The organism is Streptomyces sp. NBC_00259 (assembly GCF_036181745.1).
GTDB lineage: Bacteria > Actinomycetota > Actinomycetes > Streptomycetales > Streptomycetaceae > Streptomyces > Streptomyces pratisoli.
On sequence record NZ_CP108080.1, the window covers coordinates 3,146,175 to 3,203,845 of the forward strand.

Annotated in this window: 41 protein-coding genes, 1 pseudogene and 1 riboswitch (2 of these 43 cut by a window edge); of the genes and pseudogenes, 15 read left to right on the plus strand and 27 right to left on the minus strand. The window is 69.9% G+C overall.

Annotated elements, in window-relative coordinates:
* From OG766_RS14065 to OG766_RS14075, 3 genes are all read right to left on the minus strand, one after another.
* Positions 1-510, minus strand: partial view of a LysM peptidoglycan-binding domain-containing protein gene (locus tag OG766_RS14065; protein ID WP_266378654.1) — the 5' portion only. It extends 153 nt beyond the left edge of the window; the window shows 510 of its 663 coding nt (coding positions 1-510); it begins with the start codon at positions 508-510; the stop codon falls past the left edge of the window.
* Between the two features lie 3 nt (positions 511-513).
* A riboswitch (cyclic di-AMP (ydaO/yuaA leader) is annotated at positions 514-678 on the minus strand.
* A gap of 256 nt (positions 679-934) precedes the next feature.
* Positions 935-1,879 (minus strand): transglycosylase family protein, encoded by a 945-nt coding sequence (locus tag OG766_RS14070; RefSeq protein WP_266378657.1) that lies wholly within the window; start codon positions 1,877-1,879, stop codon positions 935-937.
* 157 nt (positions 1,880-2,036) lie between these two features.
* Positions 2,037-3,293, minus strand: a complete 1,257-nt coding sequence (locus tag OG766_RS14075; RefSeq protein ID WP_266378660.1) for a cytochrome P450 family protein — start codon at positions 3,291-3,293, stop codon at positions 2,037-2,039.
* Between the two features lie 111 nt (positions 3,294-3,404).
* Between OG766_RS14075 and OG766_RS14080 the strand changes: the two genes are divergently transcribed.
* Positions 3,405-4,034 (plus strand): Uma2 family endonuclease, encoded by a 630-nt coding sequence (locus OG766_RS14080; RefSeq protein WP_266378661.1) that lies wholly within the window; start codon positions 3,405-3,407, stop codon positions 4,032-4,034.
* Between the two features lie 12 nt (positions 4,035-4,046).
* Here OG766_RS14080 and OG766_RS14085 read toward each other — a convergent pair whose 3' ends face one another.
* From OG766_RS14085 to OG766_RS14100, 4 genes are all read right to left on the minus strand, one after another.
* Positions 4,047-5,036, minus strand: coding sequence for a nucleoside triphosphate pyrophosphohydrolase (locus OG766_RS14085; RefSeq protein ID WP_266378664.1), 990 nt, complete (start codon positions 5,034-5,036; stop codon positions 4,047-4,049).
* A 30-nt stretch (positions 5,037-5,066) separates the two neighbouring features.
* The gene (locus tag OG766_RS14090; RefSeq protein WP_266378667.1) at positions 5,067-5,720 is read right to left on the minus strand and encodes a SurA N-terminal domain-containing protein; all 654 of its coding nucleotides are present in this window, start codon (positions 5,718-5,720) and stop codon (positions 5,067-5,069) included.
* 81 nt (positions 5,721-5,801) lie between these two features.
* Entirely contained in the window at positions 5,802-6,212 is a 411-nt protein-coding gene (locus OG766_RS14095; RefSeq protein ID WP_266378671.1) for a GtrA family protein, read from the minus strand.
* Positions 6,209-7,186: a glycosyltransferase family 2 protein gene (locus OG766_RS14100; protein WP_266378674.1), complete on the minus strand. Its 978-nt coding sequence runs from the start codon at positions 7,184-7,186 to the stop codon at positions 6,209-6,211. The genes OG766_RS14095 and OG766_RS14100 overlap by 4 nt, the downstream gene beginning before the upstream one ends.
* 124 nt (positions 7,187-7,310) lie before the next feature.
* Here OG766_RS14100 and OG766_RS14105 point away from each other — a divergent pair, with 124 nt between their 5' ends.
* The gene (locus tag OG766_RS14105) at positions 7,311-9,812 is read left to right on the plus strand and encodes a YfhO family protein (protein ID WP_266378678.1); all 2,502 of its coding nucleotides are present in this window, start codon (positions 7,311-7,313) and stop codon (positions 9,810-9,812) included.
* A 28-nt stretch (positions 9,813-9,840) separates the two neighbouring features.
* Positions 9,841-10,803, plus strand: coding sequence for a class I SAM-dependent methyltransferase (locus OG766_RS14110; protein ID WP_266378681.1), 963 nt, complete (start codon positions 9,841-9,843; stop codon positions 10,801-10,803).
* Positions 10,804-10,908: 105 nt separating this feature from the next.
* Here OG766_RS14110 and OG766_RS14115 read toward each other — a convergent pair whose 3' ends face one another.
* The 3 genes from OG766_RS14115 to OG766_RS14125 all read right to left on the minus strand — a co-directional run bounded on the left by OG766_RS14115 (position 10,909) and on the right by OG766_RS14125 (position 15,194).
* A complete protein-coding gene (locus OG766_RS14115; RefSeq protein WP_323137283.1) occupies positions 10,909-12,444 on the minus strand; it encodes a serine/threonine-protein kinase in 1,536 nt (511 codons plus the stop codon).
* On the minus strand, positions 12,441-13,055 hold the full coding sequence (locus OG766_RS14120; RefSeq protein ID WP_266378684.1) for a hypothetical protein: 615 nt from the start codon (positions 13,053-13,055) through the stop codon (positions 12,441-12,443). Before OG766_RS14120 ends, OG766_RS14115 begins: the two co-directional genes overlap by 4 nt.
* Positions 13,056-13,166: 111 nt before the next feature.
* A complete protein-coding gene (locus tag OG766_RS14125; RefSeq protein ID WP_328725459.1) occupies positions 13,167-15,194 on the minus strand; it encodes an N-6 DNA methylase in 2,028 nt (675 codons plus the stop codon).
* Between the two features lie 212 nt (positions 15,195-15,406).
* Between OG766_RS14125 and OG766_RS14130 the strand changes: the two genes are divergently transcribed.
* The 3 genes from OG766_RS14130 to OG766_RS14140 all read left to right on the plus strand — a co-directional run bounded on the left by OG766_RS14130 (position 15,407) and on the right by OG766_RS14140 (position 17,489).
* Entirely contained in the window at positions 15,407-16,165 is a 759-nt protein-coding gene (locus OG766_RS14130; RefSeq protein WP_328725460.1) for a hypothetical protein, read from the plus strand.
* A 305-nt stretch (positions 16,166-16,470) separates the two neighbouring features.
* Positions 16,471-16,917, plus strand: a complete 447-nt coding sequence (locus tag OG766_RS14135) for a lamin tail domain-containing protein (RefSeq protein ID WP_266378692.1) — start codon at positions 16,471-16,473, stop codon at positions 16,915-16,917.
* A 131-nt stretch (positions 16,918-17,048) separates the two neighbouring features.
* Complete coding sequence (locus OG766_RS14140; protein ID WP_328725462.1) at positions 17,049-17,489, plus strand: hypothetical protein; 441 nt, start codon at positions 17,049-17,051, stop codon at positions 17,487-17,489.
* Between the two features lie 16 nt (positions 17,490-17,505).
* Here OG766_RS14140 and OG766_RS14145 read toward each other — a convergent pair whose 3' ends face one another.
* From OG766_RS14145 to mfd, 13 genes and pseudogenes are all read right to left on the minus strand, one after another.
* Positions 17,506-18,102: a gamma carbonic anhydrase family protein gene (locus OG766_RS14145; RefSeq protein WP_328725463.1), complete on the minus strand. Its 597-nt coding sequence runs from the start codon at positions 18,100-18,102 to the stop codon at positions 17,506-17,508.
* A gap of 258 nt (positions 18,103-18,360) precedes the next feature.
* On the minus strand, positions 18,361-18,957 hold the full coding sequence (locus OG766_RS14150) for a hypothetical protein (RefSeq protein WP_328725464.1): 597 nt from the start codon (positions 18,955-18,957) through the stop codon (positions 18,361-18,363).
* Positions 18,945-19,679 carry a hypothetical protein gene (locus OG766_RS14155; protein WP_266378703.1) on the minus strand — a complete coding sequence of 245 codons (735 nt, stop codon included), beginning with the start codon at positions 19,677-19,679 and terminating at the stop codon, positions 18,945-18,947. The genes OG766_RS14150 and OG766_RS14155 overlap by 13 nt, the downstream gene beginning before the upstream one ends.
* Positions 19,680-19,777: 98 nt before the next feature.
* Positions 19,778-20,776: a hypothetical protein gene (locus OG766_RS14160; protein ID WP_266378705.1), complete on the minus strand. Its 999-nt coding sequence runs from the start codon at positions 20,774-20,776 to the stop codon at positions 19,778-19,780.
* Between the two features lie 83 nt (positions 20,777-20,859).
* The gene (locus OG766_RS14165; RefSeq protein WP_328725465.1) at positions 20,860-31,527 is read right to left on the minus strand and encodes a LamG-like jellyroll fold domain-containing protein; all 10,668 of its coding nucleotides are present in this window, start codon (positions 31,525-31,527) and stop codon (positions 20,860-20,862) included.
* 235 nt (positions 31,528-31,762) lie between these two features.
* On the minus strand, positions 31,763-32,383 hold the full coding sequence (locus OG766_RS14170; protein ID WP_266378711.1) for a BMP family ABC transporter substrate-binding protein: 621 nt from the start codon (positions 32,381-32,383) through the stop codon (positions 31,763-31,765).
* The gene (locus tag OG766_RS14175; RefSeq protein ID WP_266378714.1) at positions 32,380-32,724 is read right to left on the minus strand and encodes a hypothetical protein; all 345 of its coding nucleotides are present in this window, start codon (positions 32,722-32,724) and stop codon (positions 32,380-32,382) included. Before OG766_RS14175 ends, OG766_RS14170 begins: the two co-directional genes overlap by 4 nt.
* Positions 32,725-33,045: 321 nt before the next feature.
* A complete protein-coding gene (locus OG766_RS14180; protein ID WP_328725466.1) occupies positions 33,046-33,615 on the minus strand; it encodes a dihydrofolate reductase family protein in 570 nt (189 codons plus the stop codon).
* A gap of 142 nt (positions 33,616-33,757) precedes the next feature.
* On the minus strand, positions 33,758-34,534 hold the full coding sequence (locus tag OG766_RS14185; protein WP_328725467.1) for an HNH endonuclease family protein: 777 nt from the start codon (positions 34,532-34,534) through the stop codon (positions 33,758-33,760).
* An 82-nt stretch (positions 34,535-34,616) separates the two neighbouring features.
* Positions 34,617-34,973, minus strand: a pseudogene (locus OG766_RS14190) (HNH endonuclease); the annotation flags it as partial.
* A gap of 68 nt (positions 34,974-35,041) precedes the next feature.
* Positions 35,042-35,911, minus strand: coding sequence for an SCO6745 family protein (locus OG766_RS14195; protein WP_266378720.1), 870 nt, complete (start codon positions 35,909-35,911; stop codon positions 35,042-35,044).
* Between the two features lie 105 nt (positions 35,912-36,016).
* The gene (locus tag OG766_RS14200; RefSeq protein ID WP_266378723.1) at positions 36,017-37,354 is read right to left on the minus strand and encodes a hypothetical protein; all 1,338 of its coding nucleotides are present in this window, start codon (positions 37,352-37,354) and stop codon (positions 36,017-36,019) included.
* 695 nt (positions 37,355-38,049) lie between these two features.
* Positions 38,050-41,580 carry a transcription-repair coupling factor gene (mfd, locus tag OG766_RS14205; protein WP_328725469.1) on the minus strand — a complete coding sequence of 1,177 codons (3,531 nt, stop codon included), beginning with the start codon at positions 41,578-41,580 and terminating at the stop codon, positions 38,050-38,052.
* A gap of 194 nt (positions 41,581-41,774) precedes the next feature.
* On the opposite strand from mfd, the gene OG766_RS14210 reads away from it, so the two are divergent.
* The gene (locus OG766_RS14210) at positions 41,775-42,299 is read left to right on the plus strand and encodes a SigE family RNA polymerase sigma factor (protein WP_266378729.1); all 525 of its coding nucleotides are present in this window, start codon (positions 41,775-41,777) and stop codon (positions 42,297-42,299) included.
* Positions 42,292-42,795, plus strand: a complete 504-nt coding sequence (locus tag OG766_RS14215) for a hypothetical protein (RefSeq protein ID WP_266378731.1) — start codon at positions 42,292-42,294, stop codon at positions 42,793-42,795. The genes OG766_RS14210 and OG766_RS14215 overlap by 8 nt, the downstream gene beginning before the upstream one ends.
* A 148-nt stretch (positions 42,796-42,943) precedes the next feature.
* Here OG766_RS14215 and OG766_RS14220 read toward each other — a convergent pair whose 3' ends face one another.
* Positions 42,944-45,517: an ABC transporter permease gene (locus tag OG766_RS14220; RefSeq protein ID WP_266378735.1), complete on the minus strand. Its 2,574-nt coding sequence runs from the start codon at positions 45,515-45,517 to the stop codon at positions 42,944-42,946.
* Positions 45,514-46,302 carry an ABC transporter ATP-binding protein gene (locus OG766_RS14225; RefSeq protein ID WP_266378737.1) on the minus strand — a complete coding sequence of 263 codons (789 nt, stop codon included), beginning with the start codon at positions 46,300-46,302 and terminating at the stop codon, positions 45,514-45,516. Before OG766_RS14225 ends, OG766_RS14220 begins: the two co-directional genes overlap by 4 nt.
* A gap of 354 nt (positions 46,303-46,656) precedes the next feature.
* On the opposite strand from OG766_RS14225, the gene OG766_RS14230 reads away from it, so the two are divergent.
* The 7 genes from OG766_RS14230 to OG766_RS14260 all read left to right on the plus strand — a co-directional run bounded on the left by OG766_RS14230 (position 46,657) and on the right by OG766_RS14260 (position 55,690).
* Complete coding sequence (locus OG766_RS14230) at positions 46,657-48,405, plus strand: MFS transporter (RefSeq protein ID WP_328725471.1); 1,749 nt, start codon at positions 46,657-46,659, stop codon at positions 48,403-48,405.
* Between the two features lie 122 nt (positions 48,406-48,527).
* Positions 48,528-48,995, plus strand: coding sequence for a hypothetical protein (locus OG766_RS14235; RefSeq protein ID WP_266378740.1), 468 nt, complete (start codon positions 48,528-48,530; stop codon positions 48,993-48,995).
* Positions 48,996-49,047: 52 nt separating this feature from the next.
* Entirely contained in the window at positions 49,048-51,348 is a 2,301-nt protein-coding gene (locus OG766_RS14240) for a hypothetical protein (protein WP_328725473.1), read from the plus strand.
* A 2-nt stretch (positions 51,349-51,350) separates the two neighbouring features.
* A complete protein-coding gene (locus tag OG766_RS14245) occupies positions 51,351-52,052 on the plus strand; it encodes a hypothetical protein (RefSeq protein ID WP_266378746.1) in 702 nt (233 codons plus the stop codon).
* A 314-nt stretch (positions 52,053-52,366) separates the two neighbouring features.
* On the plus strand, positions 52,367-53,458 hold the full coding sequence (locus tag OG766_RS14250; RefSeq protein ID WP_328725474.1) for a hypothetical protein: 1,092 nt from the start codon (positions 52,367-52,369) through the stop codon (positions 53,456-53,458).
* 160 nt (positions 53,459-53,618) lie between these two features.
* Positions 53,619-54,083, plus strand: coding sequence for a DUF485 domain-containing protein (locus OG766_RS14255; RefSeq protein ID WP_328725475.1), 465 nt, complete (start codon positions 53,619-53,621; stop codon positions 54,081-54,083).
* Positions 54,080-55,690, plus strand: coding sequence for a sodium/solute symporter (locus OG766_RS14260; RefSeq protein ID WP_266378754.1), 1,611 nt, complete (start codon positions 54,080-54,082; stop codon positions 55,688-55,690). Before OG766_RS14255 ends, OG766_RS14260 begins: the two co-directional genes overlap by 4 nt.
* Before the next feature lie 189 nt (positions 55,691-55,879).
* Here OG766_RS14260 and OG766_RS14265 read toward each other — a convergent pair whose 3' ends face one another.
* Together OG766_RS14265 and OG766_RS14270 are read right to left on the minus strand one after the other, a co-directional pair.
* On the minus strand, positions 55,880-56,767 hold the full coding sequence (locus OG766_RS14265; RefSeq protein WP_328725476.1) for a hypothetical protein: 888 nt from the start codon (positions 56,765-56,767) through the stop codon (positions 55,880-55,882).
* 165 nt (positions 56,768-56,932) lie between these two features.
* Positions 56,933-57,671 carry the 3' end of an SUKH-4 family immunity protein gene (locus OG766_RS14270; protein ID WP_328725477.1) on the minus strand. 2,162 nt of this gene lie beyond the right edge of the window, so the window shows 739 of its 2,901 coding nt (coding positions 2,163-2,901); the start codon falls outside the window, past its right edge; its stop codon occupies positions 56,933-56,935.

Below are 57,671 nucleotides of genomic sequence, written 5' to 3' on the forward strand. Positions count from 1 at the left end.
GTCGCCCTTCTTGACCGGGGCGGCGGGGCGCTCGGAGCGGGTGGTCGGGACCTCGGCGCGCTTCGGGGCGGGGGCCTTGGCCTTGGGCTCGGCCTTCGGGGCGGCCTTGGGGGCAGCCGGGGCGGCACCGTTGTACGCGGCGTCGGACAGGCCCGTGCCGCAGTGCGGCCAGGCACCCTTGCCCTGGCCGTCGAGGACCTTCTCGGCTATCTCGATCTGCTGGGCCTTCGAGGCCTGGGCGGCGGTCTGGGCGTAGGCGGTGCCGCCGTACGCGGCCCAGGTGGAGGCCGAGAACTGCAGGCCGCCGTAGTAGCCGTTGCCGGTGTTGATCGACCAGTTGCCGCCGGACTCGCACTGGGCGACGGCGTCCCACTCGGAGGCGGTGGCGGCGGACGCGGTACCGGAAGCCATCAGCGGGGCGGCGATGGCCGCACCGGTGACACCGGCGAGCGTGGCGATACGAGTGGCCTTGGACGGGCGACGGTGCTTGCCCTTGCCGGAAAGCAGCATGGAACTTCTCCTCACCGACGCCTGCGAGGTGAGCTGTCGGGTTCGGGCCATGTGAGTTGCCCGGCCGCGCGAGGTTCGCGCGGCTCCACCCCAAGCCGGTTCCGCCCCAAAGGGCGGGCCCGGCACTTACCTTGGGTCCCCCGCTCCTGCCTTCGGCGCTTGCGCGACGACTGTTCCCGGCGGCCGCCGGCAGGATTCGGCGTGCGGTCGTCGGGGCCCGCGTTGCGAGCGGTTCAGACCGTAAACGCACTTCTCCCCGATGTTCAAAGTCGAACATCGGGGAGAAACCACACCTATTTGACGCGGAGAGATGTCCGTTTTCGCAGGTGAGAGGCGCGATGACCGGAGTTGACCGACGAGACGCGCCAGTTGACATGAAGAGACTCATGTCTCACTTGCGCAGAACCGGACATAAGCGCCCGAACTACTCCTTCAACTGCCCCTGCCCCAGGCCCAGATCGAGGCTCTGGCCAGGAAGGATGAGATCGGCGTCGGAGCCGACGACCTCCTGGTTCGCCTCATAGAGGGCGGGCCACCCGCCGGGCACCTCGTTCACGTCGGCGATCGACCACAGGTTGTCGCCGGGGCGGACGGTGTACTCATCTCCCGCGGCGACGCCGTCTCGTGCCGATGCGTCATCTCGTGAGGCATGACGACCGGAATTACGGTCATTGCCCGAATTGCCCGCCTCGTCCTCATCGGCGGGGCCACCGCGGTGCTTTCCGGAGCCCGTGTCCGCGGCTGCGTCCTCGCCGCCCGAGGCATCCGCGCCCTTGCCGGAGCCTGCCGGGGCGGAAGGCTCGTCCGAGGTGTCCGCGGGCTTCTCGGCCGTCGGCGAACCGTTCGAGGCACCGGAACCGGACGAGGCTGGGGTGTCGGTGTCCGGCGCGGGCGTCGTGCCCGCCCCGTCGCCGAAGGAGGGGCTCTTCGTGCCACCGTTCTGCGGCGTGGCGGAGGCGTCCCCGCCGGCGGGCTCGGCGCCGCCCCCCAGGAGGCCGGTGACGAGACCGGTGATCTCCCCGCAGCTCGGCCAGGCGGAGTCGCCCTGGGCGGACAGCACCGCCTCGGCCACCGTGATCTGCTGGGCGCGGCTTGCGAGGTCGGCGCGCGGCGCGTAGGCCGTACCGCCGTACGCCTCCCAGGTCTCCTGGGACATCTGCAGGCCGCCGTAGTAACCGTTGCCGAGGTCGGCGCTCCACACACCGCCGCTCTCACAGTCGGCGACGCGGTCCCAGGTGGCGGAGTCCGCGGCGGAGGCGGCGCCTGCGCCGAGCAGCGGGATGGCGATGGCCGATCCGGTCACCCCTGCCGCGACGATGAGAGCGGGGGCCTGACGAGGTCGGCGGTGTCGGCCGTTCCCGGAGCGCATGCGGTGTGCCTTCCATGTGACAACAGAAAACCCACGGGTCCCACGAGTCTGCCGATTCAGCGAGGACCCCGAGTCGGGGTGAACGTAGCCCCACTCGAACGTCAGTCACAAGTCGGTGCAGCGGAGATCACGTGAAAGTCACAGTCCTGACGACTCGTCAGCTCTTGGTGGGGGTGAACTCAACGGGCAGAGTGCGCAATCCACGCATGATGAGCCCCCCGCGCCACCGCAAATCGGAAGGATCCACCGCAAGCCGCAAGTCGGGCAATCTGGTGAGCAGGGTCGCGAGCGCGGTCTGTCCTTCGAGCCGCGCGAGCGGCGCGCCCAGGCAGTAGTGGATGCCGTGCCCGTACCCGAGGTGCTGGTTGTCCCGGCGGGACAGGTCGAGGGTGTCGGGGTCCGGGAAGCGGTCGGGGTCGCGGTCGGCGGCGGCGAGCACGACGAGGACCGGATCGCCGGCGCCGATGTCCTGCCCGCCGAGCGTGAGCGGCTCGGTCGCGAACCGCCACGTGGCGAGCTCCACGGGCCCGTCGTAGCGCAGCAGCTCCTCGACCCCGGTTTCGAGCAGCCCGGTGTCGCCCGCGGCGAGGGACGACTGGAGACGGGCACGCTGCTCCGGATCGCGCAGCAGGGCGTAGGTGCCGTTGCCGATCAGGTTGACGGTGGTCTCGAAGCCGGCGAAGAGGAGGATGAAGGCCATCGCCGCGGCCTCGTTCTCCGTGAGGTGCTCGCCGTGGTCGCTGGCCCGGATGAGCCCGGAGATCAGGTCGTCCCCGGGGTCCTCCCGCTTACGGTGGATCAGCTCGGCGAGATAGCCGCGCATCTTCTTCACCGACCGCGCCACCCCGCCGCGCGGACCGCCCCCGTGACGGATCATCATCCCGGCCCAGTCGCGGAAGTCGTCCTGGTCCTCGGCGGGGACGCCGAGCATGTCGCAGATGGCGTAGATGGGGAGCGGGAACGCGAACTCATGGATGAGGTCCGCGCTGCCCTTCGCGGCGAAGCCGTCGATGAGCCGGTCCGTCAGTTCCTGTACGCGCGGGGCGAACTCGGCCACGCGGCGCGGCGTGAACGCCTTGGAGACGAGCCGGCGCAGCCGGGTGTGGTCGGGCGGATCGATGTTCAGCAGATGCGTCATCAGCTCCGCCTTGCGCTCGCCCGGGATGCCCGTCTTCCCCTTCGCGTGCGCGGGCTCGTCGTGATGCGCGGGATTCTTGCTCAGCCGCTGGTCCGCCAGCGCCTGCCGCGCGTCCGCGTACCGGGTCACCAGCCATGCCTCGACCCCGCTGGGGAGCCGGGTCCTGTGCACGGGCGCGTGCTCGCGGAGCCAGGCGTAGGCGGGGTACGGGTCGGTGGCGAACTCCCAGGTGAAGAGCTCGGGGGCGTCGGGGACGCCGGACGGCTGGTCGTGCATGGGTCGACGGTAGCGCCCGCCGCACCGACTCACTCGTTCGGCGGACGGCTGCGCATTCCCCCTGGGAAGGCCGACCGTACGCGCCAGACTCCGTCGCATGGGAGCGCGCTGATGAGTGCCGCAGCCGAAAACCGGAGGGACGACCAGGACGGCCGGGAGGAGCACTACGTGTTCCCGGTCCCGCCCCCGGGTGGGTGGACGGCGGACGACCTCGAGCGGATCAAGGGTCTCCCGCCGCACACCGAGCTGATCGACGGCGGACTGTTCTTCGCGAGCCCGCAGACGTTCTTCCATATGGCCGCGCTGCGGCTGCTGGAGAACGCGCTGGTGCGACAGGCACCGGACGACCTCTACGTCGTCCGCGAGATGACGGCCAAGCTCGGCGAGCGCGACCGGCCGGAGCCCGATCTCATGGTGGTTCCCTGGAGCGCCCGCACGGGACCGGAGCAGACCTGGTACGCCCCGGCCGACATCCTGCTCGCCGTCAAGATCGTCTCGGACGAATCCGTGCAGCGCGACCGCGAGCTCAAGCCCCGCAAGTACTCGGCGGCCGGCATCCGGCACTTCTGGCGGGTCGAGAAGAACGACGGCCTGCCCGTGGTGTACGTCTACGAACTCGACCCCGCCACGAACAGCTACGCCGTCACCGGCATCCACCACAACCGGCTCAAGGTCGACGTCCCGTACCCGATCGAGATCGACCTCACCGGTGTGGACCGGAGGCGAGGAGCCCGGGACTGACGGGACCGCTCGTCAGGCGCCGTTCGTCGCCGTCTCCGCCGCGCGGATCGCGTCCCGGTAGGCGCGGGCCGCCGCGCGCAGCGCGGTCTCCGGGTCGTGGCCCTCGGCCTCCGCCCGGACGGCCATGGTGAGCAGTTCGTAGCCGATGCCGTGGTCGTCGCCGGCGGACGGCAGCTCCACGTCCAGACCCGCCGTACGGACCCGGCTCGCCAGCTTCGCGGCCAGGGCGAGGCCGGGCTGACCGAGCGGGATGCCGTCGGTCACGGAGTCGCGCTGCTTCTCCACGGCCTTCGTGCGGAGCCAGTGGGCCTTGACGTCCTCGGGGGTCTCGGCGTCGGCGTCACCGAACACGTGCGGATGGCGGTGGATGAGCTTGTCGACGATCGTGCCGGCCACGTCGTCGATCGAGAACGGCTCCTCCGCGTCCTCCTGTGCGATGCGCGCGTGGAAGACGACCTGCAGCAGGACGTCGCCGAGCTCCTCGCGCAGCTCGTCATGGTCGCCGTCCTCGATGGCCTCGACGAGTTCGTACGCCTCCTCGATGCCGTACTTGGCGAGGCCCTTGTGGGTCTGCTGCGAGGACCACGGGCACTCGCGGCGGATCCGGTCCATGACCTGGACGAGGTCGAGGAGCCGGGCGCCGGGCAGATCGTACGAGCCGGGGAGCAGCTCCAGGTCGGGCATCTGCACCCGGCCGGAGCCGGCCATGCGCGCCAGGCCGTCGGTGAGGGCCCGGTCGCCCTCGCCGGTCGCGAGGACCACGACCGTCCGGCCGCCGGCGCAGGCGTCGACGAGCTCCTGGGCGGTGGGCGCGGCGATCTCCACGCCGACACCGGCCTCCCTCAGATACGGCAGCTGGGGATGAGCACCGTCCCCGCACAGCACCCGGTCGGCGGCGTGCAGCGTCTGCCACGCGGGCCAGGACAGCAGCCCGGGTGCGACGCGATGGCTTGCGGTGAGCAGGACGATACGGCCGGGCTCGACGGGCGCTTCAGCATTCACCCCTCGACCTTACGTCGGCCTCGGTATCGCTCAGGCCCCGGCCGGGACGGCCTCCGGCTGCTTGGTGACCTGGGTGATCCACGGGGCCTTGTAGTCCCCGAGCTGGATCTTCGCGTCGTCCCAGGTGCCGTAGCGCGGGTTCACGTCGATGTCGAGCTCCTTCGACGCGGCGGTGAGCGCGTCGTTGACCTTCTGCAGGCCCTGCGGGGTGCTGAGGTCGGCGCCGAGCGCCCGGGCCAGCTCGGTCAGCATGACCTGCTCACGCACGGTCTCGTCGATCTGGTCCGGTGCGACCCCGCGCTGCTGCAGCAGCATCGCGGCGAGCTGCTCCTCCCCGCCGTACTGCTGGGCCGCGGCCGCCCGGGCGTCCTGGACCTCCTTGCGGGAGACGCTGATCCCGGCCTTCTCCGCGGCCTGCTCCAGCACCCGGCCGAAGATCATGCCGTGCAGCTTGGCCCGGCCCAGCTGCCCGGTGTCCTTGATCAGCTGCGCCGACTGGGGCGACGCCTCCTGGGCCGCCCGTACGTCCTCCACGTCGGCCTGGAGCGCGGACACCTCGATCCGGTCCCCGCCGACGACGGCTGCGGCGCCTGGGTGCGCCTCGCTCCCGCAGGCGGCGAGCAGGGGCGCCGCGGCGACGAGCGCGGCGGAGAGGGCGAGCGCGGTGCGACGGCGGCGGTGCAAAGGGGCCTCCCGGCGTGATTGTGCTTCGCTGCACAAAGCCTTGCGATGATCGATGGTAGGCAGTCGACGTGGCGCAGGCCACTACTTCGAAGCGACTGATTCGGTCAACGACGCGGGAGCGGGCTCCGGGCGGAGCATGATCGTGCGGGAGACCACGAAGGTGATCGGGATGGCCGCCGCGGCCGCGATCAGCGGTGCGTACCGGCTGCCGAAGTGGAGCACGTCGACCAGCAGGTACACACCGCTCGTGGTGATCACGAAGTTGGCGGCGTTGGTGAGCGGGAACAGCAGGAACTTGCGCCAGGTCGGCCGGGTCCGGTAGGTGAAGTACGAGTTCAGGAAGAACGAGCCGACCATGCTGAGCAGAAACGCCAGGACGTGCGCCGCGACGTACGGCATCCAGGGCAGGAACAGCAGATAGCAGCCGTAGTACGTCGCGGTGTTCACCACGCCGACCAGGGCGAAACGGATCATCTGCGCCTGGACCGTCATCGGCGTACGAGCTCCCCCTGCTCCCCCTGGGTGCGGTGCTGCTGCCGGGGCGGCGGTCCCGCGTTGGTCGCCGCGACCAGATAGTGCGGGCGGCGCTTCACCTCGTAGTAGATACGGCCCACGTACTCGCCGACGACGCCCAGCATGACCATCTGGACACCGGCGAGTGCGACGACCGTCACCAGAAGTGTGACATAGCCGGGGGTATCCACCCCGTTCACCAGGGCGACGCCGACGATCCACACGGCATACGCCATGGCTACCGAGAGGAGCAGCAGTCCTATGTAGACCGCGGCCCGCAGCGGCTTGTTGTTGAAGGAGAGGAGACCGTCGAGGCCGTAGTTGAGCAGTTTGCCGAAGCTCCATTTGGAGCGGCCCTGCTCACGCACCGCGTTCTCGTACTCGAAGGTCGTCGTACGGAATCCGACCCAGGCGAAGAGGCCCTTGGAGAACCGGTTGTACTCGCTCAGTCCGAGGATGGCGTCGACCGTACGGCGGGACAGCAGCCGGAAGTCGCCGACGCCGTCGACGAGTTCCACGTCGACCAGCCGGTTGATGAGCCAGTAGTAGGCGCGCGCGGTGACCGTGCGCGTGACCCGGTCGCCCTTGCGGGTGCGCCGGGCGATGACCTGGTCGAACCCCTCCTCGTACAGGCGCAGCATGCGGTGCACCAGCTCGGGGGGATGTTGGAGATCGGCATCCATGATGACCACCGCGTCACCGCCGGCGTGCTGGAGTCCGGCCAGCATCGCGGCCTCCTTGCCGAAGTTCCGGCTGAAGGAGACGTACCGGGTGCGGGAGTCGGCCGCCGCGATCGCCTCGAGGAGAGCGAGCGTGCGGTCGTGACTTCCGTCGTCCACATAGACCAGTTCGTATTCCTGGCCGAGCAGAGCGAGTTCCTTGGTCACGTGTTCATGGAAGCGGTCGATGATCTCCTCTTCGTTGAAGCACGGGACAACAATCGAGATCAGCACGGTAGAACCACAACGGATGTGAATGTCGCGTGCGGATTCGACACATGGCGGACAGGCGACCATTGCGTGAACTGGGTCCTTGATCCCTCGAATTCACGATGTGCCCTGGCATATTCGAAGAATCATGTCGACCTTGGACAACACCGCGCGGGTCCGCATATCCGCCTCCCGCGACGGCGGCCGCGGCCGCGCCACCGCACTCGCCGCCCTGCTGACGCTCCTGGCCGTATGCGCCGGTGACGCCGTCGCCCGCAGCTTTCCCTTCGGCCCGAAGACGCGCAGCGTCAACGACCTGGGCAATCAGTTCGTCCCGTTCCATGCCCATCTGTGGGACCTGCTGCACGGCCGTGCGGAGGGCGGGCTGCTGCTCAACTGGCAGTCCGGGTACGGCACGAGCTTCCTGCCCGACCTCGGGACCTATCTGACCAGCCCCTTCTCGGTGCTCGTCGGCCTCTTCCCGCGCGAGGACATCGATCTCGCGGTGTATGTGATCACCGTGCTGAAGATGGCCGCGGCGGCGGCCGCGATGACCTGGCTGCTGCTCACGCTCCACCGCGCGGGCGGCCGCTGGTGGGTGGCGGCGGTGCTCGGCGCCTCGTACGCGCTGTGCGGCTGGTCGGTCGTCGAGGCGTCGTACAACCCGATGTGGCTGGACGGGCTGATCGCCTTCCCGCTGCTGTGCCTGGTCGGCGAATGGGCCCGGACGAGGCGGCGGGCCGCCCTCGGCACGCTGATCGTCGCCGTGGCGTGGGCCGCGAACTTCTACACCGCCTACATGGCCACCCTCGGCGCCGCCCTGGTGCTGGTGCTGCGGCTGATTCTGGACGAGCGGACGGACGACGGGACGGACACGGGAGCAGGCAGAGGCGCAGGCACGGCCGGGCCGACGCCGGTACGGGACCGAGTCCGCGTGCTGCTCCGGGCCGCCGGGACCACCCTGCTCGGCATCGCCCTCGCCACCCCCGTGCTGATCCCGGTCTTCCTCGGCTCGAAGCACGCCTACCCGGGCTGGACACGGGAGTTCGAGCCGGCGGGCTGGGTCGACGTGTTCGCCCGCGCGCTCCCCGCGACGTACAGCTTCTTCACCCCGGCCGTCTTCCTCGGCACCGGAGCGCTGCTGCTCGCCGCCGCCCTCGTCTTCCACCGCGGTGCACCGCGGCGCGAGCGCCGGTGGTGGACCGCGCTGGTGGTGGCCGTCGCGGTGTCGATGCAGTGGGGACCGACCCATCTGGCCTGGCACATCTTCGCCACGCCCAACGGCAGCCCGTACCGGCAGTCGTTCGTCCTCGCCGGTGTGCTCGTGATCGCGGCCTGGGTGTGCGTGGCACGGGAATGGCCGGGACGGCGGGCGCTGCTCGCCGGCACCGGGGTGCTGGCGGTGATCGCGCTCGGCGCGGCGACCAGCGACCTGGTCACCGGCTGGACGTTCCCGCTGTTCGCGCTCGGGCTGGCCGGGGCCCTGGGCGCTCTCGTGCTGGCGAAGCGGCGGAGGTTCGTCGTCGTCGCCGCGCTCCTCCTCGCGGGCGGCCTGGTCGGGCAGGCGGCGGCGACCACCGCCTACGCCGACCGTCAGCGCCTCGGCCGGCTCGACGACTATCCGGCGTGGGGCACCGCCCACAGCGCGCGCGCCGACGCGGTGGCCGGCGCCGACAGCCGGCCCGGCTCCCGCACGGACAGCGGTCGCGAGCACCTCACCGGCAACGATCCGATGCTGCTGGGCGGCGAGAGCGGCGCGTACTACAGCAGCCACACCCCCGCCGTGCTCACCCGCACCATGGCCGCGCTCGGCGCCGGCTGGACCTCGCGGGGCCGCAACGTGCAGAGCCTGGACAACCCCGTCACCGACGCGGTCTTCTCGGTGGGGACGCGGGTGCGCACGGCGCCCGGCGGGCGCCCCGAGGTGACACGGGCCGAGGTGCCGCCGCTGGTGACCGTGCGGCCGAAGGGCCCGGAACCGCGCTACGGCACCTCACCGTTCCGCAACCAGGAACTGCTGCTCGGCGCCCCGGTGTACGGCGACCCCGTCGACGGTGTCTGCCCCGCGGGCACCGACGTCTTCCTGTGGGCGCCCGACTACGCGGGCACGGCACGGCTCGGCGACGGAAAGCCGGTGAAGCTCACCGGTGGACTGCCCAAGCGGCGCGCGCCGATGACCCCGCTCGGCACGTCGCACGGACCCGCCTCCCGGATCGCCTTCGGCAAGCAGGAGCCCCGGGACTGGAGCGCCGGCTGTCTCGACCGCGGCAGACTGGCCGCCGCCGTGGCCCGGCTGAAGACCTCCGGGGCGGTGTCGGTGGAGGTCGGCGACAGCGGCGTACGCGCCGAACTGCCGACCGGCTCCACCGGCACCGCCGTCCTCGCCGCGCCGCGCATCGCCGGCTGGAGCTGCGACGGCAGGCCGGCGGACCGGTACCTCGGGCTGGTCGCCGTGCCGCTCGACGGGAAGCGCACCACGGTCGACTGCTCCTTCCGGCCGCCGGGGCTGCGCGTGGGCGCGGCCGTCGCCGGGGCCGCACTGGTGGTGCTGCTGGGGCGGGTGGCCGTCCCGCTCGTACCGGTCGTACGGGCGCGTCGACGGAAGGACACCAAGACTTCACCCGAACGGCCCCCGTTGGTGGCCTCTTGAGCGGAAATCTCGGCGTAACGTCCCCGCCATGCCTTCCCTCCTGAGCAACCGGCTGGCCCAGCGGGTGCTGCGTCCGGCGTTCACGCTGGTGGAGCAGCGCCTGGAGCGCGCCACCAACGCCCTGCAGGCCGACCTCGACGCCCTGCACCACGAAGTGGCCGACCTGCGGCGCCAGAGCTACGGGCTCGGGCTGCTGCTCGACCACGCCGGGCGGGACGGCCACCGGATGCCCACCGCGACGCAGCTGGACTCTCTCGTCCGCGAAGTGACCACGGTGACCGGGGCATCGGGTGATCACGCCCGCCGGGACCTGACGGTCGCCTACCGCACCGTGGTGGCGCTGGAGGCCCTGGGTGTCGGCCGGCTGGCGGGCTCGACCTCCGACGTGTGCGGCAAGCTGGCGACCGTTCCGCTGCTGGCCCCGCCGAACGAGGACGTGCTGGAGATCGGTACGCAGCACGGGCTGTTCGCGACGGCACTGCTGCGCATGCTGCACCGCGCGGGTGTCGAGCCGCGGCTGACCATCGTCGACCGGCTGGCGGGGGCGGCGGACGGTGCCGGAACGGCGGACGGTGAAGAGGCTGCGGACGGCGCGAAGGTGGCGGTTCCGGTGACGGTGCCGGTGCTCGTGTCCGTGCCCGTGCGTGAGGACGTCGTCCGTGCCAACCTCGCGCTGTGCGGCAGCCGTTCCGGTGCCCAGGCCCGTATCGAGCGGGGCGCCTCGGGTGACCCGGAGGTACGGGCCGCGGTCTCCGACCGCCGCTACGGAGTGATCGTGCTGGCCGGCGACGCGTCGTCCGTGCAGGCGGTCCTGGCCGATCTGGAATGCGCGGAGGAGCTGGCCGCGCAGCGCGCCGTCGTCGTCCTCGACGGCCACGGCGACGACACGCGTCCCGCGGTCGCCGAGGCGCTGGGCAAGCACCTCGCGAACGGCTCCCGGCTGAAGCTCGTGGGTCGGGTCGCGGGCACGGCGTTCCTGCGCGCGGACTGAGTCCTCCCGCCGTTCACCCGCCCCACCCACCGCTCAGCCGCAGGGGTCGCCCGGGCCTGAGGGCCCGGGCGCGGCCAAACCGGGCCCGGTCAGCTCGGGGCGCGGTCACCCCGGGCGGAACTGGCGCTGGCGGGTCAGTGCGCGGCGGAGTTCCGTGGGGAGCGAGTGCCCCGGGCCGTACAGACGCTCGGAGTCGAACAGCAGGTTCTGCAACTGCTGGTGGCCCGCCGTGTGGTCGCCCATCGCCAGCAGCAGATGCCCGATCCGGTGCCGGATGTCGAACGCCCGCGCCGTGTCCACCGCGCCCCCGTGCCGGCCCTCGTAGTACGGCAGCACCGCCCGGTACTCCGTCAGCGCCGCGGCCGTCTCCCCCAGCTGCTCCAGGCACTGCGCCGCGTCGTGGCGGAACTGCAGGGTCTGAGGGTCGCCCGGCCCCGCCTCCGCCGCCCGGTCGTCTGCCAGCCGGCGCAGTTCGGGCAGGGCCCGGCGGTACTGGCCGTCGTCCATGAGCGTCGTCGCGTACTGCTTGCGCAGGATCCTCACGACCGTCGACCGCTCACCGTGCTCGGCCGCGGCGGCCGGAAGGATGCCGCCGAGGATGTCCACGGCCCGGGTGATGCTGCCCTCGCCGAGGAGGCGTTTGACCTCGTCGACGGCGGCGGCGACATCGGGCCGATCGGCGGCCACCGGCACGGCCGACACCCTCGGGTCGGGCGGCGACGGTGCCGCCTCCTGGTCGGGCCAGGGCGCGTGGGGGCGCAGGAACGGACGGGTCGGGTCGAGCGGCCCGGTCGGCGTCCCGCGCCGCGCCGGCAGCAGCGGCGCGAGGGCCGCGTACACCTCCCGCGCGCCGGACGGCCGGTGTTGCGGGTCCTTGGCGAGGAGCCGCAGGACGAGTGCTTCGAGCTGCTCGGGTATCTCGGGCCGCAGCTGTCGCACGGGCAGCGGCGGTTCGTACAGATGGCGGTGGAGCACGCCGAGCGCGGTGGACCCCGCGAACGGCACGGTGCCGCTGAGCAGTTCGTGCAGCAGCACTCCCAATGCGTACAGGTCCGTGTACGGGCCGACGGCGCCGCCCATCGCCTGCTCGGGCGCCATGTAGGCGGGGCTGCCGATCGGGGAGCCGGTGTGGGTGAGGCGGGTGGTGTCGGTGTCGATGACGGACGCCACGCCGAGGTCGAGGACGGTGACCGTGCCGTCGGGCTTCACCATCACGTTCCGCGGTTTGAGGTCACGGTGGACGATCGGTACGGCGTGCACGGCGCCCAGCACCGCGCACAGCTGGGCCGCGACGGACACGGCCCACTCCCAGGGGTACGGGTCGTGCTCCGCGAGGTGGTCGGCGAGGTCCGCGCCCTCGACGTACTGCATGACGAGGTACAGGTCGTCGCCGTCGCTGCCCGCGTCGTGGACGGTGACCAGGCCCGGGTGGGTCACCTGGGCGGTGACCCGGCACTCGCGGACGAAGCGGCGGCGCATCTCGTCGGCGGCCGTGGCGGGCGCCATGTGGTCGGGACGCAGCAGCTTGACGGCGACCCGGCGGTCGAGCCGCTGGTCGTAGCCCGTCCAGACCTGGCCCATGCCGCCCTGGCCGATGATCGTGGACAGTTCGTAGCGTCCGGCGACCATGCGTCCGTTCACCGGCCGCGCTCCCCGTTGTTGTTGTCGTTGTTGTCGTTGCGCAGGTACGCACTGAGCTCGTCGAGCTCGGCACGCACCTGGTCGATGCGGTGCGGGGGATGCACGGGTTGCGGCTGCGGCTGCGGTTGCGCCGGCGGTTGCGGCTGAGTGTGAAGCTGCGGTTGCGAGGGCGGCTGCGGCTGGACCTGAGGTGCCGGCTGGGGCGGGTAGCCGTATCCCGGGACGGGCATGGGCGGCGGACCGTGCGGGGCGGGAGGCGCGGTGAACACCGGTGCCGCGTACCCGCGCTGATGGTGGTGGATGTCGACGATCAGGTAGTACGTGACCACGCCGACCATCTGGAGCAGCAGTCCCGCCATGCCGACGTTCGCTATCCAGTGGTCCGCGAAGCTCTGCTCCAGAGGCACCAGACAGGCGACGTTGAGCACGAGCTGACACCAGAACAGCGCCCAGTCCTGACCTCTGCGCCGCATGATCGCGATGCGCAGCATGGCGATCCAGGCGAGCATCCCCAGGGTCAGGACGATCAGCACACAGATGATCACGCGCACGGTGATCACGCCGGCCGTCGCCGGGCGGCGCGGTGGCGTCATGGGCACGTGAACGTGCATGTGGCGCTCCTGGGAGGTGCGGACCGAAGGAGTTCGAGCGTATACACCGACAAGGACAACCGACTCAGGGTTGTGCACAAAGGGTGTTGCGCAGATCACTCCCGGAATCGATCATTCCGGCAGTACGGTCCCGTCCGCCAGCCCGTCGTACACGCTCTGCGCCAGCTGTCCGCCGAGTCGGATCGCGAGTCGCAGCGCGTCCTCGAACTCCGCCAGGGCGCGGAAGCGTTCGCCGTACCGCCGCTGCTCGGCGAGAGGCAGCCGGGGCAGCTGGATCCGCCGTACGTCGAGCCGGGTGGCGGTGGAGGCGTAACTGCTGGCCTGCCGGTTGTTCGCCGTACCGCGCAGGAAGCCGGCCAGGAACCAGGAGTCGAGCGCCGCCGCGTCGGGTCGCAGCAGCTGGAGGTTGCGGCCGAGCGCGGCGCCCGCGGTGGCGGCGTCGACGACGCGCGCGACCGAACCGCCGCCCAGGACGGGCACGACGACATCACCTTCCTCCGTGAGCACGGGCTCCTCGGCCTGCCCGGCCGGGAGCGTGCCAGAGGGCGCGGCGCCGGTGATCACGTCGTGCTCGGTGAGGACGGGACCGCCGGAGTGCGAGGCCCCGGCCCCGCCGGTACGCAGCACGAGCGCGCCGGCGCGGGAGAGTTCGCCGACGGTGGTGAGCGTGCGGGCGGCGGGCCCCACGGTGGTGACGGGCGCGGGCGCCAGCTCCATGGTGCGGCGCAGCGAACCGTCCAGGCTCTTGCGTACGGCTTCGAGGTCGGCCGCGGACCCGCCCGCGGCGGGCACGGACAGATGGCGGGCGGGGGCCAGGTCGACGTCGTCGTCGAGGAGTTCGATGACGGGCACGGAGCGGCTGACGCCGGACTGCTCGGTCCGGTCCCGCCAGGCGTCGAGCACGGCACTCTGCACGGCCGGCCAGGGCAGCTTGTCGCGGCTGCCGTCCGGCATGAGCGCGGCGGTGTCGACGAACAGCAGCTCGGGGTCCGGCCGCTGGCCCGCCCCTGGCCTGCACAGCACCCACAGGTGCAGCGGAATGCCGTACGGGGGCGCGGCGCCGGCCGGCAGGGCGATCACGGCGCGCAGCGCGCCGCGGCGGAGCAGATCGGCGCGGACACGGCGCCCGGAGCGGCGGGAGGCGACGGCCGGGGGCATCAGCAGGACCGCCGTGCCGCCTTCTCGCAGATGCGCGAGGGCGTGCTGGACCCAGGCCAGCTCGGACTCGGTGCGGGCGGGGAAGCCGTACTCCCAGCGGGGGTCGTAGGCGAGTTCGTCGTGACCCCAGTTGCGCTCGTTGAAGGGCGGGTGGCAGAGCACGACGTCGGCGGTGAGCCCGGGGAAGGCATCCGCACGCAGGGTGTCGGCGGCGGCCGCGCGGATGTCGGCGTCGCCGTGCAGGGCGAGGCGCAGCGCGGTCAGCGAGGCGAGCTCGGGGTCGGCGTCCTGGGCGTGGAGGGCGGCCGGCTGCCGAACGGCACGCAGGAGTCCTCCGGTGCCGGACGCCGGGTCGAGCACCGTCTTGCCGGGGGTGTCCGCGCCGGCGAGTGCCGCCATCAGCTCGGCGGGCCCGGGCGGAGTGAGGGTGTACTGGCGGGGGTTGGCGTCCAGGTGCCGGCCCAGCAGGAACTCGAAGGCCTGGCACGTACCCAGTTCGGCGGCGAGTTCCGCGGCGCCGCGCAGGAGGGGGACGGACGGCGCGAGCTCGGCCGCCGTCGGTGTCGGCACGGCGGCGCGCTGCTCGCCGAAGCGGGCGGTGAGGACGTTGTCCAGGGCGCCGGGGAGCATCGTGAGCAGCCGTTTGTCCGAAGCGGCGGCCAGCTCCAGCCAGGCGGTGGGCCTGTCCCGTACGAGCAGCAGCACGCATCCCGCGTGGACGAGCGCGGTGACGGCCCCGGCGGGATGCGCGGACAGCAACTGCCAGACCCGCTCACGGCGCGGCACTTCGGCGAGCTTGCCCTGGTCGCGCAGCCACTGCTCGACCTCGGCGAGCGCGAACGACGGGCTGGTCTCGGTGCCTCCGACGGGCCTGGGGAAGTCGGCGTGGCGCCGCCGCCAGTTGCTGACGGCGGCGCGGCCCACACCCGCGAGCCGGGCGATCCCCGCGGCGGTGACCTCGGTTGAGTGCTGTTCCGGCACCGGACCGTCTCCCCTCGTGCGCTGTGAAGGCCTCGTGCGCTGTGAAGGCCATGAGCCGTGAAGAACGAGCATACCGAGCCGATCCCGCAGACCCGTTCACAGCGTGAGCGGACTCAAAGTGCGTGAGCGCTGTTGACTCGGTTCACAGCCTCTGTTGTCATTGACGCATCGGTTCACGCAGTCCTCACAGCGCCCCGGAAGGTGCCACAGCCATGTCTCAGCCCATGTACGCCCCGCAGCAGCCGCAGCAGCCCCAGCGCGGCGGCCCCGAGAAGAAGCGCAACTGGTTCGCCCGCCACAAGGTGCTCACCGCTCTCGGCGCGGTCGTCGTGCTCGTCGCGATCGGCTCGGCCGCGGGCGGTGGCGAAGACTCGTCCTCCGGATCCACGGCGGCGGGCTCGTCGAAAGGCGCGGCCCAGGACGCCGCCAAGGGCACGGGCGACTCCAAGCCGAAGGAGGAGACGAAGAAGAAGGCCGCCGCGATCGAGGGGGACGGCGACTTCGAGGTCCCCGCGGACATCAAGCCCGGCCTGTACCGCACCAGCGGCAACGACGGCATGTGCTACTGGGAGCGCGCCAAGGACTCGAAGGGCGAGGTCGACTCGATCCTCGCCAACGACAACGTCAGCGGCACGAGCTACGTGACCCTCAAGCCCTCCGACAAGATCTTCAAGACCACCGGCTGCAAGGACTGGGAAGCCGTGGACGAGAAGGCCAAGGGCAGCCCGAAGTCCGAGATCAAGGGCGACGGCGGCATGTTCAAGGTGGGCGTCGACATCGCCCCCGGCACGTACAAGTCGACGGGCAACACGGACGACATGTGCTACTGGGAGCGCTCGAAGGACGCGGCCCACGGCATCGACTCGATCCTCGCGAACGAGAACGTGAAGGGGACGGCGATCGTGAAGATCGGCGCGAGCGACGGCTACTTCAAGACGACGAACTGCCAGGACTGGAAGAAGACCGGCTGACGCCGCCCACGGCCGCCCGCGGCCTTCCGCGGCCGCCCCACGGACCGCAGCGCGCTGCACTGCTGGCACGACCCCGCCGGCACGGCATCGCAGGAGCGACGCCGACGTCGCGATGCGCCCGAAACTCCCGAATCACCCGGTTCCGGAGGGCCATTCGCACGGATACCGGTCACCAAGTAGACCAAGTTTGAACCTCTTTGCCACTCATCCAGACTTTCACCACACATCCATCACATCCGGATGTACGCTCACCGCACGTTCGGACGCCATCTTCCGGACGCTGCACAACCCATGGGGAGGGTTCCTTGAAGCTCCGTCACGCCGCCTCGGCAACCGCTGTCGCCATCGCCGTCGCCGGTGGTCTGCTGACCGCCACTCCGGCCCAGGCCGCCGGTGGGGTGAGCATCTACCGCGTGTCCTACAACTCGCCGGGCTCCGACACCGGCTCCAACCCCTCGCTGAACGGCGAGTGGGTCCAGCTCTACAACTCCAGCTCGTCCGCGATCTCCATCCAGGGCTGGAAGCTGCGCGACGTCACCGGCTACACGTACACGTTCAGCGGCAAGATCGGCGCGAGGTCCTACATCAAGGTCCACACCGGCAAGGGCTCCAACACGGCCGGGTACCGCTACTGGGGACGCTCCTGGTACGTCTGGAACAACACGGGCGACACGGCGTACCTGCGGAAGTCGACCGGCACGCTCGTCGACTCCTGCAAGTGGGGTTCGACGGGCTCCTCCAAGTACTGCTGAGACCGCGCCACTTCCGCCCGGCACCACTTCCGCCCCGCACCGGGCCGCGCCGCACTCCGGCCGGCCCGGTCCGGGCTCCGGGGCCGGGGCCACCGCGCGGCGGCCACCAGAGGTGATGCCACGATGCGGGGATGGGAAATCTCTACCAGTACTTCCGCGCACCGGACGACGCGACGGCACTGGTCACGTTCGCGCCGGGCCCGGCCGGCATCGGCCTGGAGCCGCTCGACGTGTCCGGGATGGACCCGTATCTGATGCTCGGCGCCGCGGAAGCCCTGCTCGTCGGCCGGCTCTTCGAGGATGTGGCCGCCCAGCCGCGCTTCAACCACCTGCTCAGCGATCCCGACGCTGACAGCACGTGGGTCGTGACACTCACCGACCAACTGCGTGACGCCCTCGCCGAAGCATCGACCGAGCGCCTGGCCGAGGTCGCCGTGATCTGGTCCCGGGCCGAGGAGCTCGACGGATCCGGCGACCCCGATTCCCTGGCCGGCTTCCTGGAACAGCTGGCCCGCATCGCCCGGGAGGCACGGGAGCAGAGGAACGGCCTCTACTGCTGGATGTCACTGTGACCGGCCACCGACAGCCTCAGCCGTCGACGGGCCTGTCGCCCTTGTGCGCTGCGTAGAACTCGGCCTGGCGCGCCATGATCTCCCGCATCGACGTACCGCGCGGGACGCCGTAGACCGTCCCCGGGAAGTCCATCCCGCGCTGCTTCTCCCACAGTTCGTCGTGCCGGTCCGGCGAGAACAGCTCCGCCGGGTCGCCGGCGGCGATCCAGCCGATGGGCACGACGGTTCCCGGCTCCAGCCGCGAATTGACGTGCAGCACGCTGTTGATCCGCAGCTCGGACCCCGCCCCGGCCACGGCTCCCGGGAACATCGCCACCCCCGTCGCCACGAAGACCTCGTCCTCCACCGTCGCCCCGTTGATGTGCGCGTGCGGCCCGATGAGCACGGCGTCCCCCAGCGCCGCCGGATGCTTCGCCCGCCCCCGGACGAGCGCGTTCTCCATCACCACCACATCCGCCCCCGTCCGCACCTCGCCGTCCTCTGCGGTGAGCACGGCGCCGTGCAGGACGCGTGCGCGCTCACCGAGAACGACGGCGCCGCACAGGACGGCGGAGGGGGCGACGTACGCGGACTCGGGGACGACGGGCCGCTTGCCCCGGTGCTCGTACAACATGGCACCCACCTTCGCACCCTCCGACCGCCGGGAGACATCTCCCGGGCCCGGACCGGCGGCTCAATTCCCTCTGGCATGGTTCATGGGTGGCGTATCCCGGGTCCAGGACGAAGACAACGGATGTATGGCTGCTGCCCGAGGACACGATCCTCGTAGGGCGACACATCCGCGAACTGCTGCCCACGTCCGGGTGGCTGCGCAGGGGGGTATCCAGCGGCTGAACCTGATGACCGAACCACCCAACTTCCCGGTGAACCCCTAGAACAAGGTGTCGCCGAGGGCCTCGACCGATTCGTCAACTGCCTCGTCGGGCTGCTTCTCCTCGGACGGAAGAGCGCTGCGCTCACGGCCCGAGCGAATGCTCACACACTCCACATCCACTTCGGGTTCCCCTGGAGCCGTCGTGTACAACTCGACACCGAGCCCCACCATCACGGCGCCGGAGTCGTCCAACGCGACCTCGACTCCCTGTGCACGCAGATCGGAGACAACGTCACCGAATGGGCGGCCGGCCAGGACGACACCGGAGTACGTGACCCCTGCTCTCGCGGTGGCCTCGATGAACTCGAGAGCGTCCGACCGGTCGAAATCAAGAAGCAATCCTGCCTCGAGGTAGTGATCGGTCTCCGGCGCACCAGGCGTTCGGAGAGATGAGCGGCACTCTCCCAGCCGCTCCCTCAGAGCGCTCCTGGACTCCCCGAACCCGACTGAGCCAGCCCACGCCAAGGGACGATTCCAGTCATCCGTCCTCCATCCCCGCCTTGCGACACCGGGCGAGGCCGTCGCCGCCTCGGACAGAGCCATTCCTGGCTCACCCCTCTTGGCGTACTCACAGTTCTCCTCTAGGACGTACATCCCAGCGAAGCCATGATCCAGTCCTCGGACAACGGGGCTTCCTGACGCACCCCGTTCACGACCCAGGAGCCATCCCATTCGACTTTCCAGACCTCCCCATGGAGGTTCTCGAATTCCACGAAACTCCCCGGGGCGCCGTCCAGGAGGTCGAGCTCCCGGAGCAGGACGTCGTGGGTCGTGAACCCTCGGTCCGGACCGATGCTGTCCCCAGCCGTCTTGGTGTTCTCGTACCGCATACGGAGATAGGGGACCGGCGGCCGGGACATGGTCGCCGGGCGCAGCATGTGCCGGAAGCGGTATTCCGCCTCGTCGAGCGTCTCGGTGCCGGAGAACTCGCATCGATAGGCGGGGAACACGGCGGTGACCACGTCGTTCAGGGCCTCGTTCCGCCCGATGTGGTAGCGGTGGACAGCGGGCGGGACGGCGGCCACGGAGTCGAACCCGTAGGACCCGTAGGTGAATCCGGGAAGCACCGTGAACGGCTCTGACTCCCGCCCCTCTCCGATGCGGTGCTCCCGTGAGAACTCGAGCACCGCCCTGACCAGACCCTCGTCGAAGTTGTCGCGGGTGTTCACCTGGTAGGCCCGGCTTCCCTCGGCGTCCACCGCCAGCGAGAAGACGAAGACCGGGATGGGTGACCATCGCCAGGCCTTGGGAAGACCAGGAAACTCATCGACGCCCTGATAGTCCGTCACGGCCCGTGCGATGTCCACCGCTACCATCTGGCTCTCCTATTCCCCTGCCTCTGACCAATTGGGGGCCTTTGTCCGCGCGGGACGCCGTAGGCCTTCCCTGGAAAGCCAGTCACAACGAAGGCTGTTCACTGCACGTTCAAGCGATGCGCGTGCGTGGGGTCGGCGGTACAGATGAAAACATGCAGAACACCGCCCCGCCCGACCGTGACCCTTGTGGGGATGTTGGCACCTGACACGTCCGACGTCGGCACATCCTCCAGAGGAATCCACGAGCGAGTTCCGTTGTCCCACTCCCTACTGTCGACGGAAAGCAGAAGTTCCATTCTCTCCCCGCACTCGCAGGTCATCTCGACCGGCCCGGTGGACGGCCAGCCCGGAAAGCCGCCGACCTTCCACCCAGGAGCAATGGAGAGGTCGGACTGATAAAGGATCGAGTCCTCGTCCTGCTCGTCCTCGTCGCCCTCCCACTCGTAGATACGCTCCTGCAGCTCCTCGGGGAGCACCTCAGGAAACACGTGCTCCACCACCCGTTCGGGGTGCAGGACACAGGGCTCGGCCACGAAAGCGTCACTTCCCACCAGCAACGGCTCGGGCCGGTCGGCGAGTACGTCGGTCACTTCCGACGAGCGGCGCCAGCGCAGGTGCAGAGACAGCTCGTACCCACCGCCGTGCGCATCGAACGGGCACCAGAGGACTTGAAGCAGGTCACAGCCCTCCGGACCTGAGACGAGGCCGGGTACATCCCTACGATGAAGCTGCGCCAGCGGCAACAACGGGACCGGCTCGGTGTCCTTGAGGGAGGGTTCGCTGTGCGCTCCCTCCAGAGACGCCAGCAGTTGTCGTTCCTCTTCGTTCGGACCGGAGGGTGAACGCCGCCAAGCCTCGTCAAGAATCCGTCGGCGCAACCGCACATCGTCCAGCCTCTCGGCCCCCCGCGCGTGCGGCTCCGTACAGACGGGCCACGGTTCATCGGCCGGCCAAAGCAGTGGGCCACCCACCGAGCTCTCGGTCTCCCCTGGAGTCCCGGGGCGGGGATGAAGCCGAGTGGCCGTTCCTCGGTAGGCACTCAGATCCGGGAAGATCGCCTCGATGTCGACGGGCCGGGGCGGGGTCGTGCGCGGCATTTCGCCTCCTTTACATCTCGATCAAAAGACTAACGCCGTCGGCCCCGGCCCCGAAGACGGGGCCGGGGCCGACGGATCACTCATCAGGGAACTGCGGTGCGCACCCCCGAGGCGGGATTATCCACGCTCCCGCTCAGGCTGAATCCCCTATTGCCGACAGCCGAGATGTTCAGTCGGACGGGTATGGGATTCGTTCCATGATACTCAGGTTTCACTGAGTACTGGACGGTTTCTCCGGCATCGACTGCCTTATACACCTTCGACTCGAATTCGGCATACTGCTTCAGATTGCTCGGGTTCTGCGTCAAGGTGACGAGGTTCCACTTCGACAGCCGGCCCTTGCCGGGACCACCGAGTGTTCTCGCGAGGAGATGCCCCCGCGCCTCGTTGAACAGGTCGCCGTTTCCTCGCCAGCCCGGAGTCCAGCGGCTTCCGGCTTCGGTTCCCGTGTCCAGCTTGCTCTTTGTGATCTGCGCATCGATGCCCTGCGGGCGTCCGAGATCGTCCAGACCGTGATAGCGAACACTATTGTCCCCGCTGTACTGGTCCGGAGTCCGCTTGCTCTTGCGGGCGGCGCAGTTGTGGACCAGCAGAGCCGCGTCCCCGGCTTCCACGAAATAGGTGTGGAGGCCATCGACCGTGAGGTCGAACGTGATCTTACTGTCGGAGTACATGCGGGTGTTCACGACCTTGGCGGCAGAGCCGTCCGCGGTCTGGAACTGATCACCCGTCCGGAGGTCCTGAGCCCGCGTCCACGTCTTGTTCGTGGCGTTGTAGATCTGGTGAAGTGCCGTGGTCTCCAGGGCCCTGTGGCCGTCCTTGGTGCCAACGGTCACCCGAACGTAGTCCCGGTCGTGCGTGGTGACATGGACCTTGGTGACCTTGTGGACCTCCTTACCCTTCTTGCCGGGCTCTGCGGTCAGGACATGGTCACCGACCTTGACCTCCGAAATGGGCTTGGCGGAACCGTTGGCCAGGACGACCGGAGTGGCACTGGCGAAGCTGTGGCAACCGGCCTTGCCGGACGCCGCGCCGAAGACACCGCCCATGACCGCGCCGATGGCCGTGGCCTTGGCAGCGCCGCTGACGCTGCAGCCCTCCTCGCTACGCGCACAGTTGGTGCCGTACTCGACGACACCGGTCACCGCACCTTCCGTGGCTCCGTTCGCAGCTCCGGCCGCGCCACCGCGCACGGCGCTGCTGGAGACACCTCTGAGCAGACTCCCCACCGCGGATCCAGCCGCACCACCGGCCGCTCCTCCCAGAAGGCCGGTAACGCCACCGATGGCAGCCGCGCCGAGGAAACCGCCGACCGACTTGGGGCCGTCGCTCATCAGGTAACCCACGCCATTTGCCGCAGCACCTGCCAAAGCCGCGCAACCGAGTGCGCCGGCACCGGCTGTGATGGCTGTGCAGCCGGCGAAGACGGCGATGCCGACGGCGACCGACGCGATGGTCGAGGCGTGTTGCTTGACGAAGTTGGCTGTGGCCTTGGCTGCCTTCTTGACGGCTCTGCCGACCTTCTTGGCAGCCTTCACCACCTTCTTCGCCACGTGTTTGACGGCCTTGGCCACCTTCCGCACGGTCTTCTTGACGTGCTTGACGACCTTGTGGACGTAGCGTTTGACCCGCTTGTAGGTGCGTTTGACGTATCTCTTGACCTTGCGGACGCTGTCCCGCACGTACCGCACGGCCTTGCGGACCGCCCGGTGGGCCTTCCGGACCGCCTTCTTGACCGCCTTCTTGATCTTCTTGGCAGCCTTCCTGACGACCTTGGATACCTTCTTGACGGCCGCCTTGGTCTTCTTCCAGGCCGACTTGACTGCCTTCTTGACCTTCTTCTTGACCTTCTTGATCGCCTTGTCGATGAAGCTCGGCCAGTGACCGGTCGGGTCGGTCGCCGTCATCGGGTTGTCGTCCGCGTACGCGTAACGGTTCGCGGTGACCGATGTGGGCAGCGGGTCGAGACCCACCGTGTCGCGGCTGTTGAACTGGCCGGTCTGTGGCGAATACCAGCGTGCGGCCATGTTGACTTTGGCGGTCTCGGGATCGGTCCAGCCGGACTGGTAGCCCAGATTGCCCAGCATGCCCGTCGTCTCGAGGACCTTGCCGAACGGCGAGTAGGTCGTCGAGCCCGTCAGCGCCTCGGCGCTGTCCGTGAACTGACCGATCACGTCGTCGTGCAGGTCGGTGAGGACCAACGCCGACGACGCGGCCGTCTTCAGGCCGAGCAGCGAACCGTCCGCGTTGCGGCTGTAGGAGGTCACTCCGTCCGACGCCACATCGTTTCCGGCACCGCTGTACTGGAACGAGAAGAGAGCTGAGCCGGTCTCGTCCTTTGCGTTCAGCACGCGATCCAGACCGTCGTACGTGTACGTCCGGTCTCCTTCGCTGATGACACGGTTGAAGGCGTCGGCCTTCACCGAGGTCTGCTTCCCGTCCTCGGACGTCACCGAGCTCATCGTGCCGCGCGCGGTATAGGTGTACGTGCTGGATCCATCCGACGTGAGCCGGTTGCGGGCGTCGTACGTGTACGTGTCGCCCCCGACACGCGTCCGGTTGCCGGACCCGTCGTAGCCGTACTGCTCCGTCGTGGTCCCGTTGCTCCAGGACGACAGACGGTTCGCCCAGTCGTAGGTGTACGTGTTCGCGGCCGCGCCCGCGACACCGGTCGTCGTCTTCGACGTCTCGTTGCCGTTCTCGTCCCATCCGTAGGCGACGGAGGACAGCACCCTGCCGGTGAGCGAGGTCAGCTTGTCGCTGGTGACCCGCTCCAGCGCGTCGTACGAGAACGACCGCTTGGACTTGCCCGAGCCGTAGTCGACCGATGTCACATTGTTGTCGCGGTCGTAGCCGTAGGTCATCGTGGAGCCGGTGGCACCGTCATCGACCGTCTTCAAGCGGCCGGCGCTGTCGTACGCATAGCTCGCCGTGCCGGCGGCGTCGGTCCGCGAGGTCATCCCCCCGTCGCCGTTGTAGGCGAAGGAGGAAGCGCCCGAGGGGCCGAACGTCGACAGCAACAGACCACGGTCGTCGTAGGTGAAGGTGCTCTTCTCGTCGCCCGCACCTGCCACTGCTGTGATCCGGTCGTCGGAGTCGTACTCGTAGATGTGGTCGACCGTGGCGGCCTCCGCACCCGCACCGCTCTGCCGGATCAACCGCCCCTTGACGTCGTACTCCTGGGTAATGACGACGCCACCCGGGGAACGCTGTTCCTTGGGCTGCCCGTTGGCGTCGTACACCGTGGTGAAGGTGCGGTCCGCGGGGTCGGGATGAGCCGGTGTCGACGGCTCCGTCAGCGACTCGGGCAGCCCCCAGGTGTTGTAGGTGGTGATGAACGGATTCCCGCGTCCGTCGGTGAAGCGCGTTCGGTTGCCCGCCGCGTCGTAGCCGAAGGTCGTCGTGATCGACTCAGTCGCCGAGACGGGTTGCACCGCCTTGGTGACGAGTCCCGTGGCATCCGCCGTAAAGCTGGTGGTGTGTCCGCGATAGTCGGTCACCGTCAGCGGGTTGCCCGCACGGTCGTAAGTGGAGCTCATGGTCCGCAGCACCGCGCCGGTCGCGTCCAGATCGCTGGTGGAGACCAGCTGGCCGTAGCCGTCGTAGGTATTCCTGGTGCTGGTGCCGTCCGCATCCGTCGCAGTGAGGAGCTCACCGTCCATTTCGTAGGTGAACCGGCTGATGTTCCCGGCGGAGTCGGTAACCTCCGTGGTCTCGCCGAGGCCGTTGTACTTGTACGACTCCGTGACACCCATCGGGCTCACAGTCCGGGACAGCTCACCGCCCGGAGCGTTGTACTCGTTGGTCGCCGTGAACGCCCGCTGCGTCGGCTGGCGCACGATCTCCGTGCTGGTGACCGGACGTTCGAGGTAGTCCCAGGTGGACTCCTCGCGGGCACCGTTCGGCCGGGTCGCGGACAGCTGGTCGCCGTTCGTGTCGTACGTGTACTTCGTCGTACCGCCCCCCGGCTCGGTGACCGAAGCCAGATCGCCGAGCTGCGTGTACGTGTAGGTGGTGCGGTTGCCCAGCGGGTCGACCTCCGCCGTGACCTGGCCGAGCTTGTTGTACTCGTTCCAGGCTGTCGACCTGAGCGGCGTGGAGGTGCCGGGGGCCGTGTAGTCGGGCAGCGTCGTCGATGACTCTTGGCCCTCGGCGTCGTACGCCGTCACGGTGACGTTGCCGAGGGGGTCGGACGTCTCGGTCACCTCACCGAAGGTGTTGTAGCCCGTCATCGACACGGGGCGGACGGAAACCGGCGCCCCGCCGTTCTGCTCCGCATTGATGGCCGGATCGGTGATCGTGGTCTGCTGAGCGGATTCGTCGTACCCGTAGTCGGTGGCATTGCCGTTCTCATCCGTCACCGACAGCGGCAGACCCCGCTGGTCCAGCTTCCACGTCGTCGTCCGCACCGAACTGCCCGCCGCCGGCAGCGTCCCCCCGTTCACCGCGGACACCTGGGACGCGCTCAGCGCCTCCCCGTAGACCTGCACGTCCGCGATGCCGCCCGGCCAGAAGCCGTCGTACGCGCCCGCGTACTTGACCCGGCCGATCTGCAGCCGGCCGTTGGCCGACCAGACCGACGTACGGTCGTCGGTGCCCTGCAGGGCGCCGTTGACGTACAGCGAGATCTTGCCGGTCGACTGGTCGTAGACGGACGTCAGCTGGGTCCACTGGCCGGTCACCGGGGCAGCGGTGGAGTACACCAGCTGGTCCCCGAGCGCGCCCGAGGCGTCGTCCTTGGTCGGGAAGCGGACGGCCCACTTGTTCGTCGACTGGACGTAGCCCAGGTAGAAGCCCGAGTGGTAGGTGCCGTCCTGGCCGACCGCGGTGTAGTTCGACGCGGTCGAGTTCAGCTTGACCCATGCCGAGACGGTGAAGCTGCCGCTGGTGTCGACCGCGGAGGCTTCCGTCTGGCCGTAGGCGTTGGCCGTCCCGTTGAAGACCGCCGAGCCGCCCTTCTCGGTGGAGCGGGTGACCGCGCTGCCGAGCGTGATCCTGCGGTTGCCGCCGGAGGAGTCGTTGGCCGTCAGGCCGCTGGTCTCGTCGAGCTTCCAGCGCGCCACCGGAGCGGTGGTGCCGTCGTGCACCGTCTGGCCCGTGACGTTGCCGAGGTTGTCGTACGTCGTGTCCGACGTACTGACTTCACCGGTCGCCGGGTCGGTCTCCGTCTCCGAAATGGCGTTGTCGTCCGGGTCGTAGGAGACCTTCGTGGTGCGGTTCACACCGGTCGGGTCCAGCACGGACGACGTGACACGGTCGGACGCGTCCACCGCGAAGGTGCTGGTGGTCTGGCCGTCGTTGGTCACCTGCTTGATCAGGTTCCCGGCCATGTCGTACTCGTTGGACTGCTCGGTGAACTGCTTGCCGTTCGCCGGGTCCTTGCGCACCACGCTCGCCGACAGACCGTCGTCGGTGTACGTGTACGCCGTCACCCAGCCCATCGCGTCGGTGATCGACGCGAGCCGGCCGGCCGGGTCGTACGCCCGGGACTCCTGGACCAGCGTGGTCGGAGCCGACGGATTGTGCGGGTCGCCGGTGTAGTCGAGCAGGTTGGTGGTGAGCGGACGGCCTTCGGCGTCGAAGGTGTAGGTGTTGGCGTTCCCCGCGGGGTCGGTCTCCTTGACCTTGTTGCCGTAGACGTCGTACTCGAACGACGTGGTGTCGCCGCCCGGGTCCGTCCGTGTCGCCACACGGTTGTACGCGTCGTACGTCATCGACGTCACGCGTGAGGCGTCACCGCCGGTGAGGTCGGCGACGGTCTGCGAGGTGACGTTGCCGTCCGCGTCGAAGACCGTGGTCGACTTGGCCCGGTGCACCGCACCCGTCACGCGGTTGGTGACCGCGGGGCTGGTCTCGGTGGCGACCTGGTCGTTCTTGTCGTAGGTGAAGCTGGTGGTCAGCCCGCCGGGCTGGGCGTCCGATATCTCGGTCTCGGTGATCTTCCGGCCGAGTGCGTCGTACGTGTACGTCACCTTGGCGCCGTTGGCGTCGGTGATGTCGGCGAGGTCACCGTTGGCGAAGTAGACGTTCTTCGTCTTCCTGCCGCCCGGTGTGGTCACCGTGTCCACCAGGCCGGCCGGCGCCTTCGCCGTGCCGCCCTCCGCCGCCGGGGTGGCGGTGGTGGTGTACGTGGTCGAGGCCGTGCGGCCACCGGGATGACCGGCCACCGGCGGGGTGGACACCGAGAGGAGGTTGCCGCCCGCGTCGTAGCTGTAGCTGGTCAGATAGGTGTTGTCCGCCGGGCCGGAGGAACGGGCGTCCCGCTCGGTGAGGAGCAGGTCGTTCCGGGGGTCCATCGCGGGGAACGCCGTGGTCGCGTCCGGGTAGTACGTGTAGTACTCCGTGGCGCACTTGCCGGCCGCGGTGTCCTGGCAGTCGGTCTGGGAGACCGTGTTGCCGCGGATGTCGTGACCGGTGGTGCTGCGGTTGCCGTTGGCGTCGGTCACGGTGTGCATGAAGCCCGCCGTGTCGTAGCCGTACGTCGTCCGCTTGCCGTTGGTGTCGATCGCGGCCAGCAGACGGTTGCCCATCTCCGCGTCGTAGACGTACGTCAGCGTCTTGTCGGTCGGGTCGGTGAGCGTGACCGTGCGCACCGGAGCGACACCGGAGGACGCCTTGTACGCCGACCAGTGCTGCTCGACCTCGTCGGCGCTGAGCGGGTCCGAGTACACCGCGACTTCGGCGATGGAGCCGGTGAAGTAGCTGATGTCGCCCGGGGACTGGATCCACGACTTGGCGAAGCCCGCGCCGATGAAGGTGCGGCCGTTCGTCTGGTCCTTCGCCGCGCCGCTGAAGTCGGCCTGCTTCACACCGTCGACGTACAGCGTCTGGGTGCTGCCGGAGGCCGACAGCACGGCGTGGTGCCAGGCGTTGTCGGTGACGGTGCTCTTCGAGCCGAAGTCGGCGCCGCCGGAGCCCGAGACGCTCCACCAGTGTCCGCGCAGCTTGCCGTCGGCGCCCACGTACATGACGGGGTTCCAGCTGCCGCCGACCCCGGCGGGATCGGTGACGGAGCGCTGCTGGTCGGATATGAGGACACCGGGCTTGGTGGTCTTGAACCACAGCTCGACGGCCCGCTCACCCGACTTGTGCCAGGTGGAGAAGGGGACTTCGGCGTAGGACGACGTGCCGTTGAACTGCGCCGCCCGCACGTCGGTCGCCCCGAACGGCCCCTGCACGCCCTGGGTGACGGTGTTGTACGTGCCGAAGCCGGTGTGCAGCTCGTTCGCGGCCTGCGGTGCGCCGAGGGTGTCGTCGAGGCGCCAGTAGCCGGCGGGAGCGGAGCCCATCACGGCGGACCGGTAGACCTGGGAGGAGCCGGTCACGGTGGCGGGGTTGAGCTTCCAGGTGCCGCCGTCGCCGTCCGTGGCCCGGAGAACCAGGTCGTCCGTGGTGCCGTAGACGACGGACGACTGGGTCTTGCCGCCCGGTGTGGTGATCTTGTTGAGCAGTCCGGCGGACCGCTTGGCGGTCTGGTACTGCGCGGTGATCACCGAGGGGTCGAGCGGCTCGGAGTAGATGGCGACCTCGGCCATCTGGCCGGTGTAGTGACCGAGCTTGTCGTTGGCGTTCATGGCGGGCCAGCCGTCGGTGTTCACGCCGGCGCCGAGGGAGATGTAGGGCTGCTCCCAGTCGTTGACGGTGCCGGCGAGGGAGCCCTGCGAGACACCGTCGAGGTACAGGGTCTGGCTGTTGGCCACACCGGTGAGCACCGCGTTGTGCCACTGGCCGTCGGTGACGCTCGCGGACGACGTGATCGTCGTCATGCAGCCCGGCGACATGGCCAGGCAGCCGCGCAGCTTGCCGTCCGTGCCGACGTACACCGCCGGAGTGTTCTTCGTGGTGTTGGCGACCGGGTCGGTGTCGCTCAGCGGCTTGTCGCCGTAGTAGAAGAGGACGCCTCCGGCCGTGGTCGTCTTGAACCACAGCGACACCGTCATGTACGAGGGCGTGGCACCGGGGGCGCTCGGCATCTCGACGTACGAGGTGGTGCCGTTGAAGGTGGCCGTCTTCTGCGTGGAGCCGGCGAGGACGGACGAGCTGCCCAGGGTCACGTTGCGGTACGTGCCGTTGTACCGGCCCTGGTTGGTGTCGACCGTGTCCTTGGCGACCGTGCCGGACGTCTCACCGAGCCGCCAGTACGCGAACGGGTCGGCGTCCAGCACCGTGGTGCGGTAGTGGTTGCCGGTGGCGTACGTGTACGTCGTGCACTTGGTCCAGTCGGCCGGCGGGCACACCTTGGTCAGCTGGTCGCCGGTGTAGGTGTACTGCCAGGTCTGGGCGGTGTTGAAGTCGCCCGGAGTGGACGGGTCGGTGGCGACCGTCGCGACGTGCGCGGGGGTGGCCGTGTTCCAGGCGAGCGTCAGGGACCGCTTGGACGTCTCGTTGGTGATCTTCGTCAGCTGCTCGGAGGCGTTGTAGGTGAACGTCTCCGTCCGGCCGGCGTAGTCCTTGATGGTCGAGATCGCGTACGTGCCGGCCTTCGCGGTCGCCTGCTTGAAGGCGTACTCCGTGAAGTCCTTGTCCGTCAGCGCGTAGCCGCCGCCGGTCACGGCCGCCAGCCGGGCGTAGCGGCCCAGCGGGGGTACGAAGGTGCCGTCGCTGTTGCGGCCGAAGGCGACCTGCTCACCGCCCGGGTAGGTGATCACCACACTGGCGATCGCACCCGCGCCGTCCTTGACCTCGGCCGCCTTCATGTCGAGGACCGTCGACCAGCCGGCGCCGAAGGCGTTGTCGATGCGCGGGTCGAGGCTGTTGTAGGAGCGGTCGATCTCCAGCGAGGGGCCGACCACCTCGACGTCGGCGTCGGTGTCCTCGGTGGTGTAGTTGCCGTCACTGGGGTCGAACTCGTGGCCGTCGGTGTTCTGGGCCAGGCCCGAGGTGACCGGCGGCTGCGGCACGGCGGTGGTGAAGCGGCTGGAGTACGTCACCTCCTCGTAGCCGTCGCTGACGCCCACGTACCAGAGGTAGTTCTTGCTCCACTTGAGCTTGCCCGCGGGGATCTTCCAGTTGCCCTTGGTGATGGCCCCGGAGGTGGCGACGGGTGTGGTGCTCTCGCTGTCCGCGTCGTAGACCTCGTAGGTGTACGTCAGTGACGCCTGGGGCCACTTGTCGGCGTCCTTGGCGTAGACGAGCAGTTCGGGCTGGAGGGTGTTGGCCTGGAAGTTCTCCGGCGGGTACTGGGCGGTGACCTGCGGCTTGGCGTTGGGCGCGTACGTCAGGTCCAGGGACGGACGCCAGCCGGCGGTGGCCGAGTTGTCGGAGTGGAACTTCTTCCAGTGCAGCCCGTCCGCGGTGGACGCGGTGATCGCGAGACCGTGGTTGGCGCCACCGGTGGCGACCTGGGTGAACCAGCTCGTGTTGAGGGTCACCGGCATCTTCACACCGACGTCGGTGCCGCCGTCGCTGTTGGAGCAGGAGGCACCGGGCGCGGGCGTGGCCGAGCCGATGGACGCTCCGTAGGCGGGACCGGGGTAGGCGGTCACTCCGGACGGGGTCCAGGACTGGGTCACGGGGTGGACCGAGAAGTCCTGCGCGGTGCAGGTCGCGGACCAGAGCGCCCAGACGTTGAGGGTGGCCGCGGACACCTTCTGCCCGGCGAGCGTGGTGCCGAGCGAGGGGAACTGCAGGAACGAGTTGGCCTTGTTGGTGCCCGAGTCGTACGAACCGATCTTGATCTGGTTCTCGGTGGAGTGGTCACCCCCGATCGTGTTCTGCGTGTACGTCGAGTTGCTCGCCACGATCGTCGGGTCGACGGTGACCGGGTAGACCCGCTCGGGGGCGTCCAGCCACTCCCGGTCGGCGGTCAGCCGCAGCGCCGGCCCGCCGTCCACGTCGATGAGTTCGTAGTCGACGGCCCGTGACTGCGCGGCGTCGCCGGAGCGCGGGTCGATCCTGGAGTCCTCCATGAAGGCATGGGGGATGGTGGCGGTCACCTTGCCGTCGGCGTCGGTGAACTCCACGTCGCCGTCGGCCGAGACGCGGGGCGTGAGGCCCTTGACGTCGAGCGGGAAGACCCAGGAGTCGGCGGCGTCCTTGCTGTGCAGGACGAGGTTCTCCTTGAGGCCCTCGGCGAGCGGCACGAGCTGTACGTCGGTGCCGGGCAGCACACCGGAGTAGGTCACGGTGCCGTTGGCCGCCACGGTGGGCTCGGCCTTCACGGAGCCGCGCAGCGCGTACGCGAGGCTGCGGCCGTCACCGAAGTCGACGGACGCGAGCTGCTGGTCGGCGGCGTCGGGAGCGAACTCGACGTCGAGCGAGTTGGCCCGCTGCTGGAGCCTGCCGTCCGTGTCCGTGGTCAGGGCGGTGTCGATCGGCTTCCATGTGCCGTCGGCGGCTTTGAAGTTGGTGCGGCCGGAGTGGTGCCGGACGGTCGTGGACCCGTCGGCGTTGACGTAGTAGTCCGACGTGGCCGTGGACTTCCTGGCGTCCCGCTTGCTGGTCCCGGCGTCGAAGCTCTTCGCCGTACCGGGGGCCTTGCCGGTGGTGGCCGTGGTGGTCGGGTCCTCCGCGCGCTTGTACGCGTCGAGTTCACCCTTGCCCTTGCCGGGCTTACGGCCGGAACCGCCGTCGGCGCTGGTGGCCGCGGTGGAGGCGCGGTGGCTCTTGCCCCGCGCGGTGCCGTTCTGCTGGTCGGGCGTGTCGAGCGGGGACGTGTTGGCCCAGTCCCACAGCCCGGGGAGGGACAGTTCGGGCATGCTCAGCGCCGGCAGCGTGGCCCCGGTGGCCGCTGCGGTCTCCGTGGTGAGCATGAAGGAGAAGGAAACGAGGACGGACAGAGCCGTAGCCCTCACTCTGCGTCTGCCGGTGGGACCCGGCGGAAACAGACGAGGGCTACGTACCCAGCGAGCGCGCATGGGCCAGCCTTTACTTACACGAAGCCTACATAATCTTCGCGAGACTGCCCGAGCTCCGCACATGAGTTCCACTCAAGATCGATCTCTTTTGCCGATCTTTACCGAACGCGGGGAACTCGTTGCTTGAATGCTACGAATCGGACGCTTTGACGGCCTGTCTGATCGCCTCGGCCACGGAGGACTTGAGCCCGTCGCCCGCCTTCGCCACGGTGACGTTCGGGCTCGTGCGCGCATCCGTGTCCGACGCTCCGCCGACCACGACGAAGCGCACCTTCGGGTACTTCTTCGCGTCGGCCTCGGTGACCTCCACCTGAGGACCGCCGACCGCCAGGACGACATCGCACTGACGCTGCATCAGGCTGTTGAAGAACGGACGGACGTTGTCCGGCGACTGCGGTCCCACGACCGGGACGTAGTTGACCCGGGCCCGGGTGTCGAGGGACGCCTGCTGCATGCCCTCCCACACCGGCGCCGCGGGCGTGCCCGCCACGATGCCCTTCTCCCCCGTCAGCAGACAGGCGTCGAAGTCCTCGTACTGGCGCGCCCGCGGGTCGGGCGGCCCGGACTCCTCGCCGCCGGCGAACAGCCAGGCGCCGGCCAGTCCCAGCACGATGACGGCGGAGCTGCCCACGGCCCAGCCCGCACGGCCGCGCAGGGAGCCCGCCACGGCGGCCAGCCCGGCGCCGAGGCGCGCCCCGGCGCCCGAGCGGGAAGTCTTCGCGGTGGTACGCCAGGTACGCCGGGTCTTCACCGGGACCCACCCGCCGGCGGTCCGACCAGCAGACAGTGGAGCGCGGCACCGGCCGTCGAGAGGCCCAGCAGCACGCAGTCGGCGGCGAACTGCCAGCCGTGGGTGTCCACCGGGGTGAACGCGGCCTGCAGCAGCCAGCCGACGGTGGCGGCGGTGAAGACGGCCACGGCGGCCCAGTCGGCGCGCGTGCCGCGCCGGGCGGCGATGACGTACGAAGGAACCGCGCCCAGCATCCCGAGGCTCAGTACCGGAACGGCCGCCAGCAGGACCCTCGGGAGCAGTCCGGGCACGGCCCCCCTCGCCGGCTGAGCCGCACAGACGGCGGCGACGTCGGGCTTCACGATTCGGCTACCTCTCGGGGAATGTGTGTGCGGATGGCGCGCGCACGTACACAAGTGACGGGTGGCCGTACGGTACATCCCGCGAGGAAGCACCATCGGTCCCGGGGGCCGTCCCGGCGCCCGCGTGCGGAGCAGGCGCCGTCCGTGCGGGCGCCTCTAGTGCCACGTCAGGCAACGTTTGCCCTGTCCGCTCCCGGCACCTCGGGGCGATGTTCCCCGTCGATATGTCCGCCGTTCGGGGGCACGGCCAGCGCGGGGCAACGCGACCCCGAGCCGTCGTTCCGTCGCGAGCCAGCGGCCAACGCGCCAGGACAAATCACGTCAAGCCGTAACTCGCGTGGGCCGGTATCGCAGGGCTACCGCCCCCGACCGGAACTCATGGCAGTCCACGAGCTCGAGCTGGATGCGCTCGCGCAGACCGGCGAGCAACGTCGGCCCGTGTCCGGCAAGGACCGGCTGAACAAGGAACTCGTACTCGTCGATCAGTCCCAGATCTGCCAACGCCAGGGGGAGCGTCACGCCACCCACCCACAGGCCCTCGCCTGACTCTTGCTTGAGCCGCTGAACCGCTTGCCCCAAGTCGCCTCGCACCAGGTCGGCATTCCAATCGACCCCGCTCAGCGTGCTCGACACGACGTACTTCTTCGCCCGGTCGATGGTCTCGGCGAACGGGATCTGCCACTCATCCATCCAGTCGGGCCACGTGCCCGTGGCCGGCTTCCGCCACGCCGACTCCATCATCTCGTAGGTCACCCGGCCGAATAGCAGGGCACCGGCTCGCTCCATCTCAGCGGTCCAGTAGCGCATCGACTCCTCGTCCGGGGGGAGCCCTGCCTCGTGATGGCAGCAGCCGTCGAGCGTGACGTTGATCGAGTATCGAAGTGGTCTCATCTCGTTGCTCTCCCTTGATGCGCGCCCCGCGTTCACCGGACCGTATTCAGACGACTGCCGGCGCCATTTATCATCGATGCCGCGTCACCTACCGTCGGCTCAGGGTCAACGACCAACGTCGCAAACGTTGCCTGACGCGGCACTAGCCGTGGCCACCGCACTGCTTCAGCATCGTGCGCTTGTCCGCGTCGGTCACCGGAAGGTCGTACTTGAGGGCGACCTGGGCGAAGCGGACCGCGTACGCGCAGCGGATGCCCCGGTCCGGCGGGAGCCAGGAGGCGGGACCCGAGTCGCTCTTGGCCGAGTTGGCGCGGCCCTGGACCGGGAGCAGATTGAGGGCGTCGTTCGCGAGCTGCCTGCGCCTGCTCTCCGGCCAGCGCGAGGAACCCATCTGCCAGCTGTACGACAGGGGGATCACATGGTCGATCTGCACCTCGGCGGCCTTCTTCTTGCGCCACTCGATCGTCTTCCCGGTGTACGGGTCGTGCAGGGTCATGGCGACGACCACGCAGTCGGAACCCCTACGGAACTCGACGTCCTGTCCATGAAGTTTCAGCAAGTCGTTCCGGGTGTCACAACCGTTCCTCGCCAGCGGCACCCCATCTGCCGTGTCCATCCACGCATAGCCGAACTTGTCCCGTTCGTAGCCCGTCTTCGGCCCACGCCCCTTGACTGTGAGTTTGTCGACGAGCTTGCGCGCGTTCGCCTTGTCCGCCTCCGTCGTGAGCGCGGCGAGCCCCGGCTTCGTCCCGTCGGGATTCGTCAGCGGGCTCGCCGCGCGCCCGGCAGCGGCGTCCGGTCCGGACCCTGCGGAACTTCCGCCCGGCTCCAGGTCATCACAGCCTGCGACGAGCGCGGCGGCAACGGCGACCGAAAGGACGGCCCTCTTCCCGCGAGTAGACAGGGGTCTGTGACTCATGTGCCTCTCACTACGCACAGCCGACCACACCCTGCATACGCTGCGAGAACAGCCGCATCACAGCGCGAACCATAGAGATAATGCGGGTGTCGCATCCGTTCCTGGCCAGCGGGACCCCGTCGGCCGTGTCCATCCAGGCGTAGCCGAACTCGTCCCGGTCGTAACCCGTCCTGGGCCCCCGGCCCTTCGTCGACAGCTCTTCGACGAGCTTCCGGGCCGTGGCCCGGTCCGCGTCCTTGGTCACGGGCGCCAGGCCGGGCTTCACCCCGTCCGGGTTGTCGAGCGGGCTGACGGCGCGGCCGTCCGGCGCACCGGGCGCGCCTGCGTCGGAGCCGTCGTCCCGGCCTCCGTCGGAGCCGGGGGTGCAGCCGGCGAGGAGCGCGGCGGCGAGAGCGATGACGGTCAGGGGGCGGCACGGCGTACGTATGGAGTCGGGCACGCATGGATCCTAGAGAACCGCGCCAGGCGCCGACCCCACGTCCGGGAACGTTCACCGCCGATACATCGTCAGACCTTGCCGATGCCCAGGGTCGTCTCGCGCGGCAGAAGCCCCGAGCCGAGGACCGCGACCCAGAAGGGGCCGAGGAGTTCGGCGAGGCGGGTGGTGCCGGTGGGGCCGAGGTCCCGCCAGGGGGAGGCGGCCAGTTCGTCCGTACGGCGCTCGACCTTGGCGCGCAGGGCACGGCCCTCGTCGGTCGCCGTGCCGTCGGCGGCCAGCAGTCCACGTGCGACGAGCCGTTCACCGGCGGCCGCCCACTCCTCGGGGCTCCAGCCCCTACTGGCGAAGACCTCGCTCGGCGCCGCGCCGATCGCGGCGAACGACACGAGGGATTCGACGGGGTCGAGCCCTGCGGCGGCCAGGGCGGAGACATGCCCGTCGCCCCGGTGCTCGCGCAGAATCGTCGCGGCGTGCCACAGCACGAGGTGCGGCTCCTCGGGCCAGGGCAGGGCGGCGTTGGCCGCGGCGAGCGGGCGGCCGTCGGTGTCGGCGGCCTCCGCGGCACGGCGGGCGAGCGCGGCGGCCTCGGCCAGCTGGCCGCCGGCCACCGTCTCGCTGTCGAGGAGGGCGCGGTAGGCCCGGTCGATGCCGCGCGTCCGGGCCGTGAGCACCGCGTCCGGCGCGGCGACGTCCCAGGCGGCCGGTACGTGTTCCGCGACCATGTGCGGGGCGAAGCTGTGGAAGGCCGTGGCTACCTCAGGCGCACCGGGTGCGCCGAGCGGTGCCGCGCGCCAGGCGAAGTAGCTGGGCCAGCGCTCACCGGTGTCGTAACCGAGCGCTTCGGCCTCGCGGAAGACCTCGGGCGCGTAGTAGAGGACGGCGTGCAGCGGCTCAAGGAGGTGCCACATCTGCCGCACGCGCCCGTTCTCGTCAGCCATGACGTTCCCTCTCTCCGTAGCCGTTCCCGGCATCCATCTTGACACTGACCAGATTGCTCCCGTCCACCGAACTTGTCAATGACTAGATGCCCTGCGGCCGACTCCTCAGCCGACGCAGCCGGGGACGGACTCCGAAGGACGGCAGTTGTTCGGGGTGTTGAACACGACCTGGGTGTCGGTGAGCGTGACCGTGCCGGAGCGCTTGAAGATGCCGCCGCCGTCGATGGCGCGGGTACCGCTGACGACGGTCCGGTCCAGCGTGGTCGTACCGACCGCCTGATAGAGACCGCCGCCCAGCGCCGTACCGTCCGGCGCGCTCACGCTGTTGCGGAGGATCCGGGACCGCGTGCCCGTCAGCCTGCCGCCGTCGGGGTTGTCGAGACCGCCGCCCTGCGCGGTGCCTTCCCGGGCGCTGACGACGTTGCCGACGACGGAGCTGCGGGACAGCTCCAGCACGGCCTTCGGCCCCAGCCGGATGCCGCCGCCGCGCGCGGTGCCGCCCCGCGCCGCGACCCTGTTGCCGCTGACATGCGTGTTGCTGACGGTCATGAGGGTGTTGTTGGTGATGCCGCCGCCCTGGGCGACACCGTTCGGCGCGTCGGCGAGATTGCCCTGGACGAAGCTCCCGGTGACGGTCATCCGGCCGAGCTCCGGCGAGGCACCGTTGGTGAGCGCGGCACGGGCGAATCCGCCCGGGGCCAGCGAGCGGTTGCCCCTGACGACGGAGTTCTTGACCGTCGTCTGCGCCAGGCCCGCGAGGCCGGAACCGAACGCGAAGCTCTCGGTGTTCTCCCTCACCCACGCCATGTTGTTGATGACCTGGGCGCCCTCGACCGTCAGCGGACCGTCGTTCGCGATCCCGCCGCCCGCGGCGGCGCCACCGTTCTCGGACCCCTTATAAGCGACGGTGTTGCCGCTGACCACCGAGCTGCGCACGGTGGCGTTGCCCGGGCTGTCGATGCCGCCGCCCTGCGCGTACAGCTCCGACTCGGCCCGGTTGGCGGTCACCTTGCTGCGCGTCAGGACCATCGAGCCGAGGTTGGAGATGCCTCCGCCGCACACCATGCCGGGGACGTCGGGGTAGGCCGGGCAGTCCGTGGCGCTGCCGCCGCTGATCGTCGTCGAGTGCAGCGTCAGCATGCCCGTCGTCCCCACGAGCAGAACGCGGAACCTGGGGGCGGAGGCGACGCGGGTGATCGTCGCGCCGCGCCCGTCGATCGTCAGCTCGTCGGTGATCACCGGCAGCCCGTTGACGGGGTGGAAGGGGTTCGCGCCCGCCGTCAGCCGGTACACACAGCGGGGCGTCAGCCGGAGTGTTTCGGCGCCCGCCTTGCGGTTCGCCGCGCTGATCGCGGCGACGAGCTCCGGTACGGAACAGGGCACCTCGCCGGTGCCGGGCTTGGCCGGCGGCGCGGCGGGGGCGGCCGGGACCGCGGGGGCCACAGGAGCCGGAGGCTTGGCGGCAGGAGCGGTGGGAGCGGGCGTCTTCGGCGGAGCCGCGGGAGCCTTCGGAGCCGCGGAAGCCTTCGGAGCCGCGGAAGCCTTCGGGGCTGCGGGAGCCTTCGGAGCCGGTGAGGCAGGTGAGGCCGGTGGGACCTTCGTTGCCGGAGGGGCCGGAGGAGCCGGAGGAGCCGGCTTCTGCGCCTGCGGCGGTGGGGGCGGCGCGGCGGGAGCGGCGGGCCCCGGTGGCGCGGGCGGGGGCGTGGCACCGACGGCGGCAGCGACGGGGACCGTGACCAGAGCGCTCGCCACGAGACCGATGACGGCCGGAACGTGCTGACGAGACATCAGGGACTCCTCACTGCTGGGCAGTACGGCCGGCCACGCTGGACACAGCCCTGGCGAGCCAAGCCGAACACGTCCCGCCGCCATCGGCTCCCCGGCCTGATCCGTACGGACGAGCAACGGCCGAGCAGTGGCCCGAACGGCGCACACGAAACGAAGGCCCGGCGGCGCCCGTGCGCCCCTCCCCCACGAACCGGCGCGCGCCCCCGCGGTCCTCACCCGAGCCCTGCGCCGAGCGGCCTTCCGGGCCGCCCGGCAGCCGGCCCGCGACCCGCGGGACGTCCCGGCACGCACAAGGGCCGGCCGCCTCCCCGGTGGTCCGGGGAGGCGGCCGGCCTCGTCGCTTCGCGGGGCTACGACCCCAGGATCGACGTCAGGAACTCACCCGTCCACGCCAGCAGTTCCCGCCCCACGACCGGCTTTCCGCCGATCTTCCCCGTCGTCGGCCGCGGCACCAGGATCTGATGGACCGCCGGCTTGACGACCGTACGCGGATACAGCCGCTTCAGCCGCAGCTCCTGCGACTCACGCAGCTCCACCGGCGCGAAGCGGATGTTCGGGCCCTGGAGGACGATCTCGCCGACGCCGCACGCCCGTGCGAACATCCGCAGTCCGGCCACGAGCAGCAGGTTCTCCACCGGCTCCGGCAGCTTGCCGTAACGGTCCGTCAGCTCCTCGCGTACGGCCTTGATGTCCTCCTCCGAGTTGGCGGAGGCGATGGCCCGGTACGCCTGCAGACGCAGCCGCTCGCCCGGCGCGTAGTCGTGCGGGACGTGCGCGTCGACCGGGAGCTCGATCTTGACCTCCAGCGGCGGCTCCTCCTCGACACCGCCCTCCAGCGAGGCCCGGTAGTCGGCGACCGCCTCGCCGACCATACGGACGTACAGGTCGAAGCCGACGCCCGCGATATGACCGGACTGCTCACCGCCGAGGAGGTTGCCCGCGCCGCGGATCTCCAGGTCCTTCATCGCCACGTACATGCCCGCGCCCATCTCGGTGTGCTGGGCGATCGTCGCGAGCCGCTCGTGGGCGGTCTCCGTGAGCGGCTTCTCCGGCGGGTAGAGGAAGTAGGCGTAGCCGCGCTCCCGGCTACGGCCGACGCGGCCGCGCAGCTGGTGCAGCTGCGAGAGACCGAAGTTGTCGCCGCGCTCCACGATCAGGGTGTTCGCGTTGGAGATGTCGATGCCCGACTCGACGATCGTCGTCGAGACGAGCACGTCGAACTTCTTCTCCCAGAAGTCGACGACGACCTGCTCCAGGGCGCTCTCGCCCATCTGGCCGTGGGCGGTGGCGATACGCGCCTCCGGGACGATGTCCCGCAGCCGGGCCGCCGCCCTGTCGATCGATTCGACACGGTTGTGGATGTAGAAGACCTGGCCCTCGCGGAGCAGCTCACGGCGGATGGCGGCCCCGATCTGCCTCTCCTCGTACGGGCCGACGAACGTCAGGACCGGGTGGCGCTCCTCCGGCGGGGTGGTGATCGTCGACATCTCGCGGATGCCGGTGACCGCCATCTCCAGGGTCCGCGGGATCGGGGTCGCGGACATCGTCAGGACGTCGACGTTCGCGCGCAGCTTCTTCAGCTGCTCCTTGTGCTCGACGCCGAACCGCTGCTCCTCGTCGACGATGACGAGGCCGAGGTCCTTGAACTTGGTCTCGGAGGAGAAGAGCCGGTGCGTGCCGATGACGACGTCGACCGAGCCCTCCCGCAGCCCCTCCAGGGTCGCCTTCGCCTCCGTGTCCGACTGGAAACGGGACAGGGCCCGGGTCACGACGGGGAACTGGGAGTACCGCTCGGAGAACGTCCCGAAGTGCTGCTGCACCAGCAGCGTCGTCGGCACGAGGACGGCGACCTGCTTGCCGTCCTGCACGGCCTTGAACGCGGCCCGTACGGCGATCTCCGTCTTTCCGTAGCCGACGTCACCGCAGATCAGCCGGTCCATCGGGACCGACTTCTCCATGTCCTCCTTCACCTCGGCGATGGTGGACAGCTGGTCGGGCGTCTCCACGTACGGGAAGGCGTCCTCCAGCTCCCGCTGCCACGGGGTGTCCGGGCCGAAGGTGTGGCCGGGCGCCGCCATCCGCGCGCTGTACAGCTTGATCAGGTCGGCGGCGATCTCCTTGACGGCCTTCTTCGCGCGCGCCTTGGTCTTCGTCCAGTCCGCGCCGCCGAGCCGGTGCAGCGTCGGGGCCTCGCCGCCGACGTACTTGGTGACCTGCTCCAGCTGGTCGGTCGGGATGTAGAGCCGGTCGCCTGGCTGGCCGCGCTTGGCCGGGGCGTACTCGACGAGCAGGTACTCGCGGGTCGCGCCCTGCACGGTGCGCTGCACCATCTCGAGGTAGCGGCCGACGCCGTGCTGCTCGTGGACGATGTAGTCGCCGACCTCCAGGGTCAGCGGGTCGATCTGCTTGCGGCGGCGCGTCGGCATCCGCGTGCCGTCCCTGCCGGCGGCCTTCTGGCCGGACAGATCGGTCTCCGTCAGCACGGCGACCTTGAGGCCCGGGTCGACGAAGCCGTAGTCGATGGAGCCCGTCGCGACATGGACGACGGACGGAGAGATCGCCCTGAGGTCGGCTTCGAGGCGGGCGGCGATGCCCTCGCCGCCGAGGACCTCGACGGTACGGGCCGCGGGGCCGTGCGCCTCCGTCACGTACACCGTGCGCCAGCCGTCGGCGAGCCAGCCCTTGGTGTCGGCGAGGGCACGGGCCGTGTCGCCCCGGTAGGTCTCCGGGGCGTGCATCCCCAGCTTCAGGGTGTCCGAGTCGAGCTCTTCGTCGGCGGCGAAGGGCGACACCGACCACCACATCATCCCGAGCTCACGCGCCCGGTCGCGGACGTCGGCGATGCCCCACAGCGAGGCCGCGCCGACATCGATCGGCGCCTCGCCGCCACCGGCGGTCGCCGCCCAGGACGCCTGCAGGAACTCCTGGGAGGTCGCGACCAGATCCGCGGCCCTGGTCCGCACCCGCTCCGGGTCGCACACCACGGTCATCGAGCCCTTCGGCAGGACGTCGAGCAGCAGCTCCATGTCGTCGACGAGGACCGGAGCCAGGGACTCCATGCCTTCGACGGCGATGCCCTCCGCGATCTTGCCGAGCAGTTCGCCCAGCTCCGGGTGGGCCTCTGCGAGGGCGGCGGCCCGCTGCCGTACCTCGTCGGTCAGCAGCAGCTCACGGCACGGCGGCGCCCACAGGCCGTGCTCGGCGACCTCCAGCGAACGCTGGTCGGCGACCTTGAAGTAGCGGATCTCCTCGACGTCGTCGCCCCAGAACTCGATCCGGAGCGGATGCTCCTCGGTCGGCGGGAAGACGTCGAGGATGCCGCCGCGCACGGCGAACTCGCCGCGCTTCTCCACCAGCTCCACCCGCGAGTACGCGGCGGCCGCGAGCCCGGCCACGATCTCTTCCAGGTCGGCGGTCCGCCCGGTGCGCAGGGCCACCGGCTCCAGATCGCCGAGCCCCTTGACCTGCGGCTGCAGCACGGAACGTACGGGAGCGACGACGACGCTCACCGGCCCTGCGGCCGGGTCGTCCGTGCTGGGGTGGGCGAGCCGGCGCAGCACCGCGAGCCGCCGGCCCACGGTGTCGGAACGGGGGGAGAGCCGCTCGTGCGGCAGGGTCTCCCACGACGGGTACTCGGCGACCGTGTCCGGGTCGAGCAGCGAACGCAGCGCCGCGGCGAGGTCCTCGGCCTCCCGCCCGGTCGCCGTCACGGCCAGCACCGGCCGGCCCGCCTCGCGCGCCAGGGCGGCCACCGCGAAGGGCCGCGCGGCGGGCGGTCCGACCAGGTCGACGTGGGGCCGGTGACCGTCGCCTGCGGCCTTCACCGCTTCGACGAGGGCGGGGTCCTTGACGACGACGTCGAGCAGACCGTGCAGGCTCATGAAGGGTCCATCCCGGGGAGGTGGGCAACGCGAAAGGCCCGACGCGTCTGAGGTCCCCCTGGTCGGGGACCAGGGGCGGGCCGGGGATCTCCAGGGTAAACCGCCGGGATTTCCGGTGCGCGGGTAAACCGGTCCCCGGCCCCGGGCGTATACCCCGTGAGATCTCACCACCGACCAGCACTACGGAGCCGCACGTGACCGACGAGGAGTTCGAGGAGTTCTACGGCTCCGGTGTGAAACAGCTGGTCGGGCAGGTGTACCTGGTGACCGGGGACCTCCACGAGGCCCAGGACGTCGTCCAGGAGGCGTTCGTACGGGCCTGGAGCCGGCGCTCGGGGCTGCGGCGCGACGCCGGGCCCGAGGCCTGGATACGGACGGTCGCCTGGCGGCTCGCGGTCAGCCGCTGGCGGCGCCGGGGCCGGGCCGCGGAGGCCTGGCGGCGGCATCACCGGGAGGGCCGGGCGCCGGGCGCACCGGAGCCGGATCCCGGCACGGTCGCGCTGGTCGCGGCGCTGCGGCAGCTCTCCGAGCGGCAGCGGCGGGTGGCCGTCCTGCACTACGTGTGCGATCTGTCCGTGGCGCAGGTGGCGGCGGAGACCGGCATGGCCCCCGGGACCGTCAAGTCGCATCTGTTCCGCGCGAGGGCCGCACTCGCACCCCATCTCGACGACTCGGCCGACGCGGTCGGCTCGATCATGCCGGAGGAGCACGGTGTCTGACTTCGACGAGCAGGAAGCCCCGCTGGCGGCGGCGCTCAAGCGGGCGGCCGCGGCGGGCGGGGCCCTGGCCGTGCCCGTCCCGGCCGAGCGGGTGTCGGCGCTGGGCGCGCGCCGCAGGGCCCGCAGGGTCGCGGTGGCGGCGGCGTGCGCGGTGTGTCTGCTGGCGGGCGGCGCCACGGTGGCCGCGGTGCAGCTGACCGCGCAGGGACCGACGGCACCGGCCGCACCGCCGACGCCCGCCGACTCGGGCAACGGGACGTCCCCGTCGCCGTCGGTGCGCCCGTCCCCGGGCGAACCGAGCGTCTCCCCCACGCCGACCCCGCCGCCGACCGCTTCCCCGAACGTGCCGTCGACCGTCCGTCCGACCGCGCCGCCGACGGCTTCCGCCAGCACACCACCGAGCGATTCCCCCACCGGGCCGCCGTCCGGGACCCCCACCGCCACGCCGACCGGAACGCCGACTCCCACGGCCTCCCCCACCCCCGGCGACGGCTGAGCGGGCGGGCGGCCACGCACCCCTGGGGCAGCCGGGCTCCTGAGACGGCCCTGGGGCGGCAGGACACACAACGGCTCCGGCCCGGTGAGCGTGGAGGACGCTCACCGGGCCGGAGCCCCATCCTACGGAACCACCCCGTCCACTCCGGCTACTCCGTGGCGATGGCGTTCAGTACGTTCATCCGGCCCGCCCGGAAGGCCGGGACCAGCGCCGCGAACAGTCCCACGAACGCCGACCCGACGAAGACGTACAGGATCGTCGGCCACGGGATCTCCAGGACGCCGAGGCCCTCCAGGGCCAGCAGCTTCTGGGCCGCGGTGCCCCAGCCCATGCCCAGGCCGAGGCCGAGCAGGGCGCCGAAGAGGGCGATGACCACCGATTCCAGGCGGATCATGCGGCGCAGCTGGCGGCGGGAGAGGCCGATGGCGCGCATGAGGCCGATCTCCCGGGTCCGTTCGACCACCGACAGCGCCAGGGTGTTCACGACTCCGAGGACCGCGACGATGATGGCGAGCGCGAGCAGCCCGTAGACGATGTTCAGCAACTGGCCGACCTGGTCCTTCAGATCCTGCTTGAAGTCGGTCTGGTCCAGCACCCGGTACTGCGGGTACGCCGCCAGGGCGTCCTTGAGGGCCGCGTAGGCCTCCTTCTCCTGGCCCTCCTTCGCCTCGGCGAACATCATGATGTTCTTGGGCATCCGCTCGGGCGTGAAGTACCGCTCGGCCGTGGTGATGGCCATGTACATCGCGCCCTTGTCGACGTTCGTGTCGTCCGAGGTGATCGCCGCGACCCTGAGCTTCGCGGTGTCACCGTTCGTGAACGCGACGGTCATCGTGTCGCCGACCTCGACGCCGTGCCTGCGGGCGTAGTCGTCGCCGACGGACATGGCGTCCTTGCCGTACGCCGCCTTCAGGTCTCCGGCGACCGTCTCGCGCCGCAGGTCCTGCGCGTACGTCGGGTCCGCGGCGACGAGCCAGTTGTCCTGCGAGGACGTGCCGTCCGGCGCGGTGATCTTCGCCTTGACGCCCTTGTACTCGGTGACGTGGGCGATGCCGGGCGTCTTCTCCAGGGCCTTCTGGGCCTGCGGCATGATCGGGCCGTTGGTGGTCTGGACGATGAAGTCCGCGCCGACTGACTTGTCGAGCTCCTCCGTCGCCGAGGCGACCATGGACGAGCCGACGACGGACAGACAGGCGACGAGCGCGAGGCCGATCATCAGCGCGGCCCCGGTGGCGCCGGTGCGGCGCGGATTGCGCAGCGCGTTGCGTTCGGCCATCCGTCCGACCGGGCCGAAGACCCGCAGGACGACCGCGCCGATGACCCGGACCACGCCGCCCGCCAGCAGCGGGCCGATGACGATGAAGCCGATGAGGCTGAGGACGACACCGACGCCGAGCCACATCGAGCCCTCGGTCGCCTGGTCCGCCCGCGTCGCGAGCCACAGCCCCGCGCCTCCGGCGCCGGTGAGGACCACGCCGAGGATGCCGCGTACCAGACCCGCCTTGCCGTCCGCCGGGGTGCCGGCGTCCCGCAGCGCGGCCATCGGGGAGACCTTGCCGGCCCGCCGGGCCGGGATGTACGCGGCGAGGACGGTGACGACGACACCGAGGACGAGGCCGACGGCCGGGGTCGTCCACTTCACGGTCAGGTCCTGGGTGGAGAGGTTCATGCCCATCGACGACATGAGCTCCATCAGCCCGATCGCGAGGCCGACTCCGGCGGCGACACCGGCGATGGACCCGATGGTGCCGAGCAGCAGCGCCTCGATCAGCACCGAGCGGTTGACCTGCTTGCGGCTCGATCCGATGGCCCGCATCAGACCGATCTCGCGGGTGCGCTGGGCGACCAGCATCGAGAAGGTGTTGACGATGAGGAAGATGCCGACGAGGACGGCGATCCCGGCGAAGCCGAGCATCGCGTACTTCATGACGTCGAGGAAGCCGCCGACGTCCTCGCGGCCCGCGTCCGCCGCTTCCGCCTGCGTCTGGAGCTTGTACGGGCCCTCGGCGACCGCGGCCACGTTCCTCTTCAGCTGCTCGTCACTGACGCCGGGGGCGGCGGTCACGGCGATGTGGGTGAACTCTCCGGTCCTGCCCAGGAGTTCACGCTGGGCGGTGGCCGTGTCGAAGTAGACGACGGCCGCGCCCGGGTTGGTGACCTTGAAGGAGGCGATGCCGGAGATCTTCGCCGTGAAGTCGCCGGTGACGGCGATGGTGCGCAGCTCGTCACCGATCTCGAGCTTGTGCTTCTCGGCGGTGTCCGCGTCGACCATCACATCGGTGGGGCCGCGCGGGGCGTGCCCGGAGGTGATCTCCATGGTGCGCAGATCGCCTTGTGTCCAGCTGCCGGCGATCGTCGGGGCGCCGTTGCTGGAACCCATGTTCTCGTTGCCGGCGTCGACGACGGTCACGCTCATGGAGACGACCCCGCCCTCGGCGGACTTCACGCCCTGTGCCTTCTCCACCTTCGACAGGAGGGAGGCGGGCAGCGTCTCGGGCCGGCCGTTCTGCGGCGTCTCGTCGTCGCCCTCGGCGCCCTTGGGGCTGACGGTGACATCGGCCGAGGTCGCCGCGAACAGCTTGTCGAAGGTGGTGTTCATCGTGTCGGTGAACACGAGCGTGCCGGACACGAACGCCACCGACAGCAGGACGGCGATGGCGGACAGCGCCATGCGTCCCTTGTGCGCGAAGAAGTTGCGCAGCGAGGTCTTGAGTACGGTCACGACGTCCGTCCCCGGGCGTCGAAGTCCTTCATGCGGTCCAGGACCTGGTCGGCGGTGGGGTTGAACATCTCGTCGACGATCCGGCCGTCGGCGAGGTAGAGCACACGGTCGGCGTAGGAGGCGGCCACGGGGTCGTGGGTGACCATGACGATGGTCTGGCCGAGTTCGTCGACGGACCTGCGCAGGAAGCCCAGCACCTCGGCGCCGGCCCGGGAGTCGAGGTTTCCGGTCGGCTCGTCCCCGAAGATGATCTCGGGGCGGGCGGCGAGGGCGCGGGCCACGGCGACACGCTGCTGCTGCCCGCCGGAGAGCTGGGTGGGCCGGTGCCTCAGCCGGTCCGCGAGGCCGACGGTCTCCACGACCCGGTTGAGCCATGCGGCGTCCGGCTTGCGGCCCGCGATGTCCATCGGCAGCGTGATGTTCTCGATGGCGTTGAGGGTCGGCAGCAGGTTGAACGCCTGGAAGATGAAGCCGATCCGGTCCCGGCGCAGCCGGGTGAGCTTCTTGTCCTTGAGCCGGGTGATCTCGGTGTCGTCGAGGTGGATCTCGCCCGAGGTGACGGTGTCGAGTCCGGCGAGGCAGTGCATCAGCGTGGACTTGCCGGAGCCCGACGGGCCCATGATCGCGGTGAACTGGCCCCGCATGATGTCCACATCGACGTGGTCGAGCGCGACGACCCGCGTCTCGCCGGACCCGTACGCCTTCACGACCTGTCGCGCTCGCGCGGCGACGGCCGTACGCCCTCCAGTGCCCCCGTGCCTGGGGATGGTCACAGCCGTTGTCACGGTAAGTCTCCTATGTCGGTGAATCGCGGCGTCGACCGCGCCGCGTGCGGTACGAGTCTGCGGGGAGAAGCGGTCCCGCCGCGCTGGTGCACGGCGCAGTCCTGGGCGGGGGTTTTCCCCACCCCTCGGCGGCCCGGCCGTCCGGGCGCCGTCGTAAGTACACGTTAAGGACGGGCTCGTGACCCTCTCGTCCTCCAGGGGGACGAACGGTCCCTGGCCGGACGTAAGGAGGTCCCCCTAGGGGTCCCCGGCCCCCGGCGGATTCCTGCCCCTGAACGCGCAAACCCGCCTCGCCCGGAGCCGAAGGTGAGAGGCTGTGTCCCGCGGAGATACGTGCATAGGGAAGGGACCTCGATGAGCGCGGGCGGGTCGGGCGGCGCGGGCGGCGCGGGCAAGGACCGGACGGGCGCGAACGAGACCGCCACGGGCGCGGGCGCGGAGATCGAGCCCGGCGGCGGCGCCGGCACGAACCGCGCGGGCCGGGACGCCGGCCGCGCGAGCACCCCGACGAGCGCGGGCGCGGGCACCCCGACGAGCGCGAGCACCCGGGCCGGCGCGGGCACGGACGGGCCCCGTGCACGGGGTACCGGCAACGGCGGTTCGGACCGTACGAACAGGGCGCCCGCCGGGACGACCCGCCGCCGGGGGCCGGTGGTCGCCGCGCTGATGCTCGGCATGGCGCTGGCCGCGCTCGACGGCACGATCGTCTCGACCGCGGTTCCCCAGATCGTCGGCGATCTGGGCGGCTTCTCCGTCTTCTCCTGGCTCTTCTCCGGCTATCTGCTCGCCGTCACCGTCACGCTCCCCGTCTACGGAAAGCTCTCCGACACCTTCGGCCGCAAGCCCGTCCTGATCGTCGGCATCGTGCTCTTCCTGGCCGGTTCGCTGCTGTGCGCGGCCGCCTGGAACATGGCGTCGCTCATCGCCTTCCGCGTCGTTCAAGGTCTGGGCGGCGGGGCGCTCCAGGGCACGATCCAGACGATCGCCGCCGATCTGTACCCGCTGAAGGAGCGGCCCAGGATCGTGTCGAAGCTGTCCACGGTGTGGGCGGTGTCGGCGGTCGCGGGACCGGCGGTGGGCGGCCTGATCGCCGCGTACGCCGACTGGCGCTGGATCTTCCTGATCAACCTGCCGGTCGGCGTCGTCGCGCTGTGGCTGATCGGCCGTCATCTCGTGGAGCCGGTACGGGAGCGGGGACCGCGCCCGAGGGTCGACTGGCCGGGAGCCCTCGCGATCTTCCTCACCGGGGCGCTGCTGCTCACCGCGCTCGTCCAGGGCGGGGTGGCCTGGCCCTGGCTCTCCACGCCCTCGCTCGGGCTCTTCGCGGGAAGCGCGGCCGCCGCGGCGATGACCGTACTCATCGAGCGCCGGGCGGCGGAACCGATCATCCCCGGCTGGGTGTGGCGGCGCCGCACGATCGCCTCGGTGAACCTCGCCCTGGGCGCACTCGGACTGCTGATGATCGCCCCCACGGTCTTCCTGCCCACGTACGCCCAGTCGGTCCTCGGACTCGGCCCGATCGCCGCCGGGTTCGTGCTGTCCGTGATGACGCTCAGCTGGCCGGTCAGCGCGGCGTACTCCAACCGCCTCTACAACCGCATCGGCTTCCGCAACACATCGATCACAGGCATCGGCGCGGCCCTGCTGATCCTGCTGGCCTTCCCGCTGCTGCCGTATCCGGGCGAGCCCTGGCAGCCGGCGCTGCTGATGCTGCTGCTCGGGGCGGCCCTCGGGTTCTTCCAACTGCCGCTGATCATCGGCGTCCAGTCGACCGTGCCCTGGGCCGAGCGCGGCACGACGACCGCGTCGGTGCTCTTCTGCCGCCAGGTCGGCCAGAGCGTCGGCGCGGCGCTCTTCGGAGCACTCGCGAACGCGGTCCTCGCCGCCCGGCTCGGCGGCTCGGGCGACCTGGACTCGATCTCCCACACCCTGGCGGACGGCACCCCGTCGGACGGCCTGCGCCGGGCGGTGGCGTCGGCGGTCGACCACGTCTTCGTCGGATCGGCGGCAGCGGCGGGCCTGGCACTGCTGGTGCTGGTGTTCCTCGCACCGCGCAGGTTCCCGGTGATCCCGGAGCCCGCACGCGAGGACGCCACGGGCTGAACTCCGGTGACGTGAGGCCTTCGTGAAGTTTTGATCACTCACCAGGCGCAATCGATCATGCCCACGTCGCCGCCGATTACGGTGGAACGGCGAGACAGCTCAGACGACAACGGGGGAAGTCCATGGCATGGGACGAGTGGGAGCAGGCCAAGGCCGCGGCCGCAAGTAGGTCCGAATCGACGCAGATGAGGCTGAACCAGCTTCCGGCGGAGGGCAGCGGACCGAGCGGCACGGGTGGCGGAAGCGGGGATCTGGTCGTCCACGACGACGTGCTGGGCAAGCTGGGCGACATGGCACGCGCGCTGAGGGAGCAGTTGTCGAACTACGGCGATCACGCCCGCGTGGCCACCTTCGAGGCCTCCAACGACCTCTTCAACAGCGGTCTCGACATGGGAGCGGGCCTCCTCCAAGTGCATGACGCGTGGAACACCAAGCTGGCCACGCTCAAGGAGGCCTGCGGACACATCTCGAACGGCCTCGACTATTCACGCTCCACGCACAGGAAAACGGAGCAGAAGCTCGTGCTCGGCATGAACGCATTGGACGGCACGCCGATGACCCAGTCACGTATTTACGACCAGATCAAGTGACTCGACAGCAGACGCGGATTGTAGCCGTACCAAGGCAACGGGGAACGAACTCATGGTGACCTACCAGGAATTGCACGATCTCAATCTCAGCAAGCTGAACACCGCCGTTACGCATTGGCAGCAGATGCTCAGCAAGCTGGTCATCCTGGCCGACGGAGGGGACGGCGGGGTAAACGCCGCCGACCTCGAGAAGAAGGCCAACGCGGCCGACTGGAAGGGTGACAGTGCCACCGTCACCAAGAAGTTCACCACGACAACGGCACGTCAGTTCGACGACATGGCCACCGAGGCTCGCAGCATTCACAGCATCCTCCAGGATGCCCACACGAACCTGAAGAAGCACAAGGAAGACCTCGGTACCGCGGTCAGCACCTGGGCCAAGAAGAACATCTACATCAACTCCAATGGAAACGCGCAGTACGCCGGACCGCCCCGGGAAGTGGAGGGCGCGCCGCCGCCACCGACCCAGGAAGAGCTCGACTCGGCACAGCGCGACATCGACCGGATCATGGCGGCGGCCAACGAGACCGACCGGATCGCCGCGCGTGCGCTGCGTAAGCACGCCGAGAGCAAGTACGACTTCGACGAAAAGGGCTTCAAGGACCTGAACGACGCCGACCGGCAGCAGGGCATCGAGGACGCGGACGCGATGATGCGCCTCGCCTCGAAGGGCGACGCCCTGACCGATGCCGAGTTGAAGCGCTTCAACCAGGTCGCCGGGTACCACCGCGACAACCCCGCCTTCGCGGAGCGTTTCGCGACCAAGCTGGGCCCGGAGGGCACCCTCACGTTCTGGCGCAGCCTCGCCGACCCTGGCAGGGGAAACACCCCGGACCCGGACAGCGACCGCGCGAAGCTCCTCGCCAAGGTGCAGGACAACCTGGGCATCACCCTCGCCAACGCCACCCGCGTCGACACTCCCGCCATGCAGGAGTGGAAGGACCGGATGATCGCGCTGGGCGACGACCAGATCAAGCACCCGAACGGCATGCCCAGCGCGCCGTACGGCTTCCAGGTGCTCGGCCCGTTGATGACCGAGGGCAAGTGGGACACCGAGTTCCTCAGCAAGTACGGCAAGTCAGTGATCGAGTTCGAGCGCAAGTTCGACGATTCCGTACTCGGCGGACCGGACCAGGTCTGGGAGAACCGCTTCAACCCGGCCCAACTCTCTTACCCGCCCGGCGGAACCAAGCCGGACAGCGACCCCGTGGCCAACCTGATGGAGGCACTCGGCCACAACCCGGAAGCGGCGCTGAAGTTCTTTGACGAAACGACCGGCAAGGGCGACAAGGTAATGTCGAACTGGGAGTACCTGGTCGACAAGGACGGTGAAGGAGCCCGTAAGTGGCCCACCGATGACGACGGCAAGACGACGGGGTACGAGAACCTCGGACACGCGCTGGAGTCGGCGACGCTCGGGTACGCGTACGACGACCCGGACCCGTCCGTCCCGCAGATCAAGAGCGGCAACGACGCAGAAGCCAAGGCCTCGCAAGAAGCGCGGGACATGCGCACCCTGCTCATGGACCGGGTCGTCGACCACTACTCGACAGCCGACAAGATCGACAAGCAGGAGGGCATCCGCGACAGCCTGGCGAACATGGCGGCCGGCCACATCGACAGCCTCAACTACTCGATGGCCGACTGGGGAGGCAGTGGGGAGGCGACGGACAGGGGCGGCTTCTTCGGTGCCGACGGCAATCGTCTCCGCGATTTCGGCGAGTCGGGCAGCAAGAACTTCCTGCGCTCTCTTGCCTCCGACGAGGAGTCCTACGAGACGGTCTCCGTCGCCCAGCAGGTGTACGGGGCCAGCTCGATGGCCGCACACGGCGACAACCAGCAGGACGCGCTAGACGCCGGTGTGAGCAGCGCCAGGATGCACGGCCTGTTGGACCAGGCCCGGGCCGAGGCCATCGGCAAGGAGTTCGCTGAGGACAAGGACCAGAGGAATCTGGAGCTGGAGAAGCAGGGTGAGTGGCGCAAGTTCGCCGGCGAGGCTGCCGTCGGTGTCGGAGTCGGCGTGGCGACAGCCTTGGTCGTCCCCACCGGTGGAGCAGCGCTGATCGCCGTCCCCATCGCCCTCGAGACGGTCGGCGGCGCGATCAACACCCAGATCTCCGTCGACACACTCCAGTGGCTCAAGGACCACGAGTTCGAGAACTTCGACGACTCGGTCGCAGGCATCGACAAAGTCAAGTACGACGGAAGCAGAAATGCCATGACCCCTCTCCTGAACTACGCAGAGGAAACCGGGATGACCGCAAGCCAGGTGCGCGATCTGGTGGAGCGCGCGGAGGGCAAGTACTACGACGGCGGACGGCTCGGTGGCACCGAAGCCGCCCGGGGGTGGTGACCGTGAACAGGCCGCTCGCATGTGCCACCGTGATCGTCCTGCTGCTGGGTGCCGCTGCCTGCACCACCGGCAAGGACAAGGAGACCGAGGGTGGGGCCACCCCCACCACTGCCGCCGACAACGACTCCACCTGCAAGCAACTCCTGGGCGAGCCCGGGCTCAAGTGGCTGGAGGACCGTACGGGAGGCAAGGCGCGCCTGGAGGTCGTCGACGATCTGGAAAGAGCCCGCTCGCTCTTCCACCGGCAGGTGAAGGACTGGACACCGGAAGAGACGGGGGTGCCCACGTTCCTAAGGGCCCGTCCCTGTCTGGCCACGACGGACGCCGCGGATACCGAGAAGCAGCTCGAAATCCGTTACGGCCCCTCCTACTTCCCCTTCGATACGTCTTTCGACGAAGCCACTGGCGTCAGCCCGGCGCAGACCGAGACGCCGGTGAATCCCGCCGTCAAACTGGTCCACGGCAAGGACAGTGACGGAATCGTCCGCTACCGCGTGTACGTCAAGTGCAAGATCCCCGGTACTCCTGCCGAGCAGGAGAACGAGATCCCCATCGAGGGGCGTCTGACCGACTCGCTCACCGGCGAGACCAGTACCCGCGTTCACCTCACTCATCTGTTGCACTCCGCCAAGGTGGTCGCCGACAGCTTCGGCTGCGAGAACAAGCCTGCCGTCCCTGCCGAACCCCCCGCCTCCGTGAACTAGAGCCGGCGCGGCGGGGCCTGTGGGCCCCGCCGCCGAAGACCGAAGAGGACAAGACCGTGCGAGACCTGCGCACCCTCCTCATCGACCGGCTCGTCGACCACTACTCGACGGCCGACTGAGGAGGCACGGGAGAGGTAGCCGACGGGGAGCAGTTCTACGGCTGTGAGGCGAACCGCTTCCGCGACTTCGAAGAGCCGACCTCTGCGAGCTTCCTGCGCGCCCTCGCCCAGCAGGTGTATGGCACGAGTCAATAGCCGCGCACGACGGCACCCACGACGACGCGATGAGCGCAGGCCTGAAGAGCGAGCGTCAGGATGCACGGGCCTCTGGACGAGGCGCGCGTCGAGGCCATCGGCAAGGAGTTCCACGGCGACATGGAGCAGCGGAACCTGGAGATCGAAAAGCAGGGTGAGTGGCGCAAGTTCGCCGCCGGGGCCGCTGTCGGCGCCGGTGTCGGTGAGGCGACAGCCTTGATCAAGGACAACGAGGACGACAACCGCGACGACGCGGTCGCGGGCATCGATCAGGCCAAGGCAGACGGATCAGCAAACGCGATAGCCCCTCTCATCAACTACGAAGAGACGCACGGGGTGCCAGACAAGGGATTTGACCGATGGGTCCACGAAGCTGAGGAAGCGTACATCGACGGCGGACACATCACCGACACCAGTAACTCCCCCCAACCTAGGCTGGTGACCATGAGAAGGCTTGCCACGCTGGCCGCTCTGACCTTCGTTCTCCTGGGCGTCGGCGCCTGCACGTCAGACAAGGGCAAGGACGCGGCCGCAGAGGCCACCCCCGACGACTCCACCTGCAAGCAGCTCCTGGGCGACGCCGGACTGAAGTGGCTCAAGGAACGCACCGGGGACAAAGCAGGCCTGAAGGTCGAGAGCGACCTGAAAACCGCGCGTTCGCTTTTCCACCAGCAGATTGAGAACTTCTACCGGAAGGCAAAGGAACCGGGCCCCAAGGACCCCTTGGCCAACTGGTTCCAGAAAGCCGAGGTCTGCGAGTCGAAGAAGGACTTCACGAAGCGAGGAAAGGAGCTCGAAATCCTGTACGGGCCCGCCGCCACCGCATTCGACCACAACGTCAATCGCGCTTCCAACGGCGGGTTCAAGATCGCCGAGACTCCGGTGAACTCCGACGTCAAGCTCGTAGACATGACGGACCCCGGAGGGAAGATCTCCTACACCCTGCAGGTCAAATGCAAGATCCCCGGCACGCCCGCGGAACAGGCGAATGAGATACCGCTCGAGGGACAAATGCTCGACACGCTCACCGGCGAGACCAGCGCCAGGATCCACTACACCCACCTGCTGCACTCCGCCAAGGTCGTGGCGAACACGTTCGGCTGCGAGAACAAGCCCGCCGTCCCGACCGAACCCCCCGCGTCCGTGAAGTAGAGGCCGCACGGCGGGGCTCGTGGGCCCCGCCGCCGAGGGCGCTCCTTCGCGTGACCCGACCGTTGCCGAAACGACATACCTCCTGGTCGGTAACCCCCTTACGTCATCCCTCTACCGGCGGGTAACGTTCGCCGCTCCTGCCGCCGCAAGGAGCTGCACCATGTCGTACGACCCGTACTTCCCCGAACCCCCCGCCCCAGCGAGGCAGCCCTGGGACTGGGACGCGCCGCCACCCCCGCCCCCACCTCCCGCGCCCTCCCGCTCGGCCGGTGACCTGCACCGGCTTCGCTCGGGCTATCGCAGGCTGCGTCGTGTCGCGACGTACACCGCGCTCGGCTACTTCGTCCTCTTCCTCCTGCTCTCCGGCTACGCGCCCGACCTCATGGCCGGCGAGATCAGCGGCGGCCTCACCACGGGTGTGCTCCTGGGCCTCATCACGCTGCCGGTGACCCTGGCCGCCATCGCGGCGTACGAGCGCATCGCCCGCGAGCGCGTCGACCCGCTCGCGGCCGCGATCCGGGCCGCCGCCGAGCAGGCCGCCGAGGCGCCCGCGCCCCGTCACGGCCGGCAGAGCCACCACGGAGCCTCCAGCTGGGACTGGCCGTCGGGAGGCATGCGCGCATGAGCGGGTTCAACTCCGACGCCCAGACCATGTCGTTCGTCGCGTTCATCGCCGTCATCACGGTCACGCTCCTGCTGTGCGTGATGACCGGGCCCGACCGCGACGACCTGGGCGAGTTCTACACCGGCTACCGCTCGCTCTCCCCCATGCAGAGCGGTCTCGCCATCGCCGGCGACTACATCTCCGCGTCGACCGTGCTCGCCACCATCGGCGTCATCGCGCTCGTCGGCTACGACGGGCTGACCCTCGCGCTGAGCACCGTCGTCTCCCTGGTCCTGATGATGTTCCTGCTCGCCGAACCACTGCGGAACGCGGGCCGGTTCACGATGGGCGACATCCTGACCCGCCGCACCCCGGGACCCGCCGTACGCATCACCGCGTGCGCGGTCACCCTGGCCGCTCTGCTGCCGCTGATGGTGTTCCAGCTCGCGGGCGCCGGCGATCTGCTCGCCTTCGTCCTCGGATTCGACGCGGACGGATTCAAGACCGGGGCGATCATCTTCCTCGGCGTGCTGATGATCGCGTACGCCGCGATCGGCGGCATGAAGGGCACCGCCTTCATCCAGATCGTCAAGACCGTCGTCCTGCTGGGCGCGGCCACCGCCATCGCCGTACTCGTCCTGAACCGCTTCGACTTCAGCGTGCCCGACCTGCTGGACGCGGCCAAGAAGGGCAGCGGGGCGGGCGACGCCTACCTCACCTCCGGGCTCCAGTTCGGCGGCGACCAGATCGACATGATCAGCGCACAGCTGACCATCGTGCTCGGTGCGGCGGTGCTGCCGCACATCACGATGCGCATGTTCACCGCCCGCAGCGCCACCGCCGTGCGGCGCTCGATGTCCTGGGCCGTGTCGACCGTCGTCGTGACGTGCCTGCTCCTCGTCGTCATCGGCTTCGGAGCGGCCGCGATCGTCGGGCACAAGGGGCTCGTCTTCGCCGACCCGCAGGGCAAGACCGCGTTCCTGCTGGTCAGTCAGGCCGTCCTGGGTGCGGACGCGAACACCTTCGAGTCGCTCGTGTTCACCACCGTCGCCACGGCGATCTTCCTCACGCTGCTCGCCTCGGTCGCCGGAATCACCCTCGCCTGCGCCAACACCCTGGCGCACGACCTCGTCGCGCACGGGGTACGCAGAGTCGCCCTGCCGCACACCGCCGAGATGGCCATCGCGCGAGGCGCCGCGGTCGGCGTCGGCCTCGTCGCGATCACCCTCGCGGCCTTCGCCCAGCACTGGAATCTCCAGGCGCTGGTCACGCTGTCCTTCTCCATCGGCGCCTCCGCGGTCGCCCCCGCGCTCGTCTACAGCATGTTCTGGCGCCGCTACACCCGCACGGGCCTGCTCCTGACCCTCATCGTGGGCGCCGGCAGCGCGCTCGTGCTGATGACCGGCACCAACCTCGTGTCCGGCACCCCGCAGTCCATGTTCCCCGAACAGGACTTCAACTGGTTCCCCTACACCACGACCGGCCTGCTCTCGGTCCCCTTGGGATTCCTGGCCGGCTGGCTAGGCACCATCCGTTCCCCCCGCGAGGCCTCGGCACAGCGCGAGCGCTACGAGTCGGTCGAGCCGACGATCCTGGCGGGCGCGGCCTCGGGGCGGAACTCGGGCTGACGTACGACGATCCGCTGCCCCAAGCTGCCCCAAACTGCCCCAGGGATGGCCACCATCCCTGGGGCAGTGGTGTGCCGGGGGGGGGCGGACGTTCACCGGTCCGCTCGCTCAACCGCGTTACCGCGTCGGCGGTCGTCGCCCGGCGGCACGGGTGCGGGTCGCCGTGCGCCAAAGGACCGTACGCCGACGTCAGTCCCGCGTCGGCGGGCGGTCCGTCAGCGCCGCGAGGCCCGTGCGGATGTGGTCGAGGTGGGCGTGGATCTCCTCCGCACGGCGCACGTGGTCGCGCAGTACCCGATCCGTCTCCCGGGCGATACGGGCCGCCTGCACCCTGGCGTCCTCGATCAACCGGGCCGCCAGCACCTCCGCGTCCTCCTGGCCGTGGCGAGCCGTCTCCTCCGCCTCCGCGAAGGCGCACACGGCCTCGGCGAGCCGGGCCTGGGCGTCGGCGGTCAGTTCGGCGTAGCGCTCCGCCGACGCGGCCTGCCGCGCCGCCAGTTCCCGTTCGGTCTCGTACCGGCGGGCCACCCGTTCCCGGTCCAGCTCCTTCAGCATCCCGGCCGCCCGGCGCCCGGACGCCTCCATGACGGCCAGCGCCTCACCGCGCTCCGCCGCGGCCTCGACCCGGGCAGCCTCGACCAGTTCCTCCGCGGTGGTACGCGCGGACCGGAGCGCACGCCGGGCGCGGGCGTCCGCCTCCTCGCGCACCTCCGCCGCCTGCTCGCCCGCCAGTTCCCTCGTCCGGCGGGCTCCCGCCTCCGCCGCCTCGCACAGTGTCTGCGCCTCCTCCCGCGCCATACCGCGCACGGCCGCGGCCTCGTTCTCCGCGAGGGTGAGCACCTCCTGGGCTCGGGGACCGAGCGGTGCGTACGTCTGCCTGCCCAGCGCCTCGGCGAACTGCCGCAGTCCGTCCGCCTCGGCCGCCAGCTTCTTGACCAGCAGCGTCAGCCGTGCCGCCCGCTCCCACGCCTCGTCGCGGTCCCGGGCCAGCCCGGCGACGTACCGGTCGACCTGATCCAGCCGGTAGCCCCGTCCGCGTACGGACAGGAACCTTCCATGAGCCGATCCCGCATTCATCCCTGGACTCCTTTCGGAGCGGTCGACGCGGGGACATCGTGCTCGATCGCGGCGAAGCAGTCATAACGCGACACTCCGCCACATAAACGAGGGCGCCCGATCCGTTCCCGGATCGGGCGCCCTGTTCGTCCGTGCGCGCGTACGCGCGCCGTCAGCAGGTACGGGTCAGAGCAGCCCGTCCCACATCTGCTCCAGCAGCACCGACCACCAGCTCTCCGGCGACGACAGCGCCGCCGGGTCCAGTGCGGCGAGCTGCGCCTGGAAGTCGACCGTCCAGCGACCGGCCTGCTCCGGGTTGAGCCCGAAGCGCAGCCGCCACATCCGGCCGAGCAGCGCCAGCGAGCGGGTGAACTCCGGCAGGCCGCTGTTCACGAACTGCGGTGCCATCGGCTGACCGCCCGGACCGCCTTCCACCGGCACCGCCACGATCTGGGCCGTGCCGTACTGGACACAGATCGCACGGCCGAAGTCGCTGCCGACGACGAGGTACGAGCCTGCGTCCGAGGCCGGCTGCACCTGTCGCTGCGCCGCGAGTTCGGCCAGTGTCGGCACCACCGGCTGGGCGGGCTGCGCCCAGAAGAACGGACCGAAGTCGGCCGGCAGCCCCGCCCAGACCAGGGTGAGCGCGACGACCTCCGGCACGCCCTGGCGGGACACGGCCCGCTGGTCGAACCGGCAGATGCCCTGCGGCCCGAACGCCCCCACCAGCTCCTGCGCGATCCCCTCCGGCGGGACCGGCGGTGCGGGCTGCACCTGCGGCAGCGGTGCGCGCACCGGCGCGGGGCGCGCCGGACCGTCCGCCACCTGATGCAACTCGCCCTGGTGGGTGAGCAGTTGCTGCATACCGCCCTGCCGGCTGGCGTGGTCCTTGCCGTACGGGGCGATGCTCGTGATCCGCGCCTGC

What these genes read in the sequence shown, in the direction of transcription:
- OG766_RS14185 (WP_328725467.1), bottom strand. Translation starts at nt 34,534, where the DNA reads ATGAGTCACAGACCCCTGTCTACTCGCGGGAAGAGGGCCGTCCTTTCG.
- OG766_RS14110 (WP_266378681.1), top strand. Translation starts at nt 9,841, where the DNA reads ATGCCTTCCCTCCTGAGCAACCGGCTGGCCCAGCGGGTGCTGCGTCCG.
- OG766_RS14180 (WP_328725466.1), bottom strand. Translation starts at nt 33,615, where the DNA reads ATGAGACCACTTCGATACTCGATCAACGTCACGCTCGACGGCTGCTGC.
- OG766_RS14155 (WP_266378703.1), bottom strand. Translation starts at nt 19,679, where the DNA reads ATGGTAGCGGTGGACATCGCACGGGCCGTGACGGACTATCAGGGCGTC.
- OG766_RS14260 (WP_266378754.1), top strand. Translation starts at nt 54,080, where the DNA reads ATGAGCGGGTTCAACTCCGACGCCCAGACCATGTCGTTCGTCGCGTTC.
- OG766_RS14150 (WP_328725464.1), bottom strand. Translation starts at nt 18,957, where the DNA reads ATGTACGTCCTAGAGGAGAACTGTGAGTACGCCAAGAGGGGTGAGCCA.
- OG766_RS14130 (WP_328725460.1), top strand. Translation starts at nt 15,407, where the DNA reads ATGTCTCAGCCCATGTACGCCCCGCAGCAGCCGCAGCAGCCCCAGCGC.
- OG766_RS14160 (WP_266378705.1), bottom strand. Translation starts at nt 20,776, where the DNA reads ATGCCGCGCACGACCCCGCCCCGGCCCGTCGACATCGAGGCGATCTTC.
- mfd (WP_328725469.1), bottom strand. Translation starts at nt 41,580, where the DNA reads ATGAGCCTGCACGGTCTGCTCGACGTCGTCGTCAAGGACCCCGCCCTC.
- OG766_RS14140 (WP_328725462.1), top strand. Translation starts at nt 17,049, where the DNA reads ATGGGAAATCTCTACCAGTACTTCCGCGCACCGGACGACGCGACGGCA.
- OG766_RS14120 (WP_266378684.1), bottom strand. Translation starts at nt 13,055, where the DNA reads ATGCACGTTCACGTGCCCATGACGCCACCGCGCCGCCCGGCGACGGCC.
- OG766_RS14095 (WP_266378671.1), bottom strand. Translation starts at nt 6,212, where the DNA reads ATGACGGTCCAGGCGCAGATGATCCGTTTCGCCCTGGTCGGCGTGGTG.
- OG766_RS14235 (WP_266378740.1), top strand. Translation starts at nt 48,528, where the DNA reads ATGGCATGGGACGAGTGGGAGCAGGCCAAGGCCGCGGCCGCAAGTAGG.
- OG766_RS14195 (WP_266378720.1), bottom strand. Translation starts at nt 35,911, where the DNA reads ATGGCTGACGAGAACGGGCGCGTGCGGCAGATGTGGCACCTCCTTGAG.
- OG766_RS14080 (WP_266378661.1), top strand. Translation starts at nt 3,405, where the DNA reads ATGAGTGCCGCAGCCGAAAACCGGAGGGACGACCAGGACGGCCGGGAG.
- OG766_RS14075 (WP_266378660.1), bottom strand. Translation starts at nt 3,293, where the DNA reads ATGCACGACCAGCCGTCCGGCGTCCCCGACGCCCCCGAGCTCTTCACC.
- OG766_RS14255 (WP_328725475.1), top strand. Translation starts at nt 53,619, where the DNA reads ATGTCGTACGACCCGTACTTCCCCGAACCCCCCGCCCCAGCGAGGCAG.
- OG766_RS14105 (WP_266378678.1), top strand. Translation starts at nt 7,311, where the DNA reads ATGTCGACCTTGGACAACACCGCGCGGGTCCGCATATCCGCCTCCCGC.
- OG766_RS14240 (WP_328725473.1), top strand. Translation starts at nt 49,048, where the DNA reads ATGGTGACCTACCAGGAATTGCACGATCTCAATCTCAGCAAGCTGAAC.
- OG766_RS14145 (WP_328725463.1), bottom strand. Translation starts at nt 18,102, where the DNA reads ATGTTGTACGAGCACCGGGGCAAGCGGCCCGTCGTCCCCGAGTCCGCG.
- OG766_RS14070 (WP_266378657.1), bottom strand. Translation starts at nt 1,879, where the DNA reads ATGCGCTCCGGGAACGGCCGACACCGCCGACCTCGTCAGGCCCCCGCT.
- OG766_RS14250 (WP_328725474.1), top strand. Translation starts at nt 52,367, where the DNA reads ATGCACGGGCCTCTGGACGAGGCGCGCGTCGAGGCCATCGGCAAGGAG.
- OG766_RS14165 (WP_328725465.1), bottom strand. Translation starts at nt 31,527, where the DNA reads ATGCTCACCACGGAGACCGCAGCGGCCACCGGGGCCACGCTGCCGGCG.
- OG766_RS14230 (WP_328725471.1), top strand. Translation starts at nt 46,657, where the DNA reads ATGAGCGCGGGCGGGTCGGGCGGCGCGGGCGGCGCGGGCAAGGACCGG.
- OG766_RS14265 (WP_328725476.1), bottom strand. Translation starts at nt 56,767, where the DNA reads ATGAATGCGGGATCGGCTCATGGAAGGTTCCTGTCCGTACGCGGACGG.